The organism is Mycobacterium asiaticum DSM 44297 (genome assembly GCF_000613245.1).
GTDB classification, from domain to species: domain Bacteria; phylum Actinomycetota; class Actinomycetes; order Mycobacteriales; family Mycobacteriaceae; genus Mycobacterium; species Mycobacterium asiaticum.
Window position 1 is genome coordinate 37,170 of record NZ_HG964936.1, and the last position, 57,671, is coordinate 94,840.

General features: G+C 66.3%; 47 protein-coding genes and 2 pseudogenes (1 of these 49 only partly in view). 21 read left to right on the top strand and 28 right to left on the bottom strand.

Annotated elements, in window-relative coordinates; all coding sequences use genetic code 11:
* Positions 1–740: HNH endonuclease signature motif containing protein (locus BN972_RS30065; RefSeq protein ID WP_036356075.1), on the top strand; the 740-nt coding region annotated here is incomplete at its 5' end.
* Between the two features lie 189 nt (positions 741–929).
* On the opposite strand, the gene BN972_RS00175 is transcribed toward BN972_RS30065, so the two are convergent.
* The 4 genes from BN972_RS00175 to BN972_RS00185 all read right to left on the bottom strand — a co-directional run bounded on the left by BN972_RS00175 (position 930) and on the right by BN972_RS00185 (position 7,184).
* Positions 930–2,363, bottom strand: coding sequence for a lipase maturation factor family protein (locus tag BN972_RS00175; RefSeq protein ID WP_036351475.1), 1,434 nt, complete (start codon positions 2,361–2,363; stop codon positions 930–932).
* A gap of 51 nt (positions 2,364–2,414) precedes the next feature.
* Positions 2,415–6,602 (bottom strand): alpha-(1->3)-arabinofuranosyltransferase, encoded by a 4,188-nt coding sequence (locus BN972_RS00180; RefSeq protein WP_099050968.1) that lies wholly within the window; start codon positions 6,600–6,602, stop codon positions 2,415–2,417.
* Between the two features lie 52 nt (positions 6,603–6,654).
* A complete protein-coding gene (locus tag BN972_RS27985) occupies positions 6,655–6,828 on the bottom strand; it encodes a DUF2613 domain-containing protein (protein ID WP_065036638.1) in 174 nt (57 codons plus the stop codon).
* Between the two features lie 158 nt (positions 6,829–6,986).
* Positions 6,987–7,184: a DUF2613 family protein gene (locus BN972_RS00185; RefSeq protein WP_036351478.1), complete on the bottom strand. Its 198-nt coding sequence runs from the start codon at positions 7,182–7,184 to the stop codon at positions 6,987–6,989.
* A 57-nt stretch (positions 7,185–7,241) separates the two neighbouring features.
* Between BN972_RS00185 and BN972_RS00190 the strand changes: the two genes are divergently transcribed.
* From BN972_RS00190 to BN972_RS00200, 3 genes are read left to right on the top strand one after another with little or no spacing between them, the layout of a single operon-like run.
* A complete protein-coding gene (locus BN972_RS00190) occupies positions 7,242–8,420 on the top strand; it encodes a glycoside hydrolase family 3 N-terminal domain-containing protein (RefSeq protein WP_036351481.1) in 1,179 nt (392 codons plus the stop codon).
* A 50-nt stretch (positions 8,421–8,470) separates the two neighbouring features.
* On the top strand, positions 8,471–9,067 hold the full coding sequence (locus tag BN972_RS00195) for a TetR/AcrR family transcriptional regulator (RefSeq protein ID WP_036351484.1): 597 nt from the start codon (positions 8,471–8,473) through the stop codon (positions 9,065–9,067).
* Between the two features lie 35 nt (positions 9,068–9,102).
* Entirely contained in the window at positions 9,103–10,362 is a 1,260-nt protein-coding gene (locus BN972_RS00200; protein ID WP_036351486.1) for a chloride channel protein, read from the top strand.
* 9 nt (positions 10,363–10,371) lie between these two features.
* On the opposite strand, the gene BN972_RS00205 is transcribed toward BN972_RS00200, so the two are convergent.
* The gene (locus BN972_RS00205) at positions 10,372–11,868 is read right to left on the bottom strand and encodes a wax ester/triacylglycerol synthase domain-containing protein (RefSeq protein WP_036351489.1); all 1,497 of its coding nucleotides are present in this window, start codon (positions 11,866–11,868) and stop codon (positions 10,372–10,374) included.
* A gap of 319 nt (positions 11,869–12,187) precedes the next feature.
* On the opposite strand from BN972_RS00205, the gene BN972_RS29690 reads away from it, so the two are divergent.
* Positions 12,188–12,325: a hypothetical protein gene (locus BN972_RS29690; RefSeq protein ID WP_099051033.1), complete on the top strand. Its 138-nt coding sequence runs from the start codon at positions 12,188–12,190 to the stop codon at positions 12,323–12,325.
* Positions 12,326–12,330: 5 nt separating this feature from the next.
* Here the strand turns inward: BN972_RS29690 and BN972_RS00210 are convergent, their stop codons facing one another.
* Positions 12,331–13,173, bottom strand: coding sequence for a MaoC/PaaZ C-terminal domain-containing protein (locus BN972_RS00210; protein WP_036351492.1), 843 nt, complete (start codon positions 13,171–13,173; stop codon positions 12,331–12,333).
* A gap of 21 nt (positions 13,174–13,194) precedes the next feature.
* Positions 13,195–14,559: a 3-oxoacyl-ACP reductase gene (locus BN972_RS00215; RefSeq protein WP_036351494.1), complete on the bottom strand. Its 1,365-nt coding sequence runs from the start codon at positions 14,557–14,559 to the stop codon at positions 13,195–13,197.
* Between the two features lie 144 nt (positions 14,560–14,703).
* Between BN972_RS00215 and BN972_RS00220 the strand changes: the two genes are divergently transcribed.
* Positions 14,704–16,050, top strand: coding sequence for an acetyl-CoA C-acetyltransferase (locus tag BN972_RS00220; RefSeq protein ID WP_036351497.1), 1,347 nt, complete (start codon positions 14,704–14,706; stop codon positions 16,048–16,050).
* A gap of 399 nt (positions 16,051–16,449) precedes the next feature.
* Here BN972_RS00220 and BN972_RS00225 read toward each other — a convergent pair whose 3' ends face one another.
* Positions 16,450–18,285, bottom strand: a complete 1,836-nt coding sequence (locus tag BN972_RS00225) for an acyl-CoA dehydrogenase (RefSeq protein ID WP_036351500.1) — start codon at positions 18,283–18,285, stop codon at positions 16,450–16,452.
* Between the two features lie 214 nt (positions 18,286–18,499).
* Between BN972_RS00225 and BN972_RS00230 the strand changes: the two genes are divergently transcribed.
* Positions 18,500–19,480 carry an isopenicillin N synthase family dioxygenase gene (locus BN972_RS00230; protein ID WP_036351504.1) on the top strand — a complete coding sequence of 327 codons (981 nt, stop codon included), beginning with the start codon at positions 18,500–18,502 and terminating at the stop codon, positions 19,478–19,480.
* Between the two features lie 39 nt (positions 19,481–19,519).
* Positions 19,520–20,005, top strand: a complete 486-nt coding sequence (locus BN972_RS00235; protein ID WP_036351507.1) for a flavin reductase family protein — start codon at positions 19,520–19,522, stop codon at positions 20,003–20,005.
* A gap of 155 nt (positions 20,006–20,160) precedes the next feature.
* Here the strand turns inward: BN972_RS00235 and BN972_RS00240 are convergent, their stop codons facing one another.
* The 4 genes from BN972_RS00240 to BN972_RS00255 all read right to left on the bottom strand — a co-directional run bounded on the left by BN972_RS00240 (position 20,161) and on the right by BN972_RS00255 (position 24,072).
* A complete protein-coding gene (locus BN972_RS00240) occupies positions 20,161–20,907 on the bottom strand; it encodes a succinate dehydrogenase/fumarate reductase iron-sulfur subunit (protein ID WP_036351510.1) in 747 nt (248 codons plus the stop codon).
* Complete coding sequence (locus BN972_RS00245; RefSeq protein ID WP_036351513.1) at positions 20,907–22,823, bottom strand: fumarate reductase/succinate dehydrogenase flavoprotein subunit; 1,917 nt, start codon at positions 22,821–22,823, stop codon at positions 20,907–20,909. Before BN972_RS00245 ends, BN972_RS00240 begins: the two co-directional genes overlap by 1 nt.
* A gap of 40 nt (positions 22,824–22,863) precedes the next feature.
* On the bottom strand, positions 22,864–23,694 hold the full coding sequence (locus BN972_RS00250) for a hypothetical protein (protein WP_036351516.1): 831 nt from the start codon (positions 23,692–23,694) through the stop codon (positions 22,864–22,866).
* An 81-nt stretch (positions 23,695–23,775) separates the two neighbouring features.
* Positions 23,776–24,072, bottom strand: a complete 297-nt coding sequence (locus tag BN972_RS00255) for a hypothetical protein (protein ID WP_036356081.1) — start codon at positions 24,070–24,072, stop codon at positions 23,776–23,778.
* Between the two features lie 96 nt (positions 24,073–24,168).
* Between BN972_RS00255 and BN972_RS00260 the strand changes: the two genes are divergently transcribed.
* Entirely contained in the window at positions 24,169–24,954 is a 786-nt protein-coding gene (locus BN972_RS00260; RefSeq protein WP_036351519.1) for an isocitrate lyase/PEP mutase family protein, read from the top strand.
* Positions 24,955–25,026: 72 nt separating this feature from the next.
* Here BN972_RS00260 and BN972_RS00265 read toward each other — a convergent pair whose 3' ends face one another.
* Positions 25,027–25,464 carry an Hsp20/alpha crystallin family protein gene (locus BN972_RS00265; protein ID WP_036351522.1) on the bottom strand — a complete coding sequence of 146 codons (438 nt, stop codon included), beginning with the start codon at positions 25,462–25,464 and terminating at the stop codon, positions 25,027–25,029.
* Between the two features lie 215 nt (positions 25,465–25,679).
* Here BN972_RS00265 and nirB point away from each other — a divergent pair, with 215 nt between their 5' ends.
* The gene (gene nirB, locus BN972_RS00270; RefSeq protein WP_080696645.1) at positions 25,680–28,226 is read left to right on the top strand and encodes a nitrite reductase large subunit NirB; all 2,547 of its coding nucleotides are present in this window, start codon (positions 25,680–25,682) and stop codon (positions 28,224–28,226) included.
* Between the two features lie 13 nt (positions 28,227–28,239).
* A complete protein-coding gene (nirD, locus tag BN972_RS00275) occupies positions 28,240–28,611 on the top strand; it encodes a nitrite reductase small subunit NirD (RefSeq protein ID WP_036351525.1) in 372 nt (123 codons plus the stop codon).
* Here the strand turns inward: nirD and BN972_RS00280 are convergent.
* The 10 genes from BN972_RS00280 to ligD all read right to left on the bottom strand — a co-directional run bounded on the left by BN972_RS00280 (position 28,608) and on the right by ligD (position 38,609).
* Complete coding sequence (locus tag BN972_RS00280; protein ID WP_036351527.1) at positions 28,608–29,057, bottom strand: TetR/AcrR family transcriptional regulator; 450 nt, start codon at positions 29,055–29,057, stop codon at positions 28,608–28,610. The genes nirD and BN972_RS00280 overlap by 4 nt on opposite strands.
* Positions 29,058–29,115: 58 nt before the next feature.
* The gene (locus tag BN972_RS00285; RefSeq protein WP_036351530.1) at positions 29,116–29,820 is read right to left on the bottom strand and encodes a sirohydrochlorin chelatase; all 705 of its coding nucleotides are present in this window, start codon (positions 29,818–29,820) and stop codon (positions 29,116–29,118) included.
* Positions 29,817–30,962: a uroporphyrinogen-III synthase gene (locus tag BN972_RS00290; protein WP_036351533.1), complete on the bottom strand. Its 1,146-nt coding sequence runs from the start codon at positions 30,960–30,962 to the stop codon at positions 29,817–29,819. Before BN972_RS00290 ends, BN972_RS00285 begins: the two co-directional genes overlap by 4 nt.
* A gap of 34 nt (positions 30,963–30,996) precedes the next feature.
* A complete protein-coding gene (locus tag BN972_RS00295; protein ID WP_036356085.1) occupies positions 30,997–32,394 on the bottom strand; it encodes a nitrate/nitrite transporter in 1,398 nt (465 codons plus the stop codon).
* A 219-nt stretch (positions 32,395–32,613) separates the two neighbouring features.
* Positions 32,614–34,044, bottom strand: coding sequence for a nitrate/nitrite transporter (locus BN972_RS00300; protein WP_051544911.1), 1,431 nt, complete (start codon positions 34,042–34,044; stop codon positions 32,614–32,616).
* Positions 34,045–34,180: 136 nt separating this feature from the next.
* Entirely contained in the window at positions 34,181–34,717 is a 537-nt protein-coding gene (locus tag BN972_RS00305) for a GNAT family N-acetyltransferase (protein WP_036351536.1), read from the bottom strand.
* 20 nt (positions 34,718–34,737) lie between these two features.
* Positions 34,738–35,613, bottom strand: coding sequence for a 5-oxoprolinase/urea amidolyase family protein (locus BN972_RS00310; RefSeq protein WP_036351539.1), 876 nt, complete (start codon positions 35,611–35,613; stop codon positions 34,738–34,740).
* Positions 35,614–35,623: 10 nt separating this feature from the next.
* Positions 35,624–36,271, bottom strand: a complete 648-nt coding sequence (gene pxpB / locus BN972_RS00315; protein ID WP_036351544.1) for a 5-oxoprolinase subunit PxpB — start codon at positions 36,269–36,271, stop codon at positions 35,624–35,626.
* 89 nt (positions 36,272–36,360) lie between these two features.
* On the bottom strand, positions 36,361–37,341 hold the full coding sequence (locus tag BN972_RS00320; RefSeq protein WP_036351546.1) for an ABC transporter substrate-binding protein: 981 nt from the start codon (positions 37,339–37,341) through the stop codon (positions 36,361–36,363).
* Between the two features lie 32 nt (positions 37,342–37,373).
* On the bottom strand, positions 37,374–38,609 hold the full coding sequence (gene ligD, locus BN972_RS00325) for a non-homologous end-joining DNA ligase (RefSeq protein ID WP_036351551.1): 1,236 nt from the start codon (positions 38,607–38,609) through the stop codon (positions 37,374–37,376).
* Positions 38,610–38,678: 69 nt separating this feature from the next.
* On the opposite strand from ligD, the pseudogene fadD2 reads away from it, so the two are divergent.
* Positions 38,679–40,340, top strand: a pseudogene (gene fadD2 / locus BN972_RS00330) (long-chain-fatty-acid--CoA ligase FadD2); the annotation flags it as partial.
* 200 nt (positions 40,341–40,540) lie between these two features.
* On the opposite strand, the gene BN972_RS00335 reads toward fadD2, so the two are convergent.
* Positions 40,541–40,867, bottom strand: coding sequence for an ATPase (locus BN972_RS00335; RefSeq protein ID WP_235192337.1), 327 nt, complete (start codon positions 40,865–40,867; stop codon positions 40,541–40,543).
* A 325-nt stretch (positions 40,868–41,192) separates the two neighbouring features.
* Here BN972_RS00335 and BN972_RS00340 point away from each other — a divergent pair, with 325 nt between their 5' ends.
* A complete protein-coding gene (locus tag BN972_RS00340) occupies positions 41,193–41,498 on the top strand; it encodes a hypothetical protein (protein ID WP_051544913.1) in 306 nt (101 codons plus the stop codon).
* A 27-nt stretch (positions 41,499–41,525) separates the two neighbouring features.
* On the opposite strand, the gene BN972_RS00345 is transcribed toward BN972_RS00340, so the two are convergent.
* The 3 genes from BN972_RS00345 to BN972_RS00355 all read right to left on the bottom strand — a co-directional run bounded on the left by BN972_RS00345 (position 41,526) and on the right by BN972_RS00355 (position 45,563).
* Complete coding sequence (locus BN972_RS00345; RefSeq protein ID WP_036351557.1) at positions 41,526–43,712, bottom strand: acyl-CoA dehydrogenase; 2,187 nt, start codon at positions 43,710–43,712, stop codon at positions 41,526–41,528.
* Between the two features lie 91 nt (positions 43,713–43,803).
* A complete protein-coding gene (locus tag BN972_RS00350; protein WP_200869687.1) occupies positions 43,804–44,919 on the bottom strand; it encodes an alpha/beta hydrolase in 1,116 nt (371 codons plus the stop codon).
* Positions 44,916–45,563: a TetR/AcrR family transcriptional regulator gene (locus BN972_RS00355; protein WP_036356101.1), complete on the bottom strand. Its 648-nt coding sequence runs from the start codon at positions 45,561–45,563 to the stop codon at positions 44,916–44,918. The genes BN972_RS00350 and BN972_RS00355 overlap by 4 nt, the downstream gene beginning before the upstream one ends.
* A gap of 72 nt (positions 45,564–45,635) precedes the next feature.
* Between BN972_RS00355 and BN972_RS00360 the strand changes: the two genes are divergently transcribed.
* On the top strand, positions 45,636–46,220 hold the full coding sequence (locus BN972_RS00360) for a VOC family protein (protein WP_036351560.1): 585 nt from the start codon (positions 45,636–45,638) through the stop codon (positions 46,218–46,220).
* Positions 46,217–46,762: a hypothetical protein gene (locus tag BN972_RS00365; RefSeq protein WP_036351562.1), complete on the top strand. Its 546-nt coding sequence runs from the start codon at positions 46,217–46,219 to the stop codon at positions 46,760–46,762. The genes BN972_RS00360 and BN972_RS00365 overlap by 4 nt, the downstream gene beginning before the upstream one ends.
* Positions 46,763–46,765: 3 nt before the next feature.
* Here BN972_RS00365 and BN972_RS00370 read toward each other — a convergent pair whose 3' ends face one another.
* Positions 46,766–47,419 carry a TetR/AcrR family transcriptional regulator gene (locus BN972_RS00370; protein WP_036356104.1) on the bottom strand — a complete coding sequence of 218 codons (654 nt, stop codon included), beginning with the start codon at positions 47,417–47,419 and terminating at the stop codon, positions 46,766–46,768.
* Between the two features lie 78 nt (positions 47,420–47,497).
* Here BN972_RS00370 and BN972_RS00375 point away from each other — a divergent pair, with 78 nt between their 5' ends.
* From BN972_RS00375 to BN972_RS00400, 6 genes and pseudogenes are all read left to right on the top strand, one after another.
* Positions 47,498–48,403 (top strand): oxygenase MpaB family protein, encoded by a 906-nt coding sequence (locus tag BN972_RS00375; RefSeq protein WP_036351565.1) that lies wholly within the window; start codon positions 47,498–47,500, stop codon positions 48,401–48,403.
* A gap of 111 nt (positions 48,404–48,514) precedes the next feature.
* A pseudogene (locus BN972_RS00380) lies at positions 48,515–50,108 on the top strand (PPE domain-containing protein).
* 9 nt (positions 50,109–50,117) lie between these two features.
* On the top strand, positions 50,118–51,020 hold the full coding sequence (locus BN972_RS00385) for a class I SAM-dependent methyltransferase (RefSeq protein ID WP_036351568.1): 903 nt from the start codon (positions 50,118–50,120) through the stop codon (positions 51,018–51,020).
* Positions 51,021–51,440: 420 nt separating this feature from the next.
* Complete coding sequence (eccA, locus tag BN972_RS00390; RefSeq protein WP_036351571.1) at positions 51,441–53,303, top strand: type VII secretion AAA-ATPase EccA; 1,863 nt, start codon at positions 51,441–51,443, stop codon at positions 53,301–53,303.
* The gene (gene eccB / locus BN972_RS00395; RefSeq protein ID WP_036351574.1) at positions 53,300–54,904 is read left to right on the top strand and encodes a type VII secretion protein EccB; all 1,605 of its coding nucleotides are present in this window, start codon (positions 53,300–53,302) and stop codon (positions 54,902–54,904) included. Before eccA ends, eccB begins: the two co-directional genes overlap by 4 nt.
* On the top strand, positions 54,901–57,671 hold the 5' portion of the coding sequence (locus BN972_RS00400) for a type VII secretion protein EccC (RefSeq protein WP_036351577.1). The gene runs 1,252 nt beyond the window's last position; 2,771 of the gene's 4,023 nt are visible here — the first part of the coding sequence; it begins with the start codon at positions 54,901–54,903; its stop codon lies off the right edge, out of view. The genes eccB and BN972_RS00400 overlap by 4 nt, the downstream gene beginning before the upstream one ends.

The window sequence follows — 57,671 nt, forward strand, 5'->3', positions numbered from 1 at the left end:
AGGACTACGACGGGATGAGCCGGATCAGCGGTTTGATCACCCCTGAGCTGCGGGCGCTGTTCGAAGCCCTGCTCGCCGCCCTGGCCGCCCCCGGCACCCCCGACCCCACCCACCCCGACCACGCCGCGGGCTGCGATACCCGCAGCAGCGGCCAGCGCAATCACGACGCCCTGATCACCGCCATCCGGGCCTTGTTCGCCTCCGAGCAGCTCGGCTCACACCGCGGCCTGCCGGTCACGATGATCGTGACCACCACGCTCAAGGATCTCGAGGCCGGCACCGGCACCGCCCGCACCAGTGGCGGCTCCCTGCTGCCGATGGCCGATCTGATCCGCATGGCCGCCCAGGGCGCGCATCACTATCTGGCGATCTTCGACCACGCCAAGCCCCTAGCGCTGTATCACGCCAAGCGATTCGCCAACCCGGCGCAGCGGCTCATGCTGCACGCGCTGGACCGGGGCTGCACCCGGCCGGGCTGCGATCAACCGGCCTACCACACCGAGGTCCACCACGTCAGCGGCTGGGCCAGCACCGGGCGCACCGACATCACCGACCTCACCCTGGCTTGTGGACCTGACAACAGATTGGCCGAAAAGGGCTGGACCACCCGCAAAAACGCCCGCGGCCAAACCGAATGGCTCCCACCGGCCCACCTCGATTACGGCCAACCCCGAGTCAACACCTTCCACCACCCCGAGAAACTCTTCGCGCCAGAAGACGACGACGGGGACGCAGCTTGATTTCGCCCGGCGCCGCAGACTAGCTATTCGGCGTCGGGTGGGTATCGGCGCGTGGCAGGATCGAGCGGTCCTGACGGGGGTGCCAAAACTTCGGCGGGCCACGGACCGACGACGCCTACACCGTGGGCATTCTCAACACCGGATTACTGAGCTCCGGGATCGCGAATTCCGGCGACTTCGTCTCGGGCATCAATCTCGCGAATCTGTTTGCGAGCCTGCTCCCTTAGGCAGCGACAGTGGCGGCAGGTAGCTGCCGATCAGGGTGCGGTGCCACCACGCGTGGTCGCGTCGCAGTTCGGCCGGGGTGGTGAAACGGTATTCATAGAGCTGCGCCCGCACCCGATGCGGCGGAGTATCGGGAAAAGGATTGTGCCGCAACAGCCTCAGCGTCGCCGCGTCATTGCGCAGCAACCGGTGCAGGAACGGCGTCATCCAGCCCAGCGCATAGCCGGGCGAGATCGCGGCGAACCACATCAGCCAATCGAGCCGCAGATGATACGGCGCCCACTGCCGCGGTATGCGACCCAAGCCGGTGGGCTTGCCCTTGAATTCGTACTCCCTCCACTCCGCGGGCTCGACATCGGCGGTGCCCTCGATCACCACCTCCCAGCGGGTGCGCGAGATGCTGCCGAATGCGCCGTAGGTGTTGCACAAATGAAATGAGTTGAACGACGCGTTCATTCGCTGGCGCGGCGACAACATGTTGCGCGCCGGCCAGAAACTCAACACCACCGTCACGGCCGCGAATGCGATCACCACACCCACGAACCACAGCGGCGGTGACGCCGCCCGCGCTGCATCGACGTCGAGCCGTGTCTGGTCAACGGCGCTGAACGCCAACAGAATTGTCAGCCAGTTGAGCCAGGCGAAGTTCCCCGACAGCACCAGCCACAGTTGCGTGACGATGATGATGCCCGCGGCGATCCCGGCCACCGGTTGCGGAGCGAACAGCCCGAACGGCACTACCAGTTGCGCGAAGTGGTTGCCCGCCACTTCAATCCGGTGTAACGGGGTGGGCAGATGATGGAAGAACCAGCTCAGTGGGCCCGGCATCGGCTGGGTTTCGTGGTGGTAGTTCAAACACGTTAGGTCCCGCCAGCAACGGTCGCCACGCATCTTGATCAGGCCGGCGCCGAACTCCACCCGGAAAAGCAGCCAGCGCACCAACCACAACGTCAGCACCGGTGGCGCCACCCGCGCGTTGCCGAGAAAGACCATCAGGAACCCCGTCTCCAAAAGCAGGGATTCCCAGCCGAACCCGTACCACGTCTGGCCAACATTGACGATCGACAGGTAAAGGACCCACAACGACAACCACATCAGCATGGCAACCCACAACGGCGCCACATCGGCCGCCCCGGCCGCCACCGCCGCTGACAGCGCCGCTCCGAACCAACTGACGCCGGCGAACATCCGGTCCGAATAGTGCAGGTGAAAGATACTCGGCGACCGCCAGAATGACCGCCTCGCTAAGAAACCCGGCACCGGCAGCATGCCGCGTTCTCCGATCAGGGGCCGGAACTGCCGCGCGGCCGCGACGAACGCGATCAGATAGATGAGCGCCACGCCACGCTCGAGCACAATTCTGCCGAGCCAGTATTCGGGTGCCGAAAACCATGCCATGGCGGTCAACTCCTCAGTTGCCAGTCAACCAGCCCGGGACAAAACAACCAACTACCCGCTGCCGTCCGGCCGTGCCGCCACCCCGAACGCGATTACCGAGGCACCCACCGCGGCAACCGAAATCAGCGCGAGCAGTTGCACACTCGCCGAATGCCCTGCGTAGCCGTCCACCGAGCGCCACGGATGCCGCGACAGCATGGCGCCAGCCAGGATCAGGCCGCCGGCGCTCAAACCGACGGTCAACCGCTCCAACAAACGTTCACGGTCCCGCAGCGCGTACCTCAGCCCCAGCGCGGCCCCGACCACCACCAACCCGGGAGCGCCCGCAATCAGCGCACCGGCACCCAACAGCGGCACCGTCACCCACGGACCGGCCGTCCACGCAACGGCAGCCGGTTCGTCGTCCGCAACCCGGCGACGCCGCCAGAACGCGAGGACCGCCAGCAGCGGCAGCAGACACAGTCCGACGGCCAATCCGGCCCGGTACACCGAGTTGGACGCAAACGTGAGCGTGATGGTGCCGGGATCCCCGGCCGGCACCACGAATCCCTGCTGCCAGCCGTTCACCGCTACCGGCGTCAGCCGGGTGCCGTCGCGGGCGCGTGCCACCCAGCCGGGGTTGATGCTCTCCGGTATCACCAGCAGCCGCGGGATCGGCGATGAGGACGCGCGGACCTCGCGCCGGTCCGGCCCCCACACCCCGATATTCACCGAAGCAATTCCGGCACTTGGCAATTCCGGCGCCGCGGACAGTTGGGCGCCGTCCACGACGAACGCGTCACCGGGGCTGATCAGCAACTCCTGCTGTCCCGCCGGCAGCGCGATCGGCTCGCCTTCGCACGGCGTCGCCGCAATCGGCGAGCCGTCCAGCAGCGCGCCCGCCGTCGTGCGGATCGCGGTGTGCACGAACCGACCCGCCACCGCGATCACCGGACCGCGGTCGCAGTCGACGGTTACCTCCCGACTGCGATTGCGTGCGGCGTCGGCCGCCGCGATCGGGTTGCCGTCGGCGGCCAAAGCCACGATCTCCGCCAGCCCGGGTGGCTTGAGCTGGTCGAAGCCCAGCGCATTGCGGTCGATGATGTCCTGCCAGTCGAGCAGGCTGACCGTGACGGTGTCGGTCACACGCGGATGCAGGGGCAGTGTCTGTGCCTCGGAATCCGGCCGTACCGGCTGCACCTGCGGGCCGTCGCCCAAATCCACCGCCACCATCGTCGGATGCGCGGGCAGCGACGAACGGCTGGGCGACAGCCGTAATCCGGCCACTTCGGCCGCTCGGGGCAGCTTCAGCGTGATCGTCGGCGGATCTTTGTGCTGCACCACCCGCTGCGGCGCCGTCCACGCGGTGGCCGGGTCACCGTCGGTGGCCGCGAATGCCGAGCCGAGGACCTCGACCAGGTCCGCATCGCCGCGAGCCCGTGTCGTACCCGGCTCGGCGACCAGGTCCGCCAGCTTGGGGCCCTGTCGCGAGCGCACCCATACCGCGGGGATGACCGACACCGGCGTCGGCACGGTCAGGGTGCGGCTGAGGTTGACCGGCTCCTCCGGCGTCAGCGCCATCGAAGCCGCACAACGCACGTTGTTCGGCCCTTGCGCGCAGCCCGGCCGGCCCAACAGGTCGGCCCCTAAGTCCCAGCGCGCGACCGCGGTGCCCGGCGGGGGGCCCGGCACCGACACGGTGTGCCGCAGCTGCACGGGATGGGCGAAACCGGACGCGTCGTACTGGGTGACGGACAGGTCGGTGATGCCGAATTGCACACCGGCCGAACCGTCGTCGGTACCGGCCGCGGTGATCCGTACCCACGGTGATTCGCCGTAGGGTAGGGCGGCGCTGAGGGGCTTGCCGTCCTCGTCGAACCGCAGCGTGGTGCTGCCGTTGACGGTCTCGATCAGGATGCGCCTGATCTGGGCGCCGACGGCGGTCGCGCTGGGCGTCAGGGTGAGCACGGCGTTGGTCACCGGATGGTCGAAGTCCACTTGGAGCCACTGCCCTACAGCGGCTTGCAGCGCATTGGACACCCACGCGGTAGCCGGGTCGCCGTCGATCGCGGCAGCGGGCGAGGTGGCCGGAGCGACATCGGGCAGCGCGGTTGAGTCCGCCGACGAGCTCGAGACCGTGACGCGGCCGCCGGTCCAGCCGCCGTACACCAGGTCAGCGCCGGGAACGGGGTAGTCGGCCACCCGGTTGTAGGTGTGCCGGGCGTCGCCAGGCGCGCGGATCGCCGACGAATGGTTGTCGACGCGCCCGTAGTCGGTTTCCCGGGCCAGCGGCGTGTCGGTGACGGTCACCAGCGGTGCCGGCAGTCCGGCGGCCAACGCGTCCTGGGTCATCAGTGCCGGACCCAGCGCCGGTTGGTTCAGCAACCGGCGTCGTTCGTCGAGGCGCAGCAGCACCTCGGGGCCGCCGTCGACCCGGGGCAGGCGGTCGGAGTCGACGAAGTAGGGCGCTCCGAGGTTGTCGGCCTGGCCGACGCGATAGATCTCCACCGCCGGATACCGAGGTCGCAGGCCACTGTCGTTGACGAAGCCCTCCAGCGAACCCGGACCCACCGGCGCGCCGAACTCGGCGACCTTCACCAGTCCGGGTGAGCCGGCGACGGTGCGGTGCACCAGGATCGGCCGCGCCGACCGCGACGACTCGGGGTCCAGGTCGTTGCGCACCACCAGATACGAAATCCCTTGCCGAGCAAGGGTATCGGCGAGACCGCCAGACGGGCGGCCGGCCGCGAACAGCCTTTGCACCGAGTCCAGGGCGCGGATGGTCTGCGGCGGCGTCAGCGGGATGGAGTCACGCACCCCCCACGGGCTGCTGCCTAACACCTGTAGTGGTTCGTCGTGGCTGGTGCCCCACACCTGGGTCGCGAACGGCGCGCCCGGCACCACCAGCACCCGCCCGTGCTGGTGCGCGTTCAGCCAGTCGGCCGCCTCGTGCCAGTAATCCGGAATCGCGCCGAATGTGCCGGGCGGGGTCAACCGCGCGGTCCACGCCAACGACGTGCTCACCATCAGCGCGGTGAGCGCGACGATCCCCACCGCGATCCGCCGGTCCCGCTCGGGATGGGTAAAGGCGTTCCGCCACACCGTTTTCGGCGCGCTGCCCGGTAACGGGATCCGCCCCAGCACCTGCGCGAAGCCGAGCACCAGCGGAATCCGGATCACCGGTCCCAGCTTGTGCACGTTGCGCAGCGGAGTGCCGCCCGCGTCCAGGAACGCTTGCACCTGGTGGGCCACCGGTGAGCCCAGCCCGCCGCTGTAGCCCACGGCCAGGAGCGTCACCCCGACCAGCAGCATGGTTATCAGCCGGCCGCGCGCCGGCATTGCGGCACTGGCCAGCCCGGCCAGGCCCGTCGCTGCCACCAGGCAGGTGCCCAGGATCGCGACCGTCCCGGTGACCAGCGGCGCACCCGCGGTCGCGTTGGGCGCGACGAACGGCGTCCAACTGTCGGTGCCCCGCAGCATTTCCACCAGCGAAGACCACTGCGTCGTTACCCCGGAGGATTCGATGAAGTCCAGGAACGGCGGACTGACGTCGCGCAACTGGCTCAGCGCCACCACCCACCACAGCACTGCCACAACCGTGGCCACCAGCAGCCACCCGGCGTAACGCAACCACCGTCGATTGGGTCGGTGACAGGCCAGCCAGATAGCGGCGGGCAGGCAACCGGCCAGCGTCGCAATCGCGTTGACCGCGCCCATCAGCGCCACCGCCAGCCCGGCCTGGCCGGCCAGCACCCGCACCGACCGGTCGGACGTGCCGCGCAACGCAAGGATCGTCGGCAACAGCACCCACGGCGCCAGCATCATCGGCAGCGTTTCCGAAGAGATGGATCCCAGCGTGGTCAGCACCCGCGGCGACAACGCAAATGCCACCGCTCCGAGCACCCGGGACGTCGGGCTGCCGATGCCCAATGCCTCGGCGACCCGGAGTAGCCCCCAGAAACCGACCGTGAGCAGCACCGCCCACCACAGCCGCTGGGTGATCCAACCGGGCACCCCGAGCAGGTGCCCGGCCAGGAAGAACGTGCCGTGCGGGAACAGGTAGCCGTAGGCCTGATTTTGTGACTGGCCGAACGGCAGCTCGCTGTTCCACAAGTTGGTAGCCCGGGCCAGGAGACGCAGCGGGTTCGCGGTCAGGTCGAGTTTGGTGTCCGGCGAGACCTGCCCGGGCGCTTGGGCGAACGCCAGGACCAGCGAGACGGCGCCGACCAGCATCAACCAGCGGCGCTTGAGCGGTGTCACCAACGAATGCACGGCGGGTCTTGCGGGTCCGGCGGTGCGGACCGGCGTCTGGCTAGCTACGGTTGCCGTACTCGACCCGGTTGAGCACCGACGATCCCGGATCGCCACCGGGCAGCGCCGGCTTGGTGTCCTGTTGAACCATCAGGGTGATCCCGAAGATCGCGGCCGCGCCGAGCAACAGGCCGACGACGACACTCGCGGCGGCGGGCGCGACGATCCGGTTCATAGTCAGCCAACCTAGCAGAACGGCGGCACCCAGCTTGAGTAGGTGATTGGTCGGGCGGGGGTCAGCCAACCTAGCAGAACGACGGCACCCAGCTTGAGTAGGTGATTGGTCGGGCGGGGGTCAGCCAACCTAGCAGAACGACGGCACCCGGCTTGCCGTCACGGCTTCAGCAACCGAGGGTCGGCGCCCAGCCGGTCGCCGTACTGCACCACGGTGGACACCACCGGGGCCGGAGCTTTGCGCACCGCCGGCGGGCCGCCCTGCGCCAACAGCGTTGCGCCGACGGTCGCCACGGCGCCCAGCGACAGGCCGGCAACAATGCTGGCCGCGACGGCCGTCCACGTAAACCGGGGCACGGCAGGGGAGTTGCCCCCCCGACCCCGCGCTGAAACGTCCCGTGACAGCATGTCCGGATGGCTCTAGCGCGCACACTGGCCGTCCTTGCCGCTGCATCGGCGCTGGTGGCGGGCTGCCACGGCGGCACCAAACCGGGCCCGTCTACGACCACCACGCCCAGCTCTTCGGCACCCACCTCCACCCCGGCCGCCGCGACCGGCCCCCGCGTGTGCGCCGATCCGCCCGCGGTACCGGCGGCGATCCCGAACCTGCGCGACAAGCTGGCCCAGCTGCTGATGGTCGGGGTGAAGAACGCAGACGACGCCAGGGCCGTCGTCACCGACTTCCACGTCGGCGGCATCATCATCGACAGCGACACCGACCTGACCATGCTGCCCGGTCCGCTCAGCGACATCGCGCACGCGGCCACGCCGCTGCCGCTCGCGGTGGGCGTCGACGAGGAAGGTGGCCGGGTATCCCGGCTGCGAACCCTGCTGGGCGGGCGGGGACCAACTGCCAAGGAGATGGGTCAGACGATGACGCCGACCCAGGTCCACGACCTGGTGGCCGAGCGTGGACGCAAGATGAAAGACCTGGGCATTACCGTCGACTTCGCGCCCGTCGTCGATGTCACCGACGCTCCCGACGACACGGTGATCGGTGACCGCTCGTTCGGCCCCGATCCCGTCAAGGTGACGGCGTGGGCCGGCGCCTATGCGCAGGGCCTGCGCGATGCCGGCGTGTTGCCGGTGCTCAAGCATTTCCCCGGCCACGGCCACGGATCGGGCGACTCCCACACCGGTGGCGTCACCACGCCGCCGCTGTCCGAGCTTGTCGGCAACGATCTGGTGCCCTACCGCACCCTGCTGCAGACGGCACCGGTGGCGGTGATGATCGGTCACATGCAGGTGCCCGGGTTGACCGGCACCGATCCCGCCAGTCTGAGCCCGGCGGCAGTCAAGCTCCTGCGCGAAGGAACCGGTTACGGCGGGCCGGCGTTCGACGGCGCGGTGTTCAGCGACGACTTGTCCAGCATGGCCGCGATCTCCGACCGATTCGGCGTCACCGACGCCGTGCTCAAAACCCTGCAGGCGGGCACCGACATCGCCTTGTGGATCACCACCAAGGAAGTGCCGGCCGTGCTGGACCGGCTCGAGCAGGCGGTGAACGCCGGCGAATTGCCGGTGCAACGGGTCGACGAGTCGCTGGTGCGGGTCGCGGCGATGAAGCGTGTCAACGCGACCTGTGGCCGCTAGCCCCTTCCCTACCTTAAAGTCAGATAGACGGGCTAAGGGAGGCGCACGCGATGGCAGGTGGTACCAAGCGGCTGCCACGTGCTGTCCGGGAGCAGCAAATGCTCGACGCCGCCGTACAGATGTTCTCGGTCAACGGTTATCACGAGACCTCGATGGACGCCATTGCCGCCCAGGCGCAGATCTCCAAGCCAATGCTGTACCTCTATTACGGCTCGAAAGAAGATCTGTTCGGCGCCTGCCTGAACCGGGAGATGAACCGGTTCATCGACGGGGTACGCGCCGACATCGACTTCAGCCAGAGCCCGAAAGACATGCTGCGCAACACCATTGGTGCGTTCCTGCGTTACATCGATGAGAACCGGGCATCGTGGATCGTGATGTACACGCAGGCCACCAGCTCGCAGACATTCGCCCACACGGTTCGCGAAGGCCGCGAGCAGATCATCGATCTGGTGTCGGGTCTGGTGCGGGCCGGTACCCGCAGCCCTAGGTCGGACGCCGAAATCGAAATCATGGCAGTGGCTTTGGTGGGCGCAGGTGAGGCGGTGGCCACCCGGCTGTCGGCCGGTGACATCGGGGTGGACGCTGCGGCCGAGATGATGATCGACCTGTTCTGGGTGGGTCTGCGGGGAGTGCCCGGACGATAGCGGTGGGCCGCCCCGACGCCGTAAGGTCGGCAGGCGTGCGGCGCAACTCCAACCTCGACTTCTTCTGCGCCGTTGTCATCGTTGGTCTGCTGGCCGGCTTGGCGGGCTTGTGCACCACGGTGGTGCTGCGGTTCGTCGAACACCTCACGTACCACTACACTTTCGGTTCACTGCTGGCCGGGGTCACCGGCGCCAGTTCGCTGCGGCGGGTGTTGGCGCCGGCCGTGGGCGCCGCGCTGGCCGGGCTGGGCTGGTGGCTGCTGCGACGGCGGAACGAGGTGCCGCCGTTGGCCGGGACAATTGCCCGACACGAGCGCATACCGCGACTGGCGTGGAGCATCGACGCCCTGTTACAGATCGTGTTGGTCGGCTCCGGCGCATCACTGGGACGAGAAGGCGCACCCCGCCAATTCGCGGCTGTGCTAGGCGATTTCAGCACCGGATGGCTCCGGCGGCTGTCTGCGGCCGAACGGGAGATCCTGCTCGCTTGCGCGGCCGGCGCGGGGCTGGGCGCCGTCTACGCGGTCCCGCTGGCCGGTGCCCTGTTCACGCTGCGGATTCTGCTGAACACCTGGCAGCCACGCGCGGTCGGGGCGGCGTTGATCACGTCCAGCCTGGCGGTTGCCGTCGGTTCGGCGGTCACCCACGACCGGCCCGAACTGGCCTGGCCCAGCCTGGAATCGACGTACCTATTGACCGCGCACGGGTTGATCCTGGCACCGGTGGCCTGCGCGGTGGGCATTGCTTTCAACCGCATCATCAAGGCGGCTCAGCCCCGACACCAAATCCGTAGCTGGCTGCTGATTCCGGGGCTGGCGGCCGCGGCACTGGCCACCGGGTTCTGTGCGCGCTGGTGGCCCGAACTGCCCGGCAACGGGAAGAGCATTCTGACCGTCAGCCTCGCCAGCGGCATGACGCTGTCGGCTGCCGCGGCCATCCTGGTGCTCAAACCGCTTCTGACCGCGCTGTTTCTGCGCGCGGGAGGCGCGGGCGGACTACTCACCCCGTCGTTGGCCACCGGCGCGGCGGCCGGCTCGCTGCTGGTGCTGGCGATCAACGCGGCCACCGGTACGCACCTGCATCTGCCCACGGTTTCGCTGGCGGGTGCCGCCGGCGTGCTGGCCGTCACGCAGGGTTCGCCCATTTGGGCGGCGCTGTTCGTGTGGGAGCTGGCCCGGCCGCCGATATGGCTGCTGATGGTGTTCACGGTCACCGCAGTAGGCGCCCACGGGCTTAGGACTGTGGCGTTGGCCCGTCGTCGCCCGAATCCAGGACACGGCTCAGCTGAGATCTGAACAAGCAAATCAACGACGCGCCTTCGCGTGTGATGACATTTCAGTGACAACCGACGGAGACATTCCACGTGGCGAGTGGTCGGCAGCCGCGACCAGAATGCCAATCGATTCCACAATGCCGCTTGCGATTTCCTCGACGGATGTAATGGTGTCTGGGCACACGGACACGCTGATGTCCACGCAATCGCCACGGCTGCACAGCGTGATGTTCAACCCGGCACTCTCCGAAAGAGGCGCAACAGTATGGATACCCAACACCTTCACTCCCCCGCAGTAGTGCGGCGGCGCGGGCAGTCCGGGAAGAGCTGCGACGACTCCGTGCGAAGTCCGCTCACCCCGCTGGGTAAGACCGAGTCCTGCATAAATTCTTTTACCGGCATGAACCAGATTCGGTGGCAGCAAGCAAGCGACGGTGGCGAGGTCGGTGACGCGAGCTATCCCGTCGGCATGGTCACCACCCGCAAGCTTCAGCTGCTCGGTTGCGGTGTGCAGGTCCGTCAGGACCAGTACGGGATCGTCGAGTTGCACTGGGAATCGCAGGCATCCGGACCTGTAACCGGCGGTCAAGCTTGCGGAATCGGCATCCGCCGACGGTAGCGATATCTGCAGCGAAAGCGGGTGTCGGGGCAGCTCACTGTATCGGATCAGCCAGGACCGCAAGGAGAGCGTGCAAGCCGCAAGTACGACGTTCTCGACGCTGCCGCCAAATGCGCGCGTGACGATAGCGATGTGGGGGAGCGGAATGGCGGCGAAGGCCGTGGTGCGGCGGCCGCTCAAGGCCTTGTTGAATATGGTTCGCGGCACCGGCCCACGCATCGACGATGGCGTACGCGGGAGCAGCTGCTCTGGCCGAACCGTGCCACGGATCAAGCGAATTCCGGCCCGCAACACCGCCGGGACGGCGCCAGCGAACAGCAAAGTGCCGGTGATCTGGTTTCCGATGAGCTCTTGCACCGTGTCGACAACAAGCGCGCGGGTGGAGGGTCGCGAGCCCGGGCCAGGTTCACGCCCGACATCAGATCGACCCTCGTGTGCGCTGACATCCAACAACCGCCGCCAAACCGTGCTCACTCCGGCCACACCACCGATGATCGCGGGCGACATCTTCAGTGCCAGTGCCCATCTGCCGTGGTCGAGGTTGTCGATTGTCCAGGCCTCCCACAGTGGTCTGCGACGGTCCAGTGGCCGGCCGGTGAGCTCCGCGACGAGATCGGTTAAACCCCTTCGGCCACTTCCGGACTCAACCGATGCGCGGTGTAGGTGTGGGCCGGGGTCGAAATCCTCATCTTCTGCCCATACTGGCTGTCCACAGTTCCACGGCTTGTTCACCACCCGACTGCGGAAACGTCCCATCCGCGGCAACGACGATGCGACAAGCTCTTGAAGCCGACGATGACTCAGGTTGTCAGACGCCTCAAGGATCGCCACCGAAACAACATGCGTCGGCATGGTCGAACTCCCCATGCCCAGCGCCAAGGCATCAATCCCCGTTAGACGTTCGACCATCTACACGCCTCAGTCTTTCTGGTTGATTTGCTGAAAGCTTTGGCCCTGACCATCAGTCATCTGGTGAATAGCCACACCCGCGCCGTTCGGCGCCATCTCCCACCCTAGCCGGAAATCGCGCGGAGCCGGTGGCGCCCGCTTGCGTCGACAAAATCCGCGAAACCTTTCCACATTCCAACAGCGACTGAAAAGAAGCTCCGCCAAACGATTTTCGGTGTTTGCCGCCGCCGTCCGTTGCCGCTTCCCGGCCGCAACGGCGTTGAAGGGTGTACGCTCGATCGAACTGGGACCGAAAAGGCCCCCAACCCAAGGGGCTGTGATGTCCGATAAGTCTCCCCGTCAGACGATGTCCAAAAAATCCGACAAGTCTTTGAGAGAAAAGCGGGCGGCCAAACGCGCAAAGTCTGCCCAGACCAGCGCGCAGACGGACGTGATTCCGCGCACCAACAAGAAGTGACGGCGCTAGAGCGCCCGTACCGTCCCGGTCAGGTGCGGATATCCCTTGGAGATGTGGCGTAGGGCGAGATCGAAGCCGTCGCCGACCTCGTCGACGTACAAACCCGCGGTAGCGGGCAGCACCACCGGCTTGCCGAACCGCACCGAGTACCGCACCGCTTCGGGCAACCGGCCCTCGATGTTGGCCAATACCGCTGCGGCACTGAACATTCCATGCGCGATGACGGTCGGGAAGCCGAACAGCTTGGCGGCGATCGGGTTGGTGTGAATCGGGTTGTGGTCACCGCCGACGCTGGCGTAGCGGCGGATTCGGCTCGGACTGATGCGCAGGATCGTGCTGGGCGGCGGCAGCTTGGGCTGCTTTTGCGGCGGCGGTTTGGGTTCGTCGGACAGGCTGGTGCGCTGCTGGTGCAAGAAGGTGGTCACCTGGTGCCAGGCTAGGTCGTTGCCGACGTTGACGTCGGTGACGATATCGGCCAGTAGGCCCTTGCGGTGCTCGCGCAGGTTCTCGGCATGCACCTCGACGTTCACCGTGTCGGTGACACCGATCGGCCGGTGCTGGGTGATGTGGTTCTCCATATGAATGGAACCCATTGCGGCGAAGGGGAAGTCGAAGGACGTCACCAACGACATCACCGAGGGGAAGGTCAGCGCGAACGGGTAGGTCAGCGGGACGTTGTTGCCGAAGCGCAGCCCGGTGACCGCCGCGTACGCGGCCACGTTGGATTGGTCAATGGTCAGTTCGTCGACGGTCACCGTGCGCTTGGGCAGCTGGTCGCCGCGCGGGACCACGGGCAGCGCGCCGGCAGCCGCGCGCAGCAGATTTTTCAGGCCGCTTGGTTGGTTCACTGCTTCCCTCTCACTCGATGACTAGGCACCCAGCATGGCCTGGCCGCAGACCCGCACGGTGTTGCCGGTTACGGCGTTCGACGCCGGATTGGCGAAGTAGGCAATGGTTTCGGCGACATCGACGGGCTGGCCGCCCTGGTACAACGAGTTGAGCCGCCGGGCCACCTCACGCGTGGCCAGCGGGATCGCAGCGGTCATCTCAGTCTCGATGAACCCCGGGGCGACCGCGTTGATCGTGATGCCTTTCTCGGCCAGCGCCGGAGCCAGCGCCTGGGTGAGCCCGATCATGCCGGCCTTGGTGGTGGCGTAGTTCGTCTGGCCGCGGTTGCCCGCGATGCCGGCCATCGAGGACAGCCCGATCACCCGGCCGCCTTGACCGATGGTGCCGTTCTCTACCAAGCCCTCGGTAAGCCGTTGCGGGGCAAGCAAGTTCACGGCCTGAACGGCGTTCCAACGATCGTCGTCCATGTTGGCCAACAGCTTGTCGCGGGTGATGCCGGCGTTGTTCACCAGTACGTCAGCATGGCCGCCGTGGTGGTCGCGCAGGTGCTGGGTGATCTTGTCCACGGCGTCCTCGGCGGTGACGTCCAGCCACAGCGGGGTGCCGCCGACGCTGCTGGCCGTCTCGGCCAGAGCGTCCCCGGCGGACTCCACGTCGATCGCCACCACGCGAGCGCCGTCGCGGGCGAACACTTCGGCGATGGTCCGGCCGATGCCTCGCGCCGCACCGGTGACAATCGCCACCTTTCCCTCCAACGGGCGGTCCCAGTCGGCCGGCGGTGCCGCGTCCTCGGCCCCTACGTAGAAAACCTGACCGTCGACGTAGGCCGACTTACCCGACAGGATGAACCGCGCGGTCGATTCCAGGCCCGTCGCAGCCGGCTTGGCGTCTGGAGCCAGGTACACCAGGTTGACCGTGGTCCCGTTGCGGACTTCCTTGGCCAGTGACCGGGTAAAGCCCTCCAGGGCGCGCTGGGCGATCCGTTCGTCGGTGTTGCCGGCGGCCTCCGGAGTGGTTCCGATCACCAGCACGCGAGCGTTGTGCTTGAGGTTGCGCAGCAGCGGGGTGAAGAAGTCGTGCAAGGCCTTCAGGCCGTCCGGAGCGGTGATCCCGGTGGCGTCGAACACCAGGCCGCCGAACGAGTCCGCCCAGCGGCCGCCCAGGTTGTTGCCGACCAGCTCGTAGTCGGCGTCCAGCGCCGCCCGCAGCGGCTCGACGACCCGGCCCTCACCGCCGATCAGCAGCGATCCGGGAAGCGGCGGCTCATCGGGGCTGTAGCGGCGCAGCGGCTCGGGCTGGGGGATGCCGAGCTGCTTCGCCAGGAACGAGCCTGGAGCGGAGTTGACAACCTGCGTGAACAGATCGGACGAGCGCTTGGGGGCCACTGATCCTGCCTTCCATGTCGAGCGGGCCGGGTATAGGCACCGTATCCGGGGACGAACTTACTTCAGAGTAAGAACAGTGGGTAGTATTGCCGTCAACGCGGGTACCCCAAAATGACCCTCACAACTGACTAGCGGAGACAAAACGTGGCCCCTGCAAGCTCTGAGCCGAAGACCAAAGCTTCTCAGAAGAGTTCCCCGGGCCGGCGGCGGGTTGCCGTGCTGGGTGGCAACCGGATCCCGTTCGGCCGGTCGGATCGTGCCTATGCCGACGCGTCCAACCAGGATATGTTCACCGCTGCGCTTAAAGGCCTGGTCGAGAGGTTCGGGTTGGCCGGTGAACGGCTGGACGCCGTGGTCGGCGGTGCCGTGCTCAAGCACAGCCGCGACTTCAACCTGATCCGGGAATGCGTCCTGGGGTCCGAACTCTCGTCCTACACGCCGGCATTCGACCTGCAGCAGGCCTGCGGTACCGGGTTGCAGGCGGCCATCGCCGCGGCCGACGGCATCGCAGCCGGCCGCTACGAGGTGGCCGCCGCCGGTGGCGTTGACACCACGTCCGATGCGCCGATCGGGCTCGGTGAAGACCTGCGCCGCACGCTGTTGAAGGTGCGCCGGTCCAAGTCGAACCTGGAGCGGGCGAAGCTGCTGGGTGCCCTGCCCGCCAACCTCGGACTCGACCTGCCCGCCAATTCCGAGCCCCGGACCGGCCTGTCCATGGGTGAGCACGCCGCGATCACCGCCAAGGAACTCGGAATCAAGCGGGTCGACCAGGACGAGTTGGCCGTGGCGAGCCACCGCAACATGGCCGCCGCGTACGACCGAGGCTTCTTCGACGACCTCGTCACCCCGTTCCTCGGGCTCTACCGCGACGACAACCTGCGTCCCGACGCCACCGTGGAGAAGCTGGCCAAGCTCAAGCCGGTGTTCGGCGTCAAGAACGGTGACGCGACCATGACGGCGGGCAACTCGACGCCGCTCACCGACGGCGCCTCGGTGGCCCTGCTGTCCACCGAAGAGTGGGCCTCGGCGCACTCGCTGTCACCGCTGGCTTACTTCGTCGATGCCGAAACCGCCGCCGTGGACTACGTGAACGGCAACGACGGGCTGCTGATGGCGCCGACGTACGCCGTTCCGCGGCTGCTGTCCCGCAACGGCTTGACGCTGCAGGACTTCGACTTCTACGAGATCCACGAGGCGTTCGCCTCCGTGGTGCTGGCCCACCTGCAGGCCTGGGAGTCCGAGGAATACTGCAAGGAACGGCTGGGTTTGGATGCCGCCCTGGGTGCCATCGACCGGGCCAAGCTCAACGTCAACGGATCGTCGCTGGCAGCCGGGCATCCGTTCGCCGCCACCGGCGGCCGGATCCTCGCTCAGGCCGCCAAGCAGCTTGCCGAGAAGAAGCGCGAGGCCAAGGGCTCGGGTACGGTGCGGGCGCTGATCTCGATCTGCGCCGCCGGCGGCCAAGGCGTGGCCGCGATCCTCGAGGCCTGACCGGCTGGCCGGAAACGACGTCAGAGAATTTCCAATCGGGTGGTTATTCGAGGAAGCATCTGGGTACTCGCTAGTCCGGATAGCCCCGTGTTGGTGTCTGACCCCCCGACCCCGACGGCAACGCGGGGCAATCCCTAGATCGACCGCCGGTCAGCGGAGACGGGCGTACGAAAAAGGCCGCCGCTGGAGTGAGGGGATCCAGCGGCGGTCTTTTGCATGTCAGGGGTATGCCGTGCGGGCGTCGCGGGTGTCGCGAGCCTCGTTATCGAGGGCGTCATTATCGAGACTGAAACCTCGCACACGTCCCACGGCGTGTCGTATACAAATTTTCAGTGTCGAGGCCCCGACGCGAAAAATCCCCCGCCTCCAACAGGAAGCGGGGGACTTTTGCGCTGATCTTTAGAAGGCAGCCTCGTCGAGCTCCATGATGTCGTTGTCCAGAGTCTCGATCACCTCGCGGGTGCTGGTCAGCAGCGGCAGGAAGTTCTTCGCGAAGAACGACGCCACCGCGATCTTGCCTTCGTAGAAGGACCGCTCGGCTCCGGTAGCACCGGCATCCAGCGCCTCGATGGCCACGGCGGCCTGACGCTGCAACAACCAGCCGATGACCAGGTCACCGACGCTCATCAGGAACCGTACCGAGCCCAGGCCAACCTTGTAGAGGCTGGTCACGTCTTCCTGAGCGGCCATCAGGTAGCCGGTCAGGCTCGCCGCCATCGCCTGGACGTCGGTCAACGCCTTGCTCAGCAGCGCCCGCTCGCTCTTCAGCCGGCCGTTACCCGACTCGCTGTCGACGAACTGCTGGATCTCGTTCGACACGTGGGCCAACGCCACACCCTTGTCGCGGACGATCTTGCGGAAGAAGAAGTCCTGCGCCTGGATGGCGGTGGTGCCTTCGTACAACGAGTCGATCTTGGCGTCCCGGATGTACTGCTCGATCGGGTAGTCCTGCAGGAAGCCGGACCCACCGAAGGTCTGCAGGCTTTCGGTGAGCTTGGCGTAGGCCTGCTCGGAGCCGACACCCTTGACGATCGGCAGCATCAGGTCGTTGATCTTGGCAGCCAGCTCGGCGTTCACACCGTGGACAGTCTCCGCGACCGCCGCGTCCTGGAAGGTCGCGGTGAACAGGTACAGGGCGCGCAGACCCTCGGCGTACGCCTTCTGGGTCATCAGCGACCGGCGCACGTCGGGGTGGTGCGTGATGGTCACCCGCGGCGCGGTCTTGTCGGTCATCTGCGTGAGGTCGGCACCCTGGACGCGGGACTTGGCGTATTCCAGCGCGTTGAGGTAGCCGGTCGAGAGCGTGGCGATGGCCTTGGTGCCGACCATCATGCGGGCCTGCTCGATGACCTCGAACATCTGGGCGATGCCGTCGTGCACCTCGCCGACCAGCCACCCCTTGGCGGGCACGCCGTGCTGTCCCAGGGACAGCTCACAGGTGGCCGAGACCTTCAGACCCATCTTGTGCTCGACGTTGGTGACGAAGACGCCGTTGCGCTCGCCCAGCTCGCCGGTCTCGGGGTCGAAGTGGAACTTGGGGACGAAGAACAGCGAGAGTCCCTTGGTGCCCGGGCCGGCTCCCTCGGGGCGGGCCAGGACCAGGTGGAAGATGTTCTCGAACAGGTCACCGGAGTCACCCGAGGTGATGAATCGCTTCACACCGTCGATGTGCCAGGTGCCGTCCTCCTGCTGGGTGGCCTTGGTGCGCCCGGCGCCGACGTCCGAACCGGCGTCCGGCTCGGTCAGCACCATGGTCGAACCCCAGCCGCGTTCGGCGGCGAGCACGGCCCACTTCTTCTGCTCCTCGGTGCCGAGGTGGTACAGGATCTGGGCGAAACCGGCACCGCCGGCATACATCCACACGGCCGGGTTGGCGCCCAGCAGGTGCTCGTGCAGCGCCCACATCAGCGCCCGCGGCATCGGCATGCCGCCGAGTTCCTCGTCCAGGCCGGCCTTGTCCCAGCCGGCCTCGATGACCGCGTTGACGGACTTCTTGAACGACTCGGGCAGTGTCACCTCGTGCGTGGCGGGATCGAACACCGGCGGGTTGCGGTCGCCGTCGACGAACGAGGCGGCAACGGGACCCTCGGACAACCGGCTGATCTCGGCCAACATCTCGCGGGCGGTGTCGACGTCCAGTTCGCTGAAATCGCCTTGACCTAATGCCTTGTCAACGCCCAGTACCTCGAAGAGGTTGAATTCCTGGTCACGGACGTTGCTCTTGTAGTGGCTCACTTAGGGTCCTCCTCATTGAGAATGCCACTTGTGGTTGGGTACTAGGGCTAAGTTACCCACCAGTAACACCGTTAAAATATACCGATCGGTAACTTCAACGCAAGCGAGTGTGAGCAATATTTCACTGGCTAACTAACCAACTGGTTGGGGTGGCGCTTACGGCAGTCCCAATACAGCACCTCACCTGCGGCGATGTCGTATTCGGAGGAGGATTGTGGGGACCGTCACGACGCTTCCGGTAGTGGACTTAAGGGCCGATCCGCCCCGGCTGCGAACCCGTCTGCGCGAGGCGGCGCACGAGGTGGGTTTCTTCTATCTCACCGGACACGGCGTGCCTGAGGCGCTGACCACGCGGGTGCTTGATGCGGCCCGCCGGCTGTTCGCACTGCCGCAGGCCGAAAAGGACGCCATCGCGATGGTGCGCAGCCCCCATTTCCGTGGCTACACCCGGCTGGGAGGCGAGCTGACCAGGGGCGAGACGGACTGGCGCGAACAGATCGACATCGGTCCCGAGCGTGCTCCCATCGGCGGGCCCGGCCGCCCGGACTACCTATGGCTGCAAGGCCCCAATCAGTGGCCGGCGGCTCTGCCCGACCTGCCGGGGATCGTCGCGGAATGGGACGCCGCGCTGTCCGCGGTGGCGCGCCGGTTGCTGCGGCACTGGGCGGCCTCGCTGGGCAGCCCACCGGAGGTGTTCGACGAGGCGTTCGCCGAAGCACCGGCGACGCTGATCAAGATCGTTCGATATCCGGCCCGAGCGGCAGACACTCAGGGGGTTGGCGCGCACAAGGACTCCGGAGTGCTCACGCTGCTACTGGCCGAGCCGGGCAGCCTGGGTCTTCAGGTGCGCGGCGACGACTGGATCGACGTGCCGGCCCTGGACGGGGCGTTCGTCGTCAACATCGGTGAGCTGCTCGAGTTCGCGACGGGCGGGTACCTGCGGGCGACCGAACACCGGGTCAATCTGAGCTCCGCGGCCGAGCGCATTTCGGTGCCGTACTTCTTCAACCCCCGCCTGGACGCGGAGATACCGATGCTGTCGCTGCCCGACGAACTCGCGACTCGCGCCCATAGGTCCGAGGACCCGGCCGACCCGATCTATTCGGTCTACGGGCGTAACGCCTGGAAGAGCAGATTGCGCGCCCACCCCGATGTGGCTGCCGCACACGGACACTCGCCAGGTAGGGTCGAATAGGAGAATCCCATTCTCGGCTCAAGGGGCGCATGAAGTCCGATGAACAGCAATCTGACACCCACGTCGCTGCGCGAGGCGTTCGGCCACTTCCCGACCGGGGTGGTGGCTATCGCGGCCCACGTCAACGGGGTCCGGGAAGGCCTGGCGGCCAGCACCTTTGTCCCGGTCTCGCTGGAACCCCCGCTCGTGTCGTTCTGCGTGCAGAACACCTCGACGACGTGGCCGAAACTCAAGTCCGCGCCGATGCTCGGTATCAGCGTGCTGGGCGAGGCGCATGATGTCGCCGTGCGCACCTTGGCCGCGAAGACCGGCGACAGGTTCGCCGGCCTGGAAACGGTGTCCAGTGAATCGGGTGCCGTCTTCATCAAGGGCACGGGCCTGTGGCTGGAAAGTGCGATCGAGCAGTTGATCCCGGCCGGGGACCACACCATCGTCGTGCTGCGGGTCAACCAGGTGACGGTGGACTCAGGCATCGCGCCGATTGTCTTTCACCGAAGCGAGTTGCGCTCGCTCGGCATCAAATAGCCTTATATCGATAGTTTTTCTGTTCCCATCGCGAAACACACACAGCGAAGGGGAGCCGGCCGGGGACGGCGGACGACCCGGTGCGTGGGGAGCATTCGGCGACAACGGCGCCAACGGTGCCAACGGTGCCTCGGGTTAGCAGGTAATGAGCGGTATCAGCGCCGGAACAGCTTGTTACCCAGCCACACGATCGGGTCGTACTTGCGGTCCGCGACGCGCTCCTTCATCGGGATCAGCGCGTTGTCGGTGATCTTGATGTTTTCCGGGCAGACCTCGGTGCAGCACTTGGTGATGTTGCAGTAGCCCAGGCCGTGCTCCTCCTGCGCCTGGTTGCGCCGGTCCAGAGTGTCCAGCGGGTGCATCTCCAGCTCGGCGATCCGCATCAGGTAACGCGGCCCGGCGAACGCCTGCTTGTTCTCCTCGTGGTCACGGATGACGTGGCAGACGTTCTGACAAAGGAAGCACTCGATGCACTTGCGGAACTCCTGAGACCGCTGCACGTCGACCTGCGCCATCCGGTACTCACCCGGCTGCAGCTCCTTCGGCGGGGCGAAGGACGGGATTTCGCGCGCCTTCTCGTAGTTGAAGGACACGTCGGTTACCAGGTCGCGGATCACCGGGAACGTGCGGATCGGGGTGACCGTGACGACCTCGTTCTCCTCGAACGTCGACATCCGGGTCATGCACATCAGCCGCGGCTTGCCGTTGATCTCCGCCGAGCAGGATCCGCACTTGCCCGCCTTGCAGTTCCAGCGCACGGCGAGGTCGGGGGTCTGGGTCTGCTGCAGACGGTGGATGACGTCGAGCACCACCTCGCCCTCGTTGACCTCGACGGTGAACTCCTCCAGCGCACCACCGGTGTCGTCCCCGCGCCAGACCCGCATGCTCGCGTTGTAACCCATTACGCTCTCCGTTCCGGATGCTCGGTGAGCTCTTCGTCGGTGTAGTACTTCTCCAACTCCGAGATTTTGAAGAGCTCAAGCAGGTCTTGCCGCATCGGCACTTGCGGCTCGCGGCTGATGTCGATGTGCGGGCCGTCCACCTCGGCGTTGTTGACTCGGCAGACCAGCAGCGTCTTGCGCCAGCTGGAGTCCATGCCGGGGTGGTCGTCGCGGGTGTGGCCGCCCCGGCTTTCGGTGCGCTCCAGCGCAGCCCGGGCCACGCACTCGCTGACCAGCAGCATGTTGCGCAGGTCGATCGCCAGATTCCAGCCGGGGTTGTACTCGCGGCCGCCCTCGACCTGCACGTTCTGGTAGCGCTTCCAGAGCTCGTCCAGCAGCGTCAGGGCCTTGGTGATCTCGTCTTCCTTGCGGATGATGCCCACCAGGTCGTTCATCACATGCTGCAGGTCCAGCTGCAGGGCGTACGGGTTCTCCGGGGCAGCGCCGCCGGCCGGCGGGTCGAACACCTTGAGGGCCTGCTTGGCGGCGTAGTCGACAGCCTCCTGCGAAACGGCCGGACGGTTGGTCAGCGCCCGGACATAGTCGGCGGCGCCCAGGCCGGCGCGCCGGCCGAACACCAGGAGGTCGGACAGCGAGTTGCCGCCCAGCCGGTTGGAGCCGTGCATACCGCCCGAGCACTCGCCCGCGGCGAACAGCCCGGGGACCTTGGCCGCGCCGGTGTCGGCGTCGACCTCGACCCCGCCCATCACGTAGTGGCAGGTGGGTCCGACTTCCATCGGCTCCTTGGTGATGTCTACGCCGGCCAATTCCTTGAACTGGTGGTACATCGACGGCAGCCGCCGCTTGATCTCCTCGGCCGAGAGCCGGGACGCGATGTCGAGGTAGACGCCGCCGTGCGGCGTGCCGCGGCCGGCTTTGACCTCCGAGTTGATGGCGCGGGCCACCTCGTCACGGGGCAGCAGGTCCGGGGTGCGACGGGCCGAGTCGTTGTCCTTGAGCCATGCGTCGGCCTCTTGCTCGTCCTCGGCGTACTGGCCCTTGAACACGGCCGGGATGTAGCCGAACATGAACCGTTCGTCCTCGGAGTTCTTCAAGACGCCGCCGTCGCCGCGGACACCCTCGGTGACCAGGATCCCCTTGACGCTGGGGGGCCACACCATGCCGGTGGGGTGGAACTGGACGAATTCCATGTTGATCAGCGTCGCGCCGGCCCGCAGTGCCAGCGCGTGGCCGTCGCCGGTGTACTCCCAGGAGTTCGACGTCACCTTGAACGACTTGCCGATCCCGCCGGTGGCCAGCACCACCGCGGGGGCCTCGAACAGGATGAACTTGCCGCTCTCCCGCCAGTAACCGAACGCACCGGCAATCGCATCGCCATCCTTGATCAGCTCGGTGATCGTGCACTCGGCGAATACCCTGATGCGTGCGTCGTAATCGCCGAACTCGGCGTAGTCCTCCTGCTGCAGCGAGACGATCTTCTGCTGCATGGTGCGGATCAGTTCCAGGCCGGTGCGGTCCCCGACGTGGGCGAGTCGCGCGTAGGTGTGGCCGCCGAAGTTGCGCTGACTGATCCGGCCGTCCTTGGTGCGGTCGAAGAGCGCGCCGTAGGTCTCCAGCTCCCACACCCGGTCGGGTGCTTCCTTGGCGTGCAGTTCGGCCATCCGCCAGTTGTTGAGGAACTTGCCGCCGCGCATGGTGTCGCCAAAGTGGGTCTGCCAGTTGTCTTTCGGGTTGGCGTTACCCATGGAGGCCGCGCAGCCGCCCTCGGCCATCACGGTGTGCGCCTTACCGAACAGCGACTTGGAAACCACCGCCACCTTCTGGCCGCGTTCGCGCGCCTCGATGACGGCACGCAATCCGGCGCCGCCGGCACCGATCACGACCACGTCGTAGGCGTGCCGTTCGACCTCAACCATGAAACCTCACTCAGCTTTTTGTCCGAATCGATGAATTGGCTCAGTGGCCAATGAATCTCAAGTCAGAGATGGTGCCGCTGGCGACCAGCGCAATGTAGAAGTCGGTCAGCATCAGCGTGCCCAGCGTTATCCAGGCGAACTGCTTGTGCCGAACATTGATCTTGCTGATCTGCTCCCAGATCCAATACCGCACAGGGTGTTTGGAGAAGTGCTTGAGACGGCCGCCGGTGACGTGCCGGCAGGAGTGGCAGGACAGCGTGTAGATCCACAGCATGATGACGTTGCCGAGCAGGATCAGATTGCCCAGGCCAAAACCGAATCCGCCCGGCCCGGTTTCGGAATGGAACGCCACGATCGCGTCGTAGGTGTTGATCACCGAGATGATGCCGGCGATGTAGAAGAAGTACCGGTGCGAGTTCTGGATGATCAGCGGGAATCTGGTCTCACCGGTGTAGTGCACCCGCGGCTCGGCTACCGCGCACGCCGTCGGCGACTGCCAGACCGTGCGGTAGTAGGCGCCGCGGTAGTAGTAGCAGGTCAGCCGGAACAACAGCAGGAACGGCAGCGTCAGTGCCGCGTACGGCAGCCACCACACGTCCGGCAGGATCTGCGGCCAGAACTCACTGGCCTTGCCGCAGGCCGTGCTGACGCAGGGGGAGTAGAACGGCGTCAGGTAGTGGTACTGCGGGACGTAGAAGTACTGCTGCTGAAACGCGCGCGCCGTCGCGTAGATGACGAATGCTGCAAAGCCCAGATTGATCCGCAGCGGCTGCAGCCACCACTTCTCCGGGCGGAGCGTCTTCTGCGCGATTTGGGCGCGCGTAGGTGAAAAGACGCCGGACTCAGAACGGCTCGCCGCTGGTGCGCTCATCTAGATGTGTTCCTCTTCGAACGGGCTGTTAGTCCGAAGGTTACACAGGGGAACCGCCTGTTATTGAGGCGGGCGTCGCCGTCAGTACCGGCTGTGACCTCCGACACCCTCGTCGTCGACATCGCGCCAGAAGTCGCTGTCGTACTGGGTGTCGGGGATGGCGATCTTCTCGCCGGACTGCTGAACCGTGGCGCGGCCGAGGTCCAATTCGGCCACGTCAGTGTCGAGTAGCTGAATGTCGCTGAGTATCCGGTCAGCGTCGATGATGATGCGCCGGGTGGCCGGGTTGTCGCCGTACCGTGCTTTCAGCGAGGTGACGCACCGCCGCAGGCCCCGCATGAGGTCGTGCAGTTCGGTGAGTTCGGTCGTCGTGGACAATGCATGCTCCCTGTGGCTGAAGGTGTTACGGATCACAGTACGTCAACCGATAATATCCGCTTCTTCGCATACCGCACGGGGAGAAAGCAGCGCGCCATGCCGGAAGTACCTGGCCAGTCCGAACGCGCCCGGGCGCTGCTGGATCTGCACCAGCCGGGGAATCCGGTGGTGCTGCCGACGGTATGGGACGCGTGGTCGGCCCGGCTGGCGGTGCAGGCCGGCTTCGTCGCCCTCACCGTTGGCAGTCATCCGCTGGCCGATTCGATCGGCAAACCTGACAACGAGGGCATGTCGTTCGACGACGTCCTGACTCGGGTCGCTCAAATCACCGCCGCCGTAGCGGATTTGGGCTCCGTGCCGATATCGGTGGACCTCGAGTCGGGCTACGGGTTGGCGGCCGAACGCCTGATCGAAGGTCTGGTAGGGGTCGGCGCGGTCGGCCTCAACATCGAAGACACCGTGCATTCTGAGGGCGGACGGCTGCGGTCATCCGGTGAACACGCCGAACTCGTCGCAGCGTTGCGTTCGGCAGCCGACGCCACCGGCGTGCACGTGGTGATCAACGCCCGCACGGATGTGTTCCTGCGGCAGGGCGGTCTGGAAACCGGTGGGGCCGACGACCTGGTCGACGTGGCCGTCGCGCGGCTCACCGAGTGCGCCGGCGCCGGTGCCGACGTTCTCTACCCGGTGGGGCGACACGGTCCAGAAACGTTGCGCCGCTTGGCATCTGAGCTCCCGCTGCCGGTAAACGCGATCGCGGCCCCGGACCAGGACGACCCGGCCGCATTCGGTCCACTGGGCGTGGCCCGCATCAGCTTCGGGCCGTTCCTGCAATACGCGCTGTCTGCCAGGGCCAACGAGCTGCTCGCCCGCTGGCGCTGAAGCGGCTTGCAGAAAGGCCACGCCGCCGGGCGTGGTCCGTCCGTAGGCACCACGCCCGGCGGCTCGACTCGCTTACTTGGTGATTGCGATGCGCTTGGGCTCCGTGCCCGCGTAGGCACCGGCCACCCGTACGGTCAGCACGCCCGCGTCATACGACGCCGCGATGGCCTCACTGGTGACGTGAGCCGGCAGCTGGAACGACCGGCGGAAAGAGCCGTAACGGATCTCCCGCAGGGTGCGTCCGTCCTGGTCCTCTGAATGCTCGTCGCGGTGTTCGCCATGGATGACCAGGCGGCCGCCCTCGACCTGGACGTTGACGTCCTTTTCGACGTCGACGCCCGGCAGCTCGAGGCGGACCACGGCGTCCTCGCCGTCCTTCACGATCTCAGCGGCGGGGGTAAAACCCATGTTCACCGGCTTGAACCAGTCCGCCGAAGCCGGACCGAAAAAGTCCCGTAGCCATCGGTCGGTGTCCCACGCCGGTCGCGACCACAAGGCGAGATTGCTCATGGATAACTCCTTATTCTTCGTTGTGAGTTTGCTGAACCCGACGCTGTGTCGGTCGGCTACCCAGTAAAACCTGAGTGCCCTACGCTAAAGTTCCACCTGGCCGTTCGCCGGGAGCGAACGGGGTCACACAGACAATTGACAGGTGTGATGCCAGCGTGATGCACGCGTCACATTTCGCGTCATTTTCGGCAACATCGCCTTCGTAGTCTCTTGGCATGTCTTCTGCCGGAACTACTACTCGCGCGCGCCCGGATGTCCGGCGCGTCGTCGTGGTCGGTCACGGCATGGTCGGTCACCGGTTCGTCGAGGCGCTGCGTGCCCGGGATACCAGCAACAGCTGGTTGATCACCGTGCTGGCCGAAGAGGCCGACGCAGCATATGACCGCGTCGGTCTGACCTCCTACACCGAGAGCTGGGACCGCACCAAGCTGGCGCTACCGGGTAATGACTACGCCGGTGACGAACGGGTCGAGCTGATACTGGACACCCGCGTCGTCGAAATCGATCGCGAGACAAAGACGGTGGTCACTGCCGACGGTGACCGACACGCCTACGACGCGCTGGTGCTGGCCACCGGCTCCTACGCCTTCGTCCCGCCGGTGCCCGGTCACGACCTGCCGTCGTGCCACGTATACCGGACCCTCGATGACCTCGATGCCATCCGTGCCGGAGCGCAACGCACGGTGGAGCACGGCCACGGCGCGGGTGTGGTGATCGGTGGCGGGCTGCTGGGTCTGGAAGCGGCGAATGCGTTGCGCCAATTTGGATTACAGACCCACGTCGTCGAGATGATGCCGCGGCTGATGGCCCAGCAGGTCGATGAGGCCGGCGGCGCGCTGCTGGCCAGGATGATCGGCGACCTCGGCATCGCCATCCACGTCGGGACGGGCACCGAATCCATTGCTGCCGTCGATGATTCAGACGCAGTCCGGGTCAGCCTGTCCGATGGGCAGATCATCGACGCCGGGGTGGTGATCTTCGCGGCCGGTATCCGCCCCCGCGACGAGCTGGCACGCGCGGCCGGTCTGGACGTCGCGCCGCGCGGCGGTGTCATGACCGACTTGTCCTGTCGCACCAGCGATCCCGACATCTTTGCGGTGGGTGAGGTAGCCGCGATCGAGGGCCGTTGCTACGGACTGGTCGGGCCCGGCTACACCAGTGCCGAGGTGGTGGCCGACCGGCTGCTCGACGGAGTAGCCGAATTCCCCGAAGCCGACCTCTCGACCAAGCTCAAGCTGCTCGGCGTGGACGTGGCCAGCTTCGGCGATGCGATGGGCGCCACCGAGAACTGCCTTGAGGTCGTCATCAACGACGCGGTCAACTGCACCTACGCCAAGCTGGTGCTGTCCGACGACGCCAAGACGCTGCTGGGCGGGGTGCTGGTGGGCGACGCCACGTCGTACGGGGTGCTGCGCCCGATGGTCGGCAGCGAACTACCGGGCGACCCGCTGGCGCTGATCGCCCCGGCCGGTGATGGAGCCGGCGCCCTGGGAATCGGCGCGCTGCCGGATTCCGCGCAGATCTGTTCCTGCAACAACGTCACCAAAGGCGACTTGAAGTGCGCCATCGCCGACGGCTGCGGTGACGTGCCGGCACTGAAGGCGTGCACCTCGGCGGGGACCTCGTGCGGGTCGTGCGTTCCGCTGCTCAAGCAGTTGCTCGAAGCCGAGGGCGTGGAACAGTCCAAGGCGCTGTGTGAGCACTTCTCGCAGTCGCGGGCCGAGCTGTTCGAAATCATTTCCGCCACCGAGATCCGCACCTTCTCCGGGCTGCTTAAGCGCTTCGGCCGCGGGAAGGGTTGCGACATCTGCAAGCCGGTCGTCGCCTCGATCCTGGCGTCCACCGGATCCGACCACATCCTGGACGGGGAGCAGGCCGCGCTGCAGGATTCCAACGACCACTTCCTGGCCAACATCCAGAAGAACGGCAGCTATTCGGTTGTGCCGCGGGTTCCTGGTGGTGACATCAAGCCCGAGCACCTGATCCTGATCGGTCAGATCGCGCAGGATTTCGGTCTCTACACCAAGATCACCGGCGGCCAGCGGATCGACATGTTCGGCGCGACGGTGGATCAACTGCCGGCGATCTGGAAGCGGTTGGTCGACGCCGGGATGGAGTCGGGCCACGCCTACGGTAAGGCGTTGCGCACCGTGAAGAGCTGTGTGGGCAGCGACTGGTGCCGGTACGGCCAGCAAGACTCGGTGCAACTCGCCATTGACCTGGAATTGCGCTACCGCGGACTGCGGGCGCCGCACAAGATCAAGTTGGGCGTGTCGGGCTGTGCGCGCGAATGCGCCGAGGCGCGCGGCAAGGACGTCGGCATCATCGCCACCGAGAAGGGCTGGAACCTCTACGTCGGGGGCAACGGCGGGATGACGCCGAAGCACGCGCAATTGCTGGCCGGCGACCTGGACACCGGAACGCTGGTCCGCTACATCGACCGTTTCCTCATGTATTACATCCGCACCGCGGACCGGCTGCAGCGCACCGCGCCGTGGGTGGAGTCGCTGGGCCTGGAGCACGTGCGCGAGGTCGTCTGCGACGACTCACTAGGGCTGGCCGAGGAATTCGAGGCGGCCATGGAGCGCCACGTCGACAACTACAAGTGCGAATGGAAGGGCGTGCTCGAGGACCCGGAGAAGCTGTCCCGGTTCGTCTCCTTCGTCAACGCTCCCGACACCGCCGACCCCACCGTCACCTTCACCGAACGTGCCGGACGCAAAGTTCCTGTGCCCATCGGCATTCCGCGCGTCCGATCCTAACCAAGGAGGAACCATGACACTTCTCAACGACATTCAGGTCTGGACCACCGCTTGCGATTACGACCACCTGATCCCGGGCCGTGGCGTCGGCGTCCTGCTGGACGACGGCTCGCAGGCGGCGCTGTTCCGGCTCGACGACGGCTCGGTGCACGCGGTGGGCAACATCGATCCGTTCTCTGGGGCCGCGGTGTTGTCGCGCGGCATCGTCGGCGACCGGGCCGGCCGGGCCACGGTGCAGTCACCGATCCTCAAGCAGGCCTTCGCCCTCGATGACGGATCCTGCCTGGACGACCCGAAGGTCTCGGTGCCGGTGTACCCGGTGCGCCTGACCGCCGACGGCCGGGTTCAGGTCGGTCGGTACGACCTAGAACGGCTGGCTGCCTAATCGATCTTGCCGACGAGGTAGCGCTGCATCGTCGGACCGATCGCGTCCACCAGCTGTTCCACCGTCATCGAGTGCAGCGGTTCGGAACGGACCCCGTAACGCATGATGCCCAGCCCAACGAGCTGAGAAGCGCACAGCGAGGCCCGAACAGCGATCTTGTCGGCGCCCAGCATCTTGAGCAGCGGGTTGAACACCGGACCGATGAACATCGACTGCACGATTTCGGCGGTCTTGGACAGGCCGGTCGAAGCGATCGCGCTTGCGGCAAAAGGTCCACCACCGGCGGCATCCCACGTGGTGATCAACATGTACAGCGTGCGGCGGCCTACCTGATTGACACTGCCGGTGAAGATGCGGTCGATGAACTCTGGTGTGCTGAAAGGCAAACGCAGCATTTTTGCCACATCGTCGAGGAGTCCGCGCGAGGGCTCTTCGTTACGGGCCATGTTGCCAGGATTACCCCGGATGCCCGCAAACATCAAGTGTCCTTGGTCACGCCGTACGTCAGTGACGCCCGGTGACCGCCAATATGGCGGCGCTGCGGAAGCGGTTCGCCACCAAGCGTGCCATGCCCGGGTCGGTGCCCAGTGGCGGCGTCACCAGGTCCGCCCCGGAGTCGCGCAGGCGTTCCTGAAACAGCCCGTCGGCCAGCAAATAGGACGCGATGACCACGCGGCGCGCACGCCGGCGCCGGGCGTCAGCCACCGCCTGAGCCACCGTCGGCGAACCGGTCGAGGCGAAACCGAGATCTACCCGAGATCCGGTCAGTGCGGACAAAGCTGCCGCGGCACTGTGTAAATCGTTGCGGGCATACGGATCCGAGGTGCCGGCGGCCGCCATAATCACCGAATCGCCTGCCTGCCAACCGGATGTGAGAAGATTCTGACCCAGGATCCGGGTGACCTCCGGGCCGGGTCCGAGCGCCCGCGTGACGGTGACGTCAGGATGCCCACTGGCCTCGATGTGTGCGGGCAAATCCGCGCGGACGTGATAGCCACGAGACAGGAACGCCGGCACCACAATTGCGGGCCCGTCATCGCCACTCGCGGACAGGCCGGAAAGTACCTCGCTCGGGGTGGGTCCGAGTACGTCGACGAACGCGACATGGACGGTGCGGTCGAGCAGCTCACCCACCCGGGCGGCGAGGTCGCCCACCATTGCGACGCCCGACGCGCGGCGGGTGCCGTGCGCGGTCAAGATCAGGCTCATGCGGCGTCCGGGCCGGTATCGAGAGCCAGCCGATACCCGCGCTTGACCACCGTCGCGACGATGTTCCGGTCGCCCAGGGCGGTTCGGAGCCGGAGTACGGCGGTGTCCACGGCGTGTGTGTCATCGCCGTTGCCGGGCAACACCCGCAGCAGCTCGTTACGTCCCACGACATCGCCGGGACGGTGGGCCAGCGCCCGCAGGATCGACATTCCAGAACCCGACACCGTCTTGACCGAGCCGTCCACCAGAACGCAGGTTCCCCGGATCTCCAGCAGGTGGCCGGCGGCTTTCACGCTGCAGGAACCCAGCAGCGGCAGCTCTTCGGCGATGTGACGGGCTAAGGCGCCCAACCGCATTCGCTCGGGCGCAGAGGTGGGCACGCCCCGCCGGATCAGTGGCCGGGACGTCACCGGGCCCACACACATCGCGTGTACGCCGGTGCGCAGTGCGTCGAGCACCTGGTCTTCGAGGTCCAGTTCACGGCTGCGTTCCAGCACCGCCACCGCCGCGGGCGCCGAGGTGAAGGTCACCGCGTCGAACTGCCGACGAGCGATGCCGGTGACCAGCTGATCGAACTCGCCGCCCAAAGGAACTGGCATCCAACGGTATACCCGGATGGGCACCACCTCGGCGCCTGCGGAACGCAACCCGGCCATGAATTCGGGGAACGGATCCCAACCGTCGGCGGCACCGTGCAACTGGATCGCTATGCGCCTACCCGAAAGATCAGACTGCAGCAGGTATTCCAGCACCTCCTGCGAGGACTCAGATTCCGGGGACCATTCCTCACGCAATCCGGCAGCGCGCAGCGCGCCGGTCGCTTTCGGTCCACGCGAGACGACCCGAGCGGCCGACAACGCATCAATCAGTTCGGTGGCCAAGCCCCATCCCTCGGCGGCGGCCACCCAGCCGCGGAAGCCGATGCCCGTGTGGGCGACCAGGATATCCGGCGGTTGGGCGATCAACGCCTCGGTGTTACGGTGCAGTTCGTCGTCGTCGGGCAGCGCGATCATGCTGATCGCGGGGGCGCTGAAGACCTCGGCTCCGTGCCGGCGCAGCAGGGCACACAGCTCCTCGGAACGACGAGCTGATGTCACTGCGATTCGGTAACCAGTCAGTGGCGCAGACGGTGGCTGGGCCATACCACTTGTGTATGCCTGACACATTTCCATTGCGTTACCTGGCAATTGCTGCCGCATTGCTCTCGGCTGCGTTCTTCGTCACAGGAATGGACGGTCGGCGCACGTACATCACCCAGGTGAGCCACGCGGCAACGACATAGGACGCCAGGAACGCCCAATATGCGCCTGTCTCAGTGCCGCTGCGCAGGTAGGACTCACGCAGGGCCAGATTGATGCCGACGCCGCCGAGTGCGCCGACTGCCGCGCAGAATCCGATCAGCGAGCCCGACATCGCCCGTGACCACTGCCGCCGCTGCGCCTCGGTGAGGTCCATTGAGCGGCTGCGTGCTTCGAAGATCGACGGGATCAGCTTGAAAACCGAACCGTTGCCCATGCCGGCCAGAATGAACAGCGCGATGAAGCCGACGACGTAGCCGACCAGCGAGGCGCCGCTGGTACCAGGTCGGTTGTCGTCATGGCTGCTGATGCCGACCAGCAAGCCGGCGGCCACGATCATGCTGACCAGTACGGCGAGGGTGACCCGGCTGCCGCCGATGCGGTCGGACAGCCGGCCGCCGTAGATCCGGGCCAGTGAACCCAACAGCGGCCCCACGAAAGCGATCTGGGCAGCGTGCAGGGAAGCGTGCGCAACGGTCTCGCCGTGTGCCTCGAAGTTGACCAACAACACCTGACCGAACGCGAAAGCGAAACCGATCCAGGAGCCGAACGTGCAGATGTAGAGCAGCGATATCACCCAGGTGTGTGAGACGGAAAGGATGGAGCGCATGGCATTCGGCGGCGTGGCGTGATCGAGATTGTCCATGAACAACGCGGCCGCGACCCCTACGATCGCCAGCAGCACCAAGTAAATCGCGCACACCCAGTACGGTGCCTGGTGTCCGGCAGTGGCCAAGGCCAGCAGCCCGACCAGTTGGATGACGGCCACGCCGAGGTTGCCGACACCGGCGTTGATGGCCAGGGCGGCGCCTTTGAGGCGTTGGGGGTAAAAGGCATTGACGTTGGCCAGCGATGCCGCGTAGTTCCCGCCGCCTAGGCCGGTGAGTGCCGCGCACACCAGGTACGGCCACAGCGGCACGCCGGGGTTGGCCAGCAACACGATGGTGCCCGCGGTGGGAATCAGCAATACGAAGGCGGAGAACACCGTCCAGTTGCGGCCGCCGAATCGCGCGATGCCCAATGTGTACGGGATGCGCGCGCAGCCGCCGGCCAATGTGGCGACGGCGCCCAGCAACAATTTGTCGCTGGCCGAGAAGCCGTACACGGACGCCGGCATGAACAGCGTCATGACCGACCACAGCGACCAGATCGAGAACGCGACATGATCACCGGCGGTGGTGCAGAGCAGATTACGGCGCGCAATCGCGCTGTTGCCGGCTTCCCAGGCCACAACGTCCTCGGGATTCCATTCGGCGATGTGATGGTTACGGCCCACTCGACTGCCCAACCTTTCTGGGCACCTCAGCGGCACCTCGATGTCCAAGAGGCTTGCGCCGCGGTCTGTTTCGATGCTCACATCGAGAACGGACGGCAGTCAACCCGAAAGGGTCGATATCGGCTGTAAGTTGAATTCCAGTTGTCTGCAAAGTCGCTGACAACTGGAATTCCAGTGAGCTGCGTTACATCCGGGTTTACATTCAGGTTTACGACTCGGTTAGACGTAGGCCAGACCGGGGCTGGCCGCGCCGCTCGCCGGGCTGATCGCCCGAAGCGGCCTGCGCACGTAGCCCGCCCACGTCAGCAGCGCCGCGGCCACGTAGAACCCGACGAACACCCAGAAAGCTGACGTCGCGTTGCCACTGGCCAGGTAGGACTGGCGCAGCGCGAGATTGACGCCGACGCCGCCCAAAGCGCCGATCGCTCCTGCGAATCCGATCAGTGCACCGGACATGGAGCGCGACCACTGGCGGCGCTGTGTCTCGTCGAGTCCGAGGCCGTGGCTGCGGGCCTCGAAGATCGACGGAATCATTTTGTAGACCGAGCCATTGCCGATGCCCGACAAAATGAACAGGGCCACGAAGCCCGCGATGTAACCGATCATCACCCCCGCCGGGGCCGGTCCACGGTGGTGCTCCGCGAAAGTGCTTCCGCTGACCAGGATTCCGGCCGCCAGGATCATGGCGCAGAAAACGCCGAGGGTGACGCGGCCACCCCCGATCCGGTCGGCCAGGCGGCCGCCGTACACCCGCGACAACGAGCCCAGTAGTGGCCCGAGGAATGCGATCTGCGCGGCGTGCAGCGCGGCGTGCGCGCTCGACTGTCCACCGGCCATGAAGTTGATCTGCAGCACTTGGCCGAAGGCGAACGAGAACCCGATGAACGAACCGAATGTGCCGATGTAGAGCAACGAGACGACCCAGGTGTGCGGCTCGGCCAACACCTTGATCATGGTGCTCATTTCGATGCGGTATTGCGGCAGATTGTCCATGTACAGCGCGGCGCCGATCCCGGCGACGGCCAACAGCAACAGGTACACGGCGCACACCCAATACGGCTGACGATCACCGACGGTCGCGATCACCAGCAGTCCGACCAGCTGGATCATGGGCACCCCGAGGTTGCCCCCGCCGGCGTTGAGCGCCAACGCCCAACCCTTGAGCCGTTGCGGATAGAAGGCGTTGATGTTGGTCATGGAGGAGGCGAAGTTGCCGCCGCCGAACCCGGCCAGTGCGGCACACGCCAGATAGGGCCACAACGGCAGACCCGGATGTGCCAGCAGATACAGGGTCAAGACGGTGGGTATCAGCAGGACCACCGCGGAGAAGATGGTCCAGTTGCGACCGCCGAACTTCGCGGTGGCAAAGGTGTAAGGAAAGCGCAGGCAACCACCGACGAGAGTGGCGGTGGCGCCGAGCAAGAACTTGTCGCCGGCCGAGAACCCGTATACCGATGCGGGCATGAACAGCACCATCACCGACCACAGGGACCAGATTGAGAACCCGACGTGTTCGGCTGTTACCGACCAGATCAGGTTGCGCCGCGCGATGTACTTGTTGCCCGCTTCCCAGGCCGCCACATCCTCGGGGTCCCAGTCGGAAATCACGTGCGAACGGCCCCTCAGTGACCTCCGAAACTCGGCGAACATGCAGACTCCTAACGTCATCGATTGCCGATTACGCTAGGAATGCTTTGTTGCGCGAGCGCTTCTGGCAGTGACCCGGGGATGAATTTCGGATCACCGCAGAGCACTGCGGCGTGTGAGGGACCCGATTACCGTCGGACTACCAGACGTCTCCGTCGCGCCAATCGCATGTCAATTCCGCAGAGGTGTCCAGCCGGACGCTCACCGGGAGCACGAACACCGTTCCGTCGTCCTCGGGCGTGCGGGTCCGACCGGTGGGGGCCAGCACCGACGTCGGCCCGAGCCACGGTAGCCAGCCGCGGGCCGCATAGAGGCGGCGGGCCTGCACCGTGGAACTGAGCGCCCCGAGTTGGTAGGCACCGCGCATCACCTGCTCGACGCCGTCCAACAGCGCGTGCACCAGCCCTTGTCCTCGCCAATCTTCGCGCACCGCAACACCTTCGACGTAGCCGCAGCGTAGTGCCCGGCCTTGATAGAGGAGCCGCCGCTGCACCACCGAGGCGTGCGCGATGATCGCGCCGTGATGCCAGATCAGCGCGTGCATCCCGCCCAGTGCGTGGTCCCAGTCGGTATCGGCGAAGTCGCCGGCGAATGCCGCAGTCACCATCTGGCAGATCCCGCGTCGCGTCTCGACGTCGAGATCCGCGGTGTGTACCAGCCGTGCGGTGTGCACGATCCTGTTCTACCAGCCCGGGTTCACCGGGCCCGACGGGGCCGCGCCCAGTGCAATCGCACGTGCTGACCGGGCCGCACCTGCGCCAATTTGTCTATGTCTTCGTCAATCACCACGCCGATGACCGGGTAACCACCGGTGATCGGATGATCGGGACCCAAGACCACCGGTAAACCGTTGGGCGGCACTTGAATTGCGCCGCGAACCACACCCTCGCTGGGTAGCTGCCGGTCCGGGTTACGCTGCTGCAGCGGCCGCCCGGTCAGGCGCATGCCCACCCGGTCGCTGCGGTCGGATGCCACCCAATCGGTGTGCACCAGGGCGTCGGGGTCGACAAACCAGTCGTCGCGGGGCCCCGGGATGACGAGCAACTCCACCGCATCGTCGGTGATCGCGGCGACGGGGGCCTGCTCGAGTTCCGGGAAGTCGGCGGTGTGCTCGCCCACCGGTAATACATCGCCGGGTTGCAATGGCAGCGGCCCGATCTCCGACAGCACGTCATAACTGCGCGAGCCCAGAACCGGTGTGACACCGATGCCGCCGCGTACCGCCAGATACGACCGCAGCCCGGCCCGAGGCGTGCCCAACGAAATCACCTGGCCATCCCGGACATGGTGAATGCTGTTGGTACCGAACAAGATTCCGCTCACGGTCGGATCCGTGTCGGCTCCGGTGACCGCGATGTCGAGGTCGCCGCCGCGCACCCGGACCGACAAGCCGCCGAACGTCACTTCGACGGTGGCCCAGTCGTCGGGGTTGGCGACCAGTCGGTTGGCCAGCGCATGCGAGCGCCGGTCGGCGGCCCCGGACCGGCCGACACCAAGGTGGGCCAGTCCGGCCCTGCCGAGGTCCTGGACCAGGGCCAGCGGTCCGCTGCGCAGGATTTCCAGAGTCGTCATGGCGAGCCTCCTAGTGCGCCCGGAACCGGACCGATGTCCCGCGGGCCAGCAATGCGGGATCGGGACGGTTGACGTCCCACATCACCGCGTCGGTGTGCCCGATGATCTGCCATCCGCCGGGTGACCGGCGGGGATAGACCGCGCTGAACTCGCCGGCCAGGCCCACCGATCCGGCCGGCACCGATGTCCGCGGTTCGGTTCGACGCGGCACCCGGAGCCGCTCGTCACCGCCGATCAGATACGCGAATCCCGGGGCGAACCCGCTGAATCCGACCCGCCACGGGGTGCTGGTGTGTGCATTGATCACCTGCGCGGTGCTCAGGCCGGTGTGTCGAGCGACCTCGGCCAGATCGGGACCGCCGTATACGACGTCGATCACCACCTCCCGGTCCGGGTCGCTCAGCGAATCGGCGGATTCCGGCGCCACCCGAAGCTTGCGCAGGCGCTGGCGGGTCACGCCCTGGAAGCGGGGACCGTGCAACTTCACCAAAACGGTGCGCGACGCGGGGACGATGTCGACGACGCCGGGCAGGGCGGCAGCACGCAGCGCATCGGCCCATGCCAGTACGTCGGCCGTGCTGTCGCATTGCAGCAGCAGCGCCTGGTCTCCATAGTCGACGACGTCACAGGCCAACTCGGTGATCTCCGTCGCATTCATAATTCACGGTAGCCCCGGAATTGCGGCGTCGGCCATCAACTTTCGAGCACTGCCAGAGGTGCCTTAGCAAACGCTCATGCTAAGCGCGGCTAACCCAGGATCTTGGTGATCTGCGGCGGAAGTTGATCGGCCACCACCGGATAGCTCAGCGGTGACGCGAAGGCGATGGCTCCTGCCAGGTCCTTGCTGGTGAAAATGTGCCGTTTCTGGGCGCTCGCTACCGATCCGGCCACCTCCGGGTCGGCCAGCAGCGCCTGCTCGTCCTCGGGACTCTCGGTGGACCAGATCAGCACATCGGCGGAATCGAGCACGTCCTTGATTCGGTCGCGGGGGATAACCGCGCGCTGATCGGTGGCGTAGGACTTGATGCTGTCGGAGATGACGAGTCCCATCTGGTTCAGGAAATCGGTCCGCCAGCCTGCCACGGTGGCAACCACCGTGCCCTGCCAGAGCCGGCCCTGCATCAACAGCGCCTTCTTGCCCTTCCACTGTGGATTCTTCTGGCCGACATCGGTAAACCTGCCGTCGACGGCCGCGATCAACGACTTCATCTGGTCAGCCTGAAACACCGCCTGACCGATGGCGGTGGCCTGGTCCTTCCACGGTTCGAAGAACGCGTCGCCGCCGGACTGAGCGATCGTCGGGGCGATCGCCGACAGCTTCTGATAGGTGTCGGCGTCCAGGCCGGCGTTGGTCGCCACAATCAGGTCGGGCTTGAGCCCGGCGATCTGGTCGACCTGAATTCCGCTGTCCAGGTTGAGCACAACCGGTTGCGCCGGGCCCAGTTTGGGTTGCGCCCAGGGCCACACCGCGAACGGTTGGTCGCCGAACCAGTTGGTCACCGCGATCGGCACCACACCTACCGCGAGTAGGTCGTCCTGCTCGGTGTAGCCGGCGCTGACGACACGCTTGGGTGGTTCTTTGACGACGGTCTCGCCGAACAGATGCTTGATCGTCACCGACCCGCCACCCGGCGACCCCGGCGGCGGCTTGTTCTCAGCGCACGCCGCCAGCAGTCCGGTAGCCGCGGCGACCTGCAGGAATCCCCGCCGGCTCAACCCCTGTTGCACAGCGTGAGAGTATCGCGTGCCTTACCCGAGCGTCAGTTGCGTGGTCGCGGCTTCGGCGTGTACCCAACCCAGGGACTGTAATCGGCGATCAATTCCTCCTGCGGCGGCCGTTCGTCGGCCGGCACATGCTGCAGGTTTATCCGGATCCGGTACCAGATCGAACTCGGCCCGCGCATCCCGTCGACCAGGACGTCGGCGGGCTTCAGTCGCTCGGCCGCGGCCGGGTGGCGCTGCCGCCAGGTGTCCAGCGCGGCCATCGCTTCGTCCTTGGTTTTGGTGCGTGCCACTTCGATCAGCGGCATCACGGATCGTCGGCGGCCATCGGCACTCTTGCCGGCGCCCTTGGGCGCCCGTTCCGGCGGGCCCATCTCCTCGGCCAGGGCCAGCAATGCTTCGAGCCCACCCGTCGCGTCGTCCATGCCCTCCCACGGGTCGCCGATCCGGGCGAACCGGTCGGGAACCGTGTCGATGGTGAATGCCTCCGGGTTGCAGTCGGCAACCTCGTCCCAGCGCAACGGCGTGGATACCCGGGCATCCGGGGTGGCCCGCACCGAGTAGGCCGAGGCGACCGTGCGGTCCTTGGCGTTCTGGTTGAAGTCGACGAACACGCCCTGCCGCTCTTCCTTCCACCACCGACTGGTTGCCAAGTCCGGTGCACGGCGTTCGACCTCGCGCGCCACGGTCTGCGCGGCAAGTCGCACCTTGCTGAACGGCCAGCGCGGCGCGATCCGGGCATAGATGTGGAAACCTCGCGAGCCCGAGGTTTTCGGCCAGGGGGTCAGGCCGTAATCCTCGAGCACGTCGCGGGCCACCAATGCCACGTCGACGATGCGTTGCCAGGAAACACCGGGCATCGGGTCCAGGTCGACCCGCAGTTCGTCGGGATGGTCGAGGTCCTCGGCCAGCACGGGATGCGGGTTGAGGTCTACGCACCCCAGGTTGATCGCCCAGGCCAGCCCGGCGGCGTCATGGATGACCGCCTCGTCGGCCGAGGTGCCCGAGGCGTACCGCAGGGTGGCTACGTCGACCCAGTCCGGCCGCTTGGCCGGCGCTCGCTTCTGGAAGACCGCTTCCTCGGTGATGCCCTTGACGAACCGTTTGAGAATCATCGGCCGGCCCGACACGCCGCGCAGCGCACCGTCGGCCACGCTCAGGTAGTAGCGGACCAGATCGAGCTTGGTGGCGCCGTGATCAGGGAAAACGACCTTGTCGGGGTGGGTGATCGTGACCTCGCGTCCGGTCACGTCCAGCGACACGGGTTTGGTCATAGATGCCGATGGTAATTCGGTGGAAACCTACTGGTCGCATTGCGACCTCCGTCACATATGGTGAGGACTATGCCTAACCTCAGCGACCTGCCCGGCGTCGGAAAAATCCAGCAATACGTTGAACGCGGCGCCGCCGAACTGCACTACGTGCGCAAGATTTTCGAGTCCGGTGCGTTCCGGATCGAACCGCCGCAGAACTATGCCACCTTGGCCAGCGGTATCGTCAAATGGGGCGAATTCGGCATGTTGCCGGCCCTCAACGCCGCCCGCACCCCAGACCGCGCCGCGTGCATCGACGAAGAGGGCGAGTTCAGCTTCCGGGAACTCGACGAGGCCGCCCACGCGGTCGCCAATGGGCTGATCGAGAAGGGCGTCAAGGCCGGCGACGGCGTCGCCATCCTGGCCCGCAACACGCGTTGGTTTCTGGTCGCCTACTTCGGCGCAGCCCGGGTGGGTGCTCGCATCATCTTGCTGAACAGCGAGTTCTCCGGCAATCAGGTCAAAGAGGTGGCCGAGCGCGAGGGCGCCAAGCTGATCATCTACGACGACGAATACACCAAGACTGTCAGCAAGGCCGAGCCAGAACTGGGTTTCCTGCGGGCGCTGGGCACCAACCCGGACAGCGACGAGGACTCGGGCAGCGAAGACGAGACGCTGGCCGACCTGATCAAGCGCAGCAGCAAGGATCCGGCTCCCAAGGCCGGCAAGCACGCATCGATCATCATTCTGACGAGCGGCACCACCGGAACCCCGAAGGGTGCGAACCGCAGTACTCCACCAACACTGGCCCCGGTCGGCGGCATCCTCTCCCATGTGCCGTTCAAGGCCAACGAAATCACTTCGCTGCCGGCGCCGATGTTCCACGCGCTGGGGTTCCTGCACGCCACGATCGCGATGTTCCTGGGCTCGACGCTGGTGTTGCGCCGCAAGTTCAAGCCGCCGCTGGTGCTCGAAGACCTCGAAAAGCACAAGGTGACCGCCATGGTCGTGGTGCCAGTGATGTTGTCGCGACTCTTGGACGCGATCGAGAAGATGGACAAGAAGCCCGACCTGTCTCACCTCAAGATCATTTTCGTGTCCGGTTCGCAGTTGGGTGCCGAACTGGCGTCTCGTGCGCTGAAGGACTTCGGGCCGGTGATCTACAACATGTACGGCTCCACCGAGATCGCGTTCGCGGCCATCGCGGGCCCCAAAGACCTGGAGAAGGATCCGGCGACGGTTGGGCCCGTCGTCAAGGGCGTCAAGGTGAAGATCCTCGACGACAACGGCAAGGAGAAGCCGCAGGGCGAGGTCGGGCGGATCTTTGTCGGCAATGCCTTCCCGTTCGAGGGCTACACCGGCGGCGGCCACAAGGAGATCATCGATGGCCTGATGTCCTCGGGCGACGTCGGTTACTTCGACGAGGACGGCCTGCTCTTCGTCAGCGGCCGCGACGACGAGATGATCGTCTCCGGTGGGGAGAACGTGTTCCCGGCCGAGGTTGAGGACTGCCTGAGCGGCCATCCCGACGTCGTGGAGGCCACCGCGATCGGCGTCGAGGACAAGGAGTGGGGCCACCGGCTGCGTGCCTTCGTGGTCAAGAAGGAAGGCTCCGATGTCGACGAGGACACCCTCAAGAAACACGTGAAGGAGGAGCTGGCCAGGTACAAGGTGCCGCGCGAGGTCATCTTCCTCGACGAGCTGCCGCGTAACCCCACCGGCAAGATCCTCAAGCGCGAGCTGCGCGAACTCGATGTCGACGATAAGGAAGAAGCCAAGAGTAAGGCGAAGGACCTGGGCTCGAAGAAGGGGTCCGAGAAGGGTTCCGAGAAAGGCTCCGAGAAGGCCGAAGAGAACGGTGGCTCTGCGAAAGCTGACTCTGACGACGGCGAGAAAGCCGGCGAGAAAGCTGACGAGAAGAGCGGCGCCGCCGACGGGTAGGCCGCTCTAGCTCACACTCTGCGGGCTCCTATCACCTGGACGATCTGGGCCGACAAGTTCGGGTCGACCAGCAGCTGCTCGATGAGCGCGGTGATCACGTCCTGGCCGGTCACCCGCGCCAGTCCGAGGCGGTCAGCGGCATCACGTTGCCAGATGTCCAGCGCCCGATGGGTGGCGGGGGACAGGTCGACGGTCCGGCGCGTGCGCTGAACGCGGGCCGGCGGTTTGCGGGTGCGGTAGCCGATGGTTGGCTGCTCGCGGATCCGGGGCAGCTGCGGTTGCCGGAAGTTGGCGAAGCGCTCAGTCGGCACTCCATCCCCGATCGATTCAATACTCACTGCGGCGACCTTCCTCCGAGGGCCAAGCAGTGAGTCAGTCTATGGGCGTTACCTGGACCTTTGCTGTACGCCCGTTTAATAAATTTGCTGACAGCGATCTCCGGTGCTGTAATTTGCACTGAGATACTGATGGATATTTACCGTACTTCAGTACGTCCGCATAACAGTAGCCACAGTTCAAAGCGTTTCAGTGAATTGCATTTCAGTATTTGTGACGAATAATCCTAAGGTATACAGCTACATCAAATGAAATAACCATGGTTTGCTCAGAAAGTTTTCAATAGCGTTGGTGGTGGCAATTCGAAGACTCTTGGGAGGAGTTCCAATGTTGATCACCCCGCGTTGCGCACGGATTGCGGCGGCCGGTGCGGTGGGCGCCGGTGCGTTGACTTCCGCACTGCTGTTCGGCGCCGCCCCCACTGCCCAGGCGGCACCGCCCGCCACCATCACCACCGTCGCGCAAGCACCGCAGCTCGGACCGCACGCCATTCCGGTACGTGGCGGCAACGGTTGGGGCGGCCACGGCCACGGCGGCTGGGGCCACGGCGGCGGTTGGGGCCGCGGCGGGGGCTGGGGCCATGGCTGGGGTCACGGGGGCTGGGGACGGCCCTGGTGGAACTGGTGGTGGTGACCGGCCAGGTGGTTAGCGCGCCACCTATTAAGGGTCGCGGGGGAGGCCCAGCAGGCGCTCGGCGATGATGTTCAGCTGCACTTCCGAGGTGCCGCCGTAGATCGTGGTGGCCCTGCTGGCCAACAAATATTCGCCCCACTTGCCCTGCAGTTGGTCGGGGTCGCCGATTACGGCCTCCGCGCCGAAGGATGCCACCGCGAACTCGGCGTAGCCCTGTCCGGTTCGCATCGACAACAGTTTGGAGATCGCGGCCGAGGGCATGGCGTCACCGCCGGCCAGCGTCAGCAGCGTGGAACGTAGGTTCAGCACCTTGGCGGCGTGCCCCTCGGCGATCAATTGTCCGGCGCGGTGCTGAGCCACCTGGTCGAACTGTCCGTCCCGGACGAACTCGACGAACTGCGGCAGTGTGGCCAGGAAGTTTGCGTCACTGCTACCAATTGAGACCCGTTCCGCCGTCAGGGTGTTGCGACTGACTTCCCAACCCCGGTTCACTTCGCCCAATACACAATCGTCCGGCACGAACACGTCGTCGATGTAGACGGTGTTGAACATCTCGTGACCGGTGAGCTCGCGCAGCGGCTTGACCGTCACCCCCTTGGCCTTCATGTCCATCAGGAAGTAGGTGATGCCATTGTGCTTCGGGGCGCTCGGGTCCGTGCGGGCCAGCAGGGCGCCCCACTGTGAGTACTGCGCGGCGGTGGTCCAGATCTTCTGGCCGGTGATGCGCCACCCGCCGTCGACCCTGGTCGCCTTGGTGGACAACCCCGCCAGGTCCGAGCCGGCCCCAGGCTCGGAAAACAGCTGGCACCAGATCATCTCGCCGCGGAAAGTCGGCGGCAGGAAGCGTTGCTTTTGCTCCTCGGTGCCGAACGCGACGATCGACGGGATGATCCAGGCGGCGATGCCGACCTGTGGCCGCTTCACCCGCCCGCTGGCGAACTCCTGGGCGATGATGATCTGCTCGACCGGATTCGACGCCCGGCCCCAGGGCTTGGGTAGGTACGGCAGCACCCACCCGGCCTCGGCGATCGCCACCGCGCGGGCCGGCCGGTCCATCTTCTTCAACGCGGCGACCTCGCCGCGGATGGCGGCCCGCAGCTCCTCGGTCTCCGGATCCAGATCGATGTTCACCTCGCGCATCCCGGTGGTGGTCGCGGTGTCCACCACCCGCTGCGGATACTCCGAGCTGCGGCCGAACGAAGCGGCCAACATCAGCGCCCGGCGGTAGTACACGTTGGTGTCGTGTTCCCAGGTGAAACCGATGCCACCGTGCACCTGAATGCAGTCCTGGGTGCAGCGCTGAGCCGCGGCCGGGGCCAGGGTGGCGGCTACGGCCGCGGAGAATTCGAGGTGGTTGTCCGCGCCATCGCGCAGCTCGTCCAGGGCGCGGGCGGCGTCCCACACCGCCGCGGTGGCCCGCTCGGTGTCGGCGACCATCTCCGCGCATTTGTGCTTGATGGCCTGGAACTGCCCGATCGGCCGACCGAACTGCTCGCGGATCTTCGCGTAACCCGACGCGGTGTCGGTGGCCCAGCGCGCCACACCCACCGCCTCGGCTGACAGCAACGTCGTCATCAACGCGTGGGCGGTGGTCATGCTCAGGTTGTCCAGCACCACGTCGTCGCCGACTTCCACGGCGTTGGCCCGCACGTGGGCGATCGGCCGCAGCGGATCCAGGCTCTGTACCGACTCGATCTCCAGCTGCTCGGCGCGCAGCACCACCCACTCTTCGCCGCTGTCGATCGCGACCGGCAGCACCAGCACCGAGGCCTGCCCAGCGGCCGGCACCGCACGCGCTTCGCCGCGAATCACCAGGACGTCGCCGTGGCGGGTGGCGGTCAGCCCGGAGTCCAGGGCGTACGTTGCGATCGTCGCACCCGAGGCCAACTCGGCGAGCACCTTCGCGTCCGGGTCGTGGGCGGCGACTAGCGCACTGGCTATCGCCGACGGCACGAACGGACCGGGCACCGCCCCGTAGCCGAACTCGGCGAGCACGATCGCCAATTCAAGGATGCCGAAGCCCTGCCCGCCGACCGAGTCGGACAGGTGTACGCCCTGCAGACCTTGGTCGGCGGCGGCCTGCCAGTACGGCGGCGGATTCTCGAGCGGCGTCTCCATGGCCGCATGCAGCACCTCCGACGGCGCGATCCGCGCCACCAGGGACCGCACCGAGTCGGCCAGGTCTTGATGTTCGGGGCTGATTGCGATCGGCATTGGTCGCCTTCCCTGTGATCGGTTCGCTTACGCGGCCGTCTCCAAGCTAACAACCAATCGAAGCTAACAACCACTTGGTTGGGTCACGCCGTTAGGCCCACCGATCGCCGATCCATTCGGCGATCACCTCGGCCTGCTCTTCCCGGGCACCCGGGGTGGTGAAGTAATGGTCGGTGTCGATGGCGGCCTGAGCCTTGTCGACGCTGCCCAGCGCGTCATAGATGCGTTGTGCGTCGGAGGGAAAGACGCCGGTGTCGGCCTCGGCGTTGATGACCAGCGCCGGGCAGTTGATGCGGTTCAGGTGCGGCTCGGCCCGGGTCTGCGCCGTCCGCATGCTCCACATGCCCAGCCAGTTGCGCAGGGTGCAGGCCGCGGCGATGCCGCGGGTGGAACGGTTCGCCTTCACCGGAGTTCCCGCGTAGCACCAATTCGCCTGCCGCTTGGTGGGTTCGAGACTGGGGTCCACCATGCGCGGGTCGGCCCAGGTGCGCATCACCGTGAACGGCCGATCGGAAAAGCCGGCCCCCGCAATCCGTTTGAGTTCGGACTCGGCCCAATCGGTGATCGCGTGGTTGCGCGCCAGCTGGGCGGCGCGATAGCGCTCGATGAACTCCGGTGAATAGGGCGGGCCGTTGCGCTCGTCGAACAGGTCCAGTTCTGCATCGGTTGCCACCGGGTCGTTCTCGTCGACGACGGCACCGTCCATCCAGGCGGTAAGGACATCCGGGCGCCCGGGGTGCGCCGCGGTGGCGACGTAGCCGTCGGCAGGTAGTAGTTCGGTCACCCCCTGCGCCGGCCGCATGCCCGCCAGCGGGGTCACATTAGGCTCGACCGCCTGCGACTGGTATGCCGACATCAACGATCCGCCACCGGAGTTGCCAAGCAGCACAACTGTTTCAACGCCCGCGACGTCGCGCAGCCACCGCACTCCCACGCCGATGTCGACCAGCGCATGATCGAGCAGGAAGCTGCTCTCGAACCCGCGGAACCTGGTGTTCCAGCCCAGGAACCCGATGCCGCGCGCGGCCAGATAGTCCGCGATGTAATGCTCGGAGAAGTCGATCTGGTAGTGGGTGGCTATCATCGCCACCTTCGGATTGTGCCCCTCGGCGCGGTGATAAAGCCCCTGGCAGGGGTGCCCGCCGGCGCCGGCGCGTTCGGCAGTGGGTGACGGCAGTCCGATGAATTCACGTCTGATGGCGGTCAATTCGGCTCGTCCTTCTGGCAGTAGATGGCGCGGTAGTAGATGTTGGTCAGAGTCCGGATGCAGGCTTCGTCGTCGGGTGCCGGCGTGCGGGTGAGCTGGATGTAACAGAACTGGTTGAACATCGCAACGATCGCCTCGGCCAGCAGCTCCGGGTCGTCGTCGCTGCAAAAACCCTGACGCTGAGCACGTCTCACCGACTCCGCGATGAAAGCGATTGGAACCGCACACATCTCGGCCCAGTATTGGGCGAAGTCGTCGCTGACCATGGCCAGCTGCGAGATGCTGATCATCTCGGCCAGGCGATGCCGATAGGTGTGCCAGTGGGCGGCGGCCGCCTGGTGTGCCCGTTCGCGTTCGGACAGGCCATGCTGGGTCACCGAAACGGCCCGCTGGTTGGCCTCGTCGCGGAACCGTAGCGCCCACTGGCGGACCATCGCCTCCTTGGAGTCGTAGTAGTTGTAGAACGACGCCGCCGACCGGCCGGCTTCGGCGGCAATGTCGGCAATGGTGGTGGCCAGAATTCCTTTGCGCGCGATCACCGTTCGCGCGGCGTCGTCGATGGCGGCCTGGGTCCGCCGGCCACGGTGGGTCGGATAGGACGTGCGGCCCGAGCCCGGCCCGTCGGGTTCTGCCGAAGCTGCCACCTGCACCTTCCTGGAAGGAATCTGAACCTGATGTTAGATTCAGGTTTGGATCTTAGTCATGGGAGTCGCCAAATGATCAAGCCGCACAACACCAACACCGAATTCGAGCTCGGCGGAATCAACCACGTCGCGCTGGTGTGCTCCGACATGGCACGCACGGTGGACTTTTACAGCAATGTCCTGGGCATGCCGCTGATCAAGTCGCTCGACCTGCCCGGCGGTGCGGGTCAGCACTTCTTCTTCGATGCCGGCAACGGAGACTGCGTCGCGTTCTTCTGGTTCGCCCAAGCGCCCGACCGGGTGCCGGGCATCTCTTCGCCCGGCGCGCTGCCCGGGCTGGGCGACATCACCAGCGCGGTCAGCACCATGAATCACCTCGCCTTTCACGTTCCGGCGCAGAAGTTCGACGCCTACCGTCAGCGGCTGAAGGACAAGGGCGTACGGGTGGGCCCGGTGCTCAACCACGACGAGAGTCCGATGCAAGTGTCCGCCACCGTGCATCCCGGGGTGTACGTCCGCTCGTTCTACTTCCAGGATCCCGATGGCATCATGCTCGAATTTGCCTGCTGGGTAAGGGAATTCACCGACGCTGACACCCCGGCGGTGCCCAAGACCCAAGCCGACCGGCGACCACCGGTCGCGGCCGCCCAGGCATGACCGAGGCGATTCTGAGCGACCGCCAGATCGCGGCCCTGACACCGGAGCAGCGACGTGAGCTGATCACCCGGCTCGAGGCGCCGTTGAGTGAGCTGGAGGACCCGGCCACCCTCAATCGGATGCGGCACATCCGATTGGGTCTGATCGTCGGCGGTCTGATCGCGATGATCCCCTGGATGGCCTACCTCGCGCTGACGCTGCCGCAGAAGTACGTCGCCCACAACTGGCCGGTCACCTGGGTGGGCTTCGATCTGCTGCTGGTCGGGTTCATGGCGGCGACCGCGGTGCTGGGCTATCTGCGCCGCCAGTTGCTGGTGCTCACCGCTTTCACCACGGGGGTGCTGCTCATCTGCGACGCCTGGTTCGATCTGATGACCGCGGGGCCCGACGACGCGGCGTTGTCGGTGGTGACCGCGCTGCTGATCTCGGTGCCGATGGCCTATCTGCTGATCTCCGGGGCGCTACGGGTGATGCGCCTGACCTGGATGCGCCTCTGGCTCCATCCCGACATGCGGCTGTGGCAGGTGCCGTTGATGCCCTAGGACTTAGGGCTTTACCGGGCTGTACAGGCTGGGTTCGGTGAGTTCGACCAGCAGCGACGCCAGATGATCGGCCAGTTCGTCGGGTTCCATGTGCACATCACCGGACAGCCACGCGCTCAAGGTCTGCCCGACCCCGCCGACAGCGAAGTGCGCCCCCGCTCTGACCCGATCGTTGGCCGGTGCCCCCATCGCGCTCATCACGTGCTGACCGGAAAGCAGGGCGAAAAACATCGTGGACTCGCCTCGCTTGCGCATCACCACGGCATTGGCGAGGTGGGTGCTGAACAGCAATCGCCCGATCCGGGCGTCACCGGCGATGGTCCGCACCAGGTGGGTCATGCCGGCCCGCGGTTGCTCGTCCGCCGGTACGCCTGCGATCGCCGACTGCATGCTGGCGGCCAATCCAGCGATCACCCAGTCGTAGACGCGGGCGACGAAGTCGTCCTTGTCGGTGAAGCTTTCGTAGAAGTATCGCGCGGACAGGCCCGCTGCCTGGCACAGGTTGCGGACGGTCAGTTCGGTCGCGTTCGGGTCCTCGGCCCCCAGCAGGTCCAGGCCCGCGGCCAGCAACTGGTTGCGGCGCGCGGCCAGTCGCTGGGTCGCCTCGACGCCGCGGTAGGGCCGCGCGCTCGATGCTTCGGCACTCATGGACACCATCTTGACATCCGAAAGCACAGCCGCCAATATTTGGAAACGGGGTTATCAGAATTGGCCGGACTCGGTGGGGTTTGAAGGATGACGATCGAACAGATTGAGCGAACTCGCGTCCCTCATGTGGAGCGGCCGATCTCGGATCCGCCGCGGCCGCAGAGCAAGGTGCGCCGTCGAATCGCGGGTGACTTTGGCCTGATGGGGGTCGCTCTGCTGGCGGGACCGGCCAACGTGATCATGGAGTTGTCGCGACCGGGCGTCGGACACGGCGTGGCGGAGAGCCGCGTGGAAAGCGGACGCATTGACCGCCACCCGATCAAGCGGGCCCGCACTACCTTCACCTACATTGCGGTGGCCAACGCAGGAACGGAAGCGCAGAAGGCGGCGTTCCGCCGAGCCGTGAACCGGGCGCACGCACAGGTGTACTCCACCCCCGACAGCCCGGTCTCCTATAACGCGTTCGACCCCGAACTGCAGCTGTGGGTCGCGGCGTGCATCTACAAGGGAACGGTTGACGTCTACCGGCTGTTCGTCGGAGAGATCGACGAAGAAGATGCCGACCGGCTCTATCAGCAGAGCATGGCAATCGGAACGACGCTGCAGGTGCCAGCGGAGATGTGGCCGGCCGACCGGGCCGCCTTCGACAAGTACTGGCAGGAGTCGCTGGACCAGGTGCACATCGATGACACTGTCCGCGAGTTCCTGTATCCGATCGCGGTGGCGCGGATTCGGGGATTGCCATTACCCGGATGGCTGCGAGGTCCGTTGGAGCAGTTCAACCTGCTGATCACTTCCGGGTTCTTGCCGCAGCGGTTCCGCGACGAAATGGGTTTCACCTGGGACGACGACCGGCAACAGCGCTTCGACCTGTTGATGGAGATACTCGCGACGGTCAATGCGATGCTGCCGCGCATCGTCCGGGAGTTCCCGTTCAACTTGATGCTGTGGGATCTGGACCGGCGGATCAAAAAACGTCTCCCGCTGGTGTAGGCCCGGCAAGGTCCCCCGGGCCGAAGCCAAGCCTATTGAAAACGATTATCAACTTCAGTACTCTCCCTTGACGAGGGAGCTGGCACAGCCCTGCCAGCGGAGGAGTACTTGATGACGGCCCCAATCTGGATGGCCTCACCGCCGGAGGTGCATTCGACGCTGCTCAGCAGCGGTCCCGGACCGGGTCCGATGCTGGCGTCCGCGGCGGCATGGTCGCTGCTGAGCACGCAGGTACACCGACATCGCCGACGAACTCACCGCGCTGCTGGCTGCGGTGCAGGGTGGCGCCTGGGAGGGGCCGAGCGCCGAACAGTATGTGGTCGCCCATGCGCCGTACCTGGCCTGGCTGACGCAGGCAAGCGCCCACAGTGCTAACGCGGCCACGCAGGCCGAAGCCGCCGCCGCCGCGTACACCACGGCATTGGCCGCCATGCCAACCCTGGTCGAGCTGGCGGCCAATCACGCCATCCACGGCGTGCTGGTGGCGACGAACTTCTTCGGGATCAACACGATCCCGATCGCCCTCAACGAGGCCGACTACACGCGGATGTGGATCCAGGCGGCGGCGACGATGACGACCTATCAGGCGGCGTCCGAGGGCGCGGTGGCGTCGACGACGCCGGCAACTCCCGCGCCGCAGATCGTTGCTGCCGAAGACGACCACGATCACGAGGAAGGCGAGGAGGGGCACGACGACCACGAGGGCCACGACCACGGTGATCCCACCCCACTGGACTATCTCGTCGCCGACCTGCTGCGGGCGCTCACCGGTGGGCAGATCGACTGGGATCCTTTGGAGGGCACGCTCAACGGGGTCCACATGCATGACATCACCGACGCGACCCAGCCCAGCTGGTGGGTTGCCCGATCCCTGGAATTCGGCCAGCAGTTCGAAACGTTCGTCCAGCAGCTGTTCACCAATCCGGCGGGGGCGCTGGAGTATGTCGTCGAGCTTGCCGAATTCGACTGGCCGACTCACCTCGCGCAGCTCGCTCCGCTGCTGCAGTCCCCGCAATTGCTGGCAGCCGCGCTCGGCGGCGCCATCGCAAACCTGGGCTCGGTGAGCGGGCTGGCCGGCTTGTCCGGTCTCGCGGCGATCCAGCCGGCGGCGATCCCGGCAATCGTCCCGCCGATCGCCGAGGCGTCGATGCTGCCTACCGTCGGGACGGCACCATCCGTCGTCGCCTCGGCCGCAACCGCGGCCCCCGCACCCAGCACGGCGACCACGGTTTCGAGCACCGTCGCCGGCGCCGGAACACCGCCTGCGGCAGCGGGTCCGGCCGCGGGCCTGGGCTACCCGTTCTTGGTCGGTGGCGGGCCCGGGATCGGATTCGGCTCCGGCATGAGTGCCGCTGCGAGCGCCAGCAGGAAGGCGTCGGAGCCGGACGCTGCGGCCGTGGCGGCCGCGGCGGCGGCGCGGGAGCAGGCGCGCCGACGCCGGCGCCGACGGTCGGGGCTGCACGAGCACGGCGACGAGTTCGCTGATATGAACGTCGGCGTCGATCCCGACTGGGACTCGTCGCCTGACGAGCTCGCCATGGCCACTGCGTCGGTACACGGCGCCGGTGACATGGGCTTTACAGGCACGGTGCGTAAGGGCGCCGTCGACGACGTGGCCGGACTGACGGCGTTGACCGACGACGAGTTCGGGTGCGGCCCCCGTGCGCCGATGCTGCCCGGCACTTGGGATCTCGAACGCGGTTAGGGTGTTGGGGTGCGCAGTGACGGTGACACCTGGGACATCACAACGAGTGTGGGATCGACCGCGCTTTTCGTAGCGACCGCGCGGGCCTTGGAGGCCCAGAAACCCGAGCCGCTGGCCGTGGATCCCTATGCGGAACTGTTCTGCCGTGCCGTCGGCGGTTCCTGGGCCGACGTGCTGGACGGCAAGGCTCCCGACCACGACCTCAAGAGCGAGGATTTCGGTCGCCACTTCGTCGACTTCCAGGGCGCCCGCACCAGGTACTTCGACGCCTATTTCGAGCGTGCCGCCGCCGCGGGTGCGCGGCAGGTGGTCGTCCTGGCGGCGGGACTTGATTCGCGGTCTTACCGGCTGCCCTGGCCGGATGGCACGACGGTGTTCGAGCTGGATCAGCCACAGGTTCTCGACTTCAAGCGGGAGGTGCTCGCCCAACACGGTGTGCAACCGCGCGCCGAGCGCCGGGAGATCGCCGTCGATCTACGGCAGGATTGGCCGCAAGCGTTGCAGGACAGCGGTTTTGATCCCAGCCAGTTCTCCGCCTGGATCGCTGAGGGGTTGTTGATCTATCTGCCCGCGGCCGCCCAGGAGCAGCTTTTCTCTGGCATCGACGCGCTGGCCTGTCCGGGTAGTCATGTCGCCGTCGAGGACGGCGCTCCGCTCCCGGAGGACGAATTCCGGGCCAAGGTCGAACAGGAGCGCGCCGCCCCGGACGGCGAGCAACGCCCGTTCTTCCAGCTGGTCTACAACGAGCGGTGCGCGCCGGCCACCGAGTGGTTCGGTGGGCATGGCTGGACCGCGATCGGCACTCCGCTCAACGAGTACCTGCGCGAGGTGGGGCGGCCGATACCCGCGCCCGACTCCGAGGCCGCGGCGATGTTCGCACGCAACACGTTGGTCAGCGCGGCCAAGCCCTGACCTGGGGCGGGGAACTTGGCCGCCGTGCGCTCCGACTACTGAATATGTGCGGCTGCGACAAACTTCACCGGGATCGTATTCATTCCCAACCTGCGCGATAGGCCCGACTATGTGCGGGTGCGTATCGAGCCGGCCTACACGATGACCATCGGTCATGGCGCCGATGGCGCATGTATCGGCACCCGCCGTTGTTAATGAAAATCATATTCAGTAAGCTGCAAGCCTGGTGGTCGGTTCGTGACGCACCGGGAAAATCTTGCAGGTCAGCGGCGTAGGACGGGAGTGTTAGTGCTGAATCGCACGCTTTTGGCCGCCTCGACAGTTAGCTTAGGGAATGCTAACTTCGGGTGGCTAACCTCAGGCGGAGCTGGTCGGAGTTAGCCGGTGGCGACCTTAACTACTTCAGGAGACGGCGGGGGCGTGGAACGCGGTGATATCGGCATGCTTGCGGCTAAACCCCTCGCATCCCGGACAGTCGGCAGGGTAGACGGCGACGTCGTCAGCAGGTTTGCCACCTGCTGCCGTGCGCTGGGCATCGCCGTTTACGAGCGGCAGCGGCCCGCGGACCTCGATGCGGCCCGCTCGGGGTTCAGTGCGCTCACCCGGATCGCGCACGAGCAGTGCGACGCCTGGACCGGCCTAGCCGCCGCGGGTGACACCTCCGCGCACGTGCTGGAACAGGTCGCCCGCACCGCGGCCACGGCCGGGGTGCTGCAACGACAGGTCGAACTAGAGCGTGGGGCCCTCGGTTTTCGTTACGACACCGGCCTCTACCTCCAGTTCCGCGCTACCAGCCCAGATGATTTCCACCTGGCCTACGCGGCCGCCCTCGCGTCGGCCGGTGGTGCGGCCGAATATGCCCGCGCCTATGAGATCGTCAGCCGTATCGCCGAGCGCCGGCCCAAGTTACGCGAGGCCCGCTGGATAGCCGTCGTCATCAACTACCGTGCGGAGCGCTGGTCGGACGTCGTCAAGCTGTTGACCCCGATCGTCAATGACCCCGATCTGGACGGGGCTTTCGCGCATGCGGTGAAGATCGCCCTGGGCACCGCGCTGGCCCGACTCGGCATGTTCGCCCCGGCGCTGTCGTATCTCGAGGAGCCGGAAGGTCCCATCGCGGTCGCCGCGGTCGACGGCGCGCTGGCCAAAGCGCTTGCGCTGCGGGCACATGTCGACGAGGAAGCCGCCAGCGAGGTGTTGCACGAGCTGTACGCGGCCAATCCCGAGAACGAAGAGATCGAGCAGGCGCTGTCGGATCCGAGCTTTGGCATGGTGACCACGACGGCGGCCCGCATCGAGGCGCGAACCGATCCGTGGAACCACGAAACCGAGCCCAGCGACGCCGATTTCGTCGATCCGGGCGCCCGGGAGCGTAAAGCCGCACTGCTGGCCGAGGCCGAAGTACAGCTCAACGAGTTCATCGGTCTGGACGAGGTCAAAAACCAGGTGTCGCGGCTGAAGAGTTCGGTCGCCATGGCCGTGCTGCGCCAGCAGCGTGGGCTTGCCGTCGCGCAGCGCACCCACCACCTGGTTTTCGCCGGCCCGCCCGGGACGGGTAAGACCACCATCGCCCGCGTCGTCGCGAAAATCTATTGCGGTCTGGGACTTTTGAAGCGAGAGAACATCCGCGAGGTGCACCGTGCCGACCTGATCGGTCAGCACATCGGTGAGACCGAGGCCAAGACCAACGCCATCATCGACAGCGCGCTGGACGGCGTGCTGTTCCTGGACGAGGCCTACGCACTGGTGGCCACCGGGGCCAAGAACGACTTCGGGCTGGTTGCCATCGATACGTTGCTGGCGCGCATGGAAAACGACCGAGACCGGTTGGTGGTCATCATCGCCGGGTACCGCGCCGATCTGGACAAGTTCCTCGACACCAACGAGGGTCTGCGGTCCCGGTTCACTCGTAGCATCGACTTCCCGTCCTACCAGCCCTCCGAGTTGACCGAGATCGCCAATCTCATGGCCCAGCAACGGGACAGCGTCTTCGAGCAGGCGGCGCTGGATAGCATGCAGGCGCTGTTCACCCATCTGGCCGAGACATCGTCACCGGACAGCAACGGGATCGCCCGCCGCAGTCTGGACATCGCAGGCAACGGTCGGTTCGTGCGAAACATCGTCGAACGGTCGGAGGAGGAACGCGAATTCCGGCTCGACCACTCCGAACAAGCAGGTACGGGTGAATTCACCGACGAGGACTTGATGACCATCACTGCGCAAGACGTCGCCAACACGGTCGCTCCGCTGCTGCGCGGCCTCGGACTGTCGGTACCGGCATGAGCGGCAAGAGCGAGTACGACAGCGAGCGGGAGGACGACCGGCGTTCGTTCACTTCCCGGACGCCGGTCAACGAAAATCCCGACAAGGTGGAGTACCGCCGCGGCTTCGTCACCCGCCATCAGGTGAGTGGCTGGCGGTTCGTGATGCGCCGCATCGCCTCCGGTATCGCGCTGCACGACACCAGGATGCTGGTCGACCCGCTGCGCACCCAGTCCCGGGCGGTGCTGATGGGCGTGCTGCTGCTGATCACCGGATTGATTGGCTGCTTTGTCTTTTCGCTGATCCGGCCGAATGGTCAGGTGGGCAACAACACGGTGCTGGCGGACCGGTCGACCGCCGCGTTGTATGTGCGGGTCGGTGAGCAGTTGCACCCGGTGCTCAACCTCACCTCGGCCCGGCTGATCGCGGGTCAACCGGTCAATCCGACCACGGTGAAAAGCGCTGAGCTGGACCGCTTTCCGCGCGGCAACCTGATCGGGATTCCCGGCGCTCCAGAGCGCATGGTGCAGAGCACGTCGCGCGATGCGGACTGGACGGTGTGTGACGGCGTCAGCGGCCAACCCGGCCGCGGCGCGCACAGCACCGGTGTCACCGTGATCGCCGGTCAGCCGTATAGCGAAGGCGCCCGGGCTAGGGCGATCAATCCCGGCCAGGTGATCCTGGTTGACAGCGGCGACGGCAGTTGGCTGCTGTGGGAAGGCAAGCGCAGCCGGATCGACCTCGCCGACCGTGCCGTCACCAATGCCCTGGGGCTCGGCACCGACGTGCCGGCGCCGCGGCCGATCGCACCGGGGCTGTTCAACGCGATTCCGGAAGCGCCGCCGCTGGCCGTGCCGCCCATTCCGAACGCGGGTGCTCCGGCCGCCTTCGCCGTGCCCGCGCCGATCGGCGGGGTGGTGGTGTCGTATGCGGTCGACCGCAGTTCGTCGGAGAACATCACCTACTACGGGGTGCTGCCGGATGGGTTGCAGCCGATCTCACCGGTGCTGGCCGCGATCCTGCGCAATTCCAACTCCTATGGCCTGCAGCAGCCGCCGCGGCTGGGTGCCGACGACGTCGCCAAGCTGCCGGTGTCGCGCCTGCTGGACAGCAGCCGCTACCCCGCCCAGCCGGTCACGCCGATCAATGCCGGCAGCAGTCCGGTCACCTGCGCGTTCTGGACCAAGCCGGCCGGGGCGGCCACGAGTTCGCTGAGCTTGCTCTCGGGCTCGGCGCTGCCGGTGGCCGAGGGGCTGCACACCGTCGAGTTGGTCGGCGGTGGCGCGAAGGTCGCGCTGGCCCCCGGTACCGGTTACTTCACCCAGACCGTCGGCGGGGGCGCGGCCGCGCCGCCCACCGGATCGCTGTTCTGGGTCTCCGACACCGGGGTCCGCTACGGCATCGACAACGAGGCCGACGGCCGGTCCGGAGCCAGTGGTCACGGCAAAGCCGTTGAGGCGCTGGGACTTCAGTCCCCGCCGCTCGGCATCCCGTGGTCGATTCTGTCCTTGTTCGCACCCGGCCCGACGCTGTCGCGTGCCGACGCGCTGCTGGCGCACGATGGCCTGCCGGCCGACAGTCGACCGGGCCGTCCGGTATCCGCCGAAGGGGAGCCCCGATGAGCAGACTGATCTTCGAGGCCCGGCGGCGACTGACGCCGCCGAGTGCCCGGAAGGGCACCATCACCATCGAGGCACCACCGGAGTTGCCGCGGGTGATCCCGCCATCGCTGTTCCGGCGTGCGATGCCGTACTTGATCGGAATCCTGATCGTCGGCATGATCGTCGCGCTGTTCGCCACCGGGATGCGCCTGATATCGCCGCAGACGCTGTTCTTCCCGTTCGTGCTGTTACTGGCCGCGACCGCGCTGTACCGCGGGGACAGCAACAAGACACGGACCGAGGAAGTCGACGCTGAGCGGGCCGACTACCTGCGCTACCTGTCGGTGGTTCGGGACAACATCCGGGCTCAGGCGGCCGAGCAGCGCGCGGCAGCGCAGTGGTCGCACCCCGAACCGCAGGCCCTCACCGCGGTGCCGGGCTCGCGTCGTCAGTGGGAACGGGACCCGGACGACCCCGACTTCCTGGTGGTCCGCGCCGGTCGCCACTCCGCACCGCTGGCTACCACGCTGCGGGTGAGCGACACCGCCGACGAGATCGACCTGGAGCCGGTGTCGCACAGCGCTTTACGCAGCCTGCTTGACACCCAGCGCACGGTCCGCGACGTGCCGACCGGAATCGACCTGACAAAGCTGTCACGCATCAAGGTGTTGCCGGGCGCGGCGGGCGACCCCGCCGAGGTCCGGGCAGCGGTGCGGGCGTGGATCGCCCAGGCCGTGACCTGGCACGACCCGACGGTGCTGGGAGTGGCGGTCGCCGCCCGTGATATCGAGGGCGCGGACTGGTCCTGGCTGAAGTGGTTGCCGCACGTCGACATTCCCGGGCAGGTCGACGGTGTCGGCCCGGCCCGGTACTTGACCACCGATGCCGACGAGCTGGTCGAGCTGTTGGGCTCGGCGCTGGAAGACCGCCCGGCCTTCACCGGGCGGCCCGTCGACGCGCTGCGCCACTTGTTGATCGTCGTTGATGACCCCGATTACGACCTGAATGCCTCGACGCTTGCGGTGGGCCGGGCCGGTGTCACCGTGGTGCACGTCTCGGCGACGGCGCCGCACCGGGAGCAGTACTCGGACCCGGAGAAGCCGATCCTCAAGATTGAGACCAAAAATGGGAAAAGTGCCATCGCGCGGTGGCAGACGGGCGGTTGGCAGCCCTACGTCGACGACGCCGACGCGTTCGGGGTGGACGAGGCTTCCCATCTGGCCCGCCGGCTGTCCCGGTGGGACTCCAACCCCACCCACACCGGGTTGCGCTCGGCCGCTACCCGCGGGGCAAACTTCACCACGCTGCTTGGCATTCCGGATGCCTCGCACCTCGACGTGCCGGCGCTGTGGGCGCCCCGGCCGCGTGACGAGGAATTGCGCGTCCCGATCGGTGTCACCGCCACCGGCGAGCCGCTGATGTTCGACCTGAAGGACGAAGCCGAGGGCGGGATGGGCCCGCACGGCCTGATGATCGGTATGACCGGTTCCGGGAAGTCCCAGACGTTGATGTCGATCCTGTTGTCGCTGTTGACGACTCACTCCGCTGACCGGCTGATCGTTATCTACGCCGACTTCAAGGGTGAGGCCGGTGCGGACAGCTTCCGCAACTTCCCACAGGTCGTCGCGGTGATCTCGAACATGGCAGAGAAGAAGTCGCTGGCCGACCGGTTCGCAGACACGCTGCGCGGCGAGGTGGCCCGGCGCGAGATGCTGCTGCGGGAGGCCGGCCGCAAGGTGCAGGGCAGCGCGTTCAACTCGGTCACCGAGTATGAGAACGCTCGGGCAGGGGCGGGTGCAGCGCTCGATTTACCCCCCATCCCAACGCTTTTCGTGGTCGCCGACGAGTTCACCCTGATGCTGGCAGATCACCCGGAATACGCGGAGCTGTTCGACTATGTGGCCCGCAAGGGCCGCTCGTTCCGCATCCACATTCTGTTCGCATCGCAGACGCTGGACGTGGGCAAGATCAAAGACATCGACAAGAACACCTCTTATCGCATCGGCCTGAAGGTGGCCAGCCCCAGCGTGTCTCGACAGATCATCGGTGTGGAGGACGCCTATCACATCGAATCGGGCAAGGAGCACAAGGGCATCGGGTTCCTGGTGCCCGCACCGGGCGCGGCCCCGATCAAGTTCCGCTCCACCTACGTCGACGGCATCTACGAACCACCGCAGGCGGCAAAGACATTGGTGGTGCAATCCGTTCCGGAGCCGAAGCTGTTCCCGGCTGGGCGGGTGGAGCCCGATCCGGGCACCGTCATCTCCGGTGGCGACCAGGAAGAGCAGACCGGCCCGCCGCGCAAGCTGATCGCGACGATCGGCGAGCAGTTGGCCGGCTACGGGCCGCGCGCGCCGCAGCTGTGGCTGCCGCCGCTGGACGAGCCGATCCCGCTGACCTCCGTGCTGGCGCGCGCCGGGGTGCCGGCGCGCCAGTGGCGCTGGCCGCTGGGCGAGGTCGACAAGCCGTTCGAGATGCGCCGCGACCCGCTGGTGTTCGACGCGATGTCGGCAGCCGGGAACATGCTGATCCACGGTGGCCCCAAGTCCGGGAAATCCACTGCGCTGCAGACGTTCATTCTGTCGGCGGCCAGTCTGCACTCACCGCGCGAGGTCACATTCTACTGCCTGGATTACGGCGGCGGGCAACTCCGCGCTCTGGATGACCTGGCGCACGTCGGCACCGTCGCCACGGCGCTGGAACCCGAACGCATCCGGCGTACCTTCGGCGAGCTGGAGCAGCTGCTGCTGGCTCGCCAGCAGCGCGAGGCGTTTCGGGATGCGCCCAA

What these genes read in the sequence shown, in the direction of transcription:
- BN972_RS00175 (WP_036351475.1), bottom strand. Translation starts at nt 2,363, where the DNA reads ATGGCATGGTTTTCGGCACCCGAATACTGGCTCGGCAGAATTGTGCTC.
- BN972_RS27985 (WP_065036638.1), bottom strand. Translation starts at nt 6,828, where the DNA reads ATGAACCGGATCGTCGCGCCCGCCGCCGCGAGTGTCGTCGTCGGCCTG.
- BN972_RS00190 (WP_036351481.1), top strand. Translation starts at nt 7,242, where the DNA reads ATGGCTCTAGCGCGCACACTGGCCGTCCTTGCCGCTGCATCGGCGCTG.
- BN972_RS00195 (WP_036351484.1), top strand. Translation starts at nt 8,471, where the DNA reads ATGGCAGGTGGTACCAAGCGGCTGCCACGTGCTGTCCGGGAGCAGCAA.
- BN972_RS00205 (WP_036351489.1), bottom strand. Translation starts at nt 11,868, where the DNA reads ATGGTCGAACGTCTAACGGGGATTGATGCCTTGGCGCTGGGCATGGGG.
- BN972_RS29690 (WP_099051033.1), top strand. Translation starts at nt 12,188, where the DNA reads ATGTCCGATAAGTCTCCCCGTCAGACGATGTCCAAAAAATCCGACAAG.
- BN972_RS00235 (WP_036351507.1), top strand. Translation starts at nt 19,520, where the DNA reads ATGAACAGCAATCTGACACCCACGTCGCTGCGCGAGGCGTTCGGCCAC.
- BN972_RS00240 (WP_036351510.1), bottom strand. Translation starts at nt 20,907, where the DNA reads ATGGGTTACAACGCGAGCATGCGGGTCTGGCGCGGGGACGACACCGGT.
- BN972_RS00245 (WP_036351513.1), bottom strand. Translation starts at nt 22,823, where the DNA reads ATGGTTGAGGTCGAACGGCACGCCTACGACGTGGTCGTGATCGGTGCC.
- BN972_RS00250 (WP_036351516.1), bottom strand. Translation starts at nt 23,694, where the DNA reads ATGAGCGCACCAGCGGCGAGCCGTTCTGAGTCCGGCGTCTTTTCACCT.
- BN972_RS00260 (WP_036351519.1), top strand. Translation starts at nt 24,169, where the DNA reads ATGCCGGAAGTACCTGGCCAGTCCGAACGCGCCCGGGCGCTGCTGGAT.
- BN972_RS00265 (WP_036351522.1), bottom strand. Translation starts at nt 25,464, where the DNA reads ATGAGCAATCTCGCCTTGTGGTCGCGACCGGCGTGGGACACCGACCGA.
- nirB (WP_080696645.1), top strand. Translation starts at nt 25,680, where the DNA reads ATGTCTTCTGCCGGAACTACTACTCGCGCGCGCCCGGATGTCCGGCGC.
- nirD (WP_036351525.1), top strand. Translation starts at nt 28,240, where the DNA reads ATGACACTTCTCAACGACATTCAGGTCTGGACCACCGCTTGCGATTAC.
- BN972_RS00280 (WP_036351527.1), bottom strand. Translation starts at nt 29,057, where the DNA reads ATGGCCCGTAACGAAGAGCCCTCGCGCGGACTCCTCGACGATGTGGCA.
- BN972_RS00285 (WP_036351530.1), bottom strand. Translation starts at nt 29,820, where the DNA reads ATGAGCCTGATCTTGACCGCGCACGGCACCCGCCGCGCGTCGGGCGTC.
- BN972_RS00290 (WP_036351533.1), bottom strand. Translation starts at nt 30,962, where the DNA reads ATGGCCCAGCCACCGTCTGCGCCACTGACTGGTTACCGAATCGCAGTG.
- BN972_RS00300 (WP_051544911.1), bottom strand. Translation starts at nt 34,044, where the DNA reads ATGTTCGCCGAGTTTCGGAGGTCACTGAGGGGCCGTTCGCACGTGATT.
- BN972_RS00310 (WP_036351539.1), bottom strand. Translation starts at nt 35,613, where the DNA reads ATGACGACTCTGGAAATCCTGCGCAGCGGACCGCTGGCCCTGGTCCAG.
- pxpB (WP_036351544.1), bottom strand. Translation starts at nt 36,271, where the DNA reads ATGAATGCGACGGAGATCACCGAGTTGGCCTGTGACGTCGTCGACTAT.
- ligD (WP_036351551.1), bottom strand. Translation starts at nt 38,609, where the DNA reads ATGACCAAACCCGTGTCGCTGGACGTGACCGGACGCGAGGTCACGATC.
- BN972_RS00340 (WP_051544913.1), top strand. Translation starts at nt 41,193, where the DNA reads ATGTTGATCACCCCGCGTTGCGCACGGATTGCGGCGGCCGGTGCGGTG.
- BN972_RS00345 (WP_036351557.1), bottom strand. Translation starts at nt 43,712, where the DNA reads ATGCCGATCGCAATCAGCCCCGAACATCAAGACCTGGCCGACTCGGTG.
- BN972_RS00360 (WP_036351560.1), top strand. Translation starts at nt 45,636, where the DNA reads ATGATCAAGCCGCACAACACCAACACCGAATTCGAGCTCGGCGGAATC.
- BN972_RS00365 (WP_036351562.1), top strand. Translation starts at nt 46,217, where the DNA reads ATGACCGAGGCGATTCTGAGCGACCGCCAGATCGCGGCCCTGACACCG.
- BN972_RS00370 (WP_036356104.1), bottom strand. Translation starts at nt 47,419, where the DNA reads ATGGTGTCCATGAGTGCCGAAGCATCGAGCGCGCGGCCCTACCGCGGC.
- BN972_RS00375 (WP_036351565.1), top strand. Translation starts at nt 47,498, where the DNA reads ATGACGATCGAACAGATTGAGCGAACTCGCGTCCCTCATGTGGAGCGG.
- eccB (WP_036351574.1), top strand. Translation starts at nt 53,300, where the DNA reads ATGAGCGGCAAGAGCGAGTACGACAGCGAGCGGGAGGACGACCGGCGT.